The sequence below is a fragment of the Nesterenkonia sp. LB17 genome (assembly GCF_022565915.1).
Taxonomy (GTDB): Bacteria; Actinomycetota; Actinomycetes; order Actinomycetales; family Micrococcaceae; genus Nesterenkonia.
Window position 1 is genome coordinate 1 of record NZ_JAJOYX010000005.1, and the last position, 55844, is coordinate 55844.

Annotated in this window: 56 protein-coding genes (1 of these 56 running past the window's edge); 22 read left to right on the top strand and 34 right to left on the bottom strand. The window is 67.6% G+C overall.

Annotated elements, in window-relative coordinates; translation table 11 throughout:
• Positions 1–454 precede the first annotated feature (454 nt).
• The 5 genes from LTH96_RS10980 to LTH96_RS11000 all read left to right on the top strand — a co-directional run bounded on the left by LTH96_RS10980 (position 455) and on the right by LTH96_RS11000 (position 4668).
• Positions 455–1084 (top strand): hypothetical protein, encoded by a 630-nt coding sequence (locus LTH96_RS10980; RefSeq protein WP_241465797.1) that lies wholly within the window; start codon positions 455–457, stop codon positions 1082–1084.
• A 68-nt stretch (positions 1085–1152) separates the two neighbouring features.
• Positions 1153–1878, top strand: coding sequence for a copper resistance protein CopC (locus LTH96_RS10985; protein WP_241465799.1), 726 nt, complete (start codon positions 1153–1155; stop codon positions 1876–1878).
• A gap of 246 nt (positions 1879–2124) precedes the next feature.
• Positions 2125–2772 carry a copper chaperone PCu(A)C gene (locus LTH96_RS10990; protein WP_241465800.1) on the top strand — a complete coding sequence of 216 codons (648 nt, stop codon included), beginning with the start codon at positions 2125–2127 and terminating at the stop codon, positions 2770–2772.
• A complete protein-coding gene (locus LTH96_RS10995; protein WP_370644443.1) occupies positions 2762–4060 on the top strand; it encodes a Dyp-type peroxidase in 1299 nt (432 codons plus the stop codon). Before LTH96_RS10990 ends, LTH96_RS10995 begins: the two co-directional genes overlap by 11 nt.
• Before the next feature lie 200 nt (positions 4061–4260).
• Complete coding sequence (locus tag LTH96_RS11000; protein ID WP_241466045.1) at positions 4261–4668, top strand: YccF domain-containing protein; 408 nt, start codon at positions 4261–4263, stop codon at positions 4666–4668.
• A 64-nt stretch (positions 4669–4732) separates the two neighbouring features.
• Here the strand turns inward: LTH96_RS11000 and LTH96_RS11005 are convergent, their stop codons facing one another.
• Positions 4733–6163, bottom strand: a complete 1431-nt coding sequence (locus LTH96_RS11005; protein WP_241465803.1) for an aldehyde dehydrogenase family protein — start codon at positions 6161–6163, stop codon at positions 4733–4735.
• Positions 6164–6399: 236 nt separating this feature from the next.
• Between LTH96_RS11005 and LTH96_RS11010 the strand changes: the two genes are divergently transcribed.
• Both LTH96_RS11010 and LTH96_RS11015 read left to right on the top strand, forming a co-directional pair.
• The gene (locus LTH96_RS11010; protein WP_241465804.1) at positions 6400–6777 is read left to right on the top strand and encodes a hypothetical protein; all 378 of its coding nucleotides are present in this window, start codon (positions 6400–6402) and stop codon (positions 6775–6777) included.
• Positions 6778–6830: 53 nt separating this feature from the next.
• Entirely contained in the window at positions 6831–7001 is a 171-nt protein-coding gene (locus LTH96_RS11015) for a hypothetical protein (RefSeq protein ID WP_241465805.1), read from the top strand.
• Between the two features lie 2 nt (positions 7002–7003).
• Here the strand turns inward: LTH96_RS11015 and LTH96_RS11020 are convergent, their stop codons facing one another.
• From LTH96_RS11020 to LTH96_RS11050, 7 genes are all read right to left on the bottom strand, one after another.
• Positions 7004–8446 carry a bifunctional PIG-L family deacetylase/class I SAM-dependent methyltransferase gene (locus LTH96_RS11020; protein ID WP_241465806.1) on the bottom strand — a complete coding sequence of 481 codons (1443 nt, stop codon included), beginning with the start codon at positions 8444–8446 and terminating at the stop codon, positions 7004–7006.
• Positions 8433–9470, bottom strand: a complete 1038-nt coding sequence (locus LTH96_RS11025) for an acyl-CoA dehydrogenase family protein (RefSeq protein WP_241465807.1) — start codon at positions 9468–9470, stop codon at positions 8433–8435. Before LTH96_RS11025 ends, LTH96_RS11020 begins: the two co-directional genes overlap by 14 nt.
• A complete protein-coding gene (locus LTH96_RS11030; protein WP_241465808.1) occupies positions 9467–10180 on the bottom strand; it encodes a glycosyltransferase in 714 nt (237 codons plus the stop codon). Before LTH96_RS11030 ends, LTH96_RS11025 begins: the two co-directional genes overlap by 4 nt.
• Before the next feature lie 189 nt (positions 10181–10369).
• Positions 10370–13153 carry an HAD-IC family P-type ATPase gene (locus tag LTH96_RS11035; RefSeq protein WP_241465810.1) on the bottom strand — a complete coding sequence of 928 codons (2784 nt, stop codon included), beginning with the start codon at positions 13151–13153 and terminating at the stop codon, positions 10370–10372.
• Positions 13154–13353: 200 nt separating this feature from the next.
• Positions 13354–14415: an NAD(P)-dependent alcohol dehydrogenase gene (locus LTH96_RS11040; protein WP_241465811.1), complete on the bottom strand. Its 1062-nt coding sequence runs from the start codon at positions 14413–14415 to the stop codon at positions 13354–13356.
• A gap of 121 nt (positions 14416–14536) precedes the next feature.
• Positions 14537–14977: an OsmC family peroxiredoxin gene (locus tag LTH96_RS11045; RefSeq protein WP_241465812.1), complete on the bottom strand. Its 441-nt coding sequence runs from the start codon at positions 14975–14977 to the stop codon at positions 14537–14539.
• A gap of 159 nt (positions 14978–15136) precedes the next feature.
• Positions 15137–15979 carry an alpha/beta fold hydrolase gene (locus LTH96_RS11050; protein ID WP_241465813.1) on the bottom strand — a complete coding sequence of 281 codons (843 nt, stop codon included), beginning with the start codon at positions 15977–15979 and terminating at the stop codon, positions 15137–15139.
• Positions 15980–16177: 198 nt separating this feature from the next.
• On the opposite strand from LTH96_RS11050, the gene LTH96_RS11055 reads away from it, so the two are divergent.
• Together LTH96_RS11055 and LTH96_RS11060 are read left to right on the top strand one after the other, a co-directional pair.
• The gene (locus tag LTH96_RS11055) at positions 16178–16783 is read left to right on the top strand and encodes a TetR/AcrR family transcriptional regulator (RefSeq protein ID WP_241465814.1); all 606 of its coding nucleotides are present in this window, start codon (positions 16178–16180) and stop codon (positions 16781–16783) included.
• Positions 16780–17289: a DUF3995 domain-containing protein gene (locus LTH96_RS11060; protein WP_241465815.1), complete on the top strand. Its 510-nt coding sequence runs from the start codon at positions 16780–16782 to the stop codon at positions 17287–17289. The genes LTH96_RS11055 and LTH96_RS11060 overlap by 4 nt, the downstream gene beginning before the upstream one ends.
• Here the strand turns inward: LTH96_RS11060 and LTH96_RS11065 are convergent.
• The 5 genes from LTH96_RS11065 to LTH96_RS11085 form a co-directional block, all read right to left on the bottom strand.
• Entirely contained in the window at positions 17267–18313 is a 1047-nt protein-coding gene (locus LTH96_RS11065; RefSeq protein WP_241465817.1) for a CorA family divalent cation transporter, read from the bottom strand. The genes LTH96_RS11060 and LTH96_RS11065 overlap by 23 nt on opposite strands.
• 79 nt (positions 18314–18392) lie before the next feature.
• A complete protein-coding gene (locus LTH96_RS11070; RefSeq protein ID WP_241465818.1) occupies positions 18393–20126 on the bottom strand; it encodes an ABC-ATPase domain-containing protein in 1734 nt (577 codons plus the stop codon).
• Positions 20123–21178 carry a hypothetical protein gene (locus LTH96_RS11075; protein ID WP_241465819.1) on the bottom strand — a complete coding sequence of 352 codons (1056 nt, stop codon included), beginning with the start codon at positions 21176–21178 and terminating at the stop codon, positions 20123–20125. The genes LTH96_RS11070 and LTH96_RS11075 overlap by 4 nt, the downstream gene beginning before the upstream one ends.
• Positions 21179–21292: 114 nt before the next feature.
• On the bottom strand, positions 21293–21670 hold the full coding sequence (locus tag LTH96_RS11080) for a DUF2267 domain-containing protein (RefSeq protein WP_241465820.1): 378 nt from the start codon (positions 21668–21670) through the stop codon (positions 21293–21295).
• Between the two features lie 231 nt (positions 21671–21901).
• Entirely contained in the window at positions 21902–22261 is a 360-nt protein-coding gene (locus LTH96_RS11085) for a hypothetical protein (protein ID WP_241465822.1), read from the bottom strand.
• A gap of 43 nt (positions 22262–22304) precedes the next feature.
• On the opposite strand from LTH96_RS11085, the gene LTH96_RS11090 reads away from it, so the two are divergent.
• On the top strand, positions 22305–23156 hold the full coding sequence (locus LTH96_RS11090) for a UbiA family prenyltransferase (protein ID WP_241465824.1): 852 nt from the start codon (positions 22305–22307) through the stop codon (positions 23154–23156).
• 50 nt (positions 23157–23206) lie between these two features.
• On the opposite strand, the gene LTH96_RS11095 is transcribed toward LTH96_RS11090, so the two are convergent.
• From LTH96_RS11095 to LTH96_RS11105, 3 genes are read right to left on the bottom strand one after another with little or no spacing between them, the layout of a single operon-like run.
• A complete protein-coding gene (locus LTH96_RS11095) occupies positions 23207–24355 on the bottom strand; it encodes an NAD(P)/FAD-dependent oxidoreductase (protein WP_241466047.1) in 1149 nt (382 codons plus the stop codon).
• A gap of 1 nt (position 24356) precedes the next feature.
• Complete coding sequence (locus tag LTH96_RS11100; protein ID WP_241465826.1) at positions 24357–25115, bottom strand: methyltransferase domain-containing protein; 759 nt, start codon at positions 25113–25115, stop codon at positions 24357–24359.
• A gap of 4 nt (positions 25116–25119) precedes the next feature.
• Positions 25120–26202, bottom strand: a complete 1083-nt coding sequence (locus LTH96_RS11105) for a type III polyketide synthase (protein ID WP_241465827.1) — start codon at positions 26200–26202, stop codon at positions 25120–25122.
• On the opposite strand from LTH96_RS11105, the gene LTH96_RS11110 reads away from it, so the two are divergent.
• Positions 26201–27526, top strand: a complete 1326-nt coding sequence (locus LTH96_RS11110; RefSeq protein ID WP_241465828.1) for an acyltransferase — start codon at positions 26201–26203, stop codon at positions 27524–27526. The two genes, LTH96_RS11105 and LTH96_RS11110, sit on opposite strands and share 2 nt — an antisense overlap.
• Here the strand turns inward: LTH96_RS11110 and LTH96_RS11115 are convergent.
• Both LTH96_RS11115 and LTH96_RS11120 read right to left on the bottom strand, forming a co-directional pair.
• On the bottom strand, positions 27438–28007 hold the full coding sequence (locus LTH96_RS11115; RefSeq protein ID WP_241465829.1) for a DinB family protein: 570 nt from the start codon (positions 28005–28007) through the stop codon (positions 27438–27440). The genes LTH96_RS11110 and LTH96_RS11115 overlap by 89 nt on opposite strands.
• Positions 28008–28122: 115 nt before the next feature.
• On the bottom strand, positions 28123–28809 hold the full coding sequence (locus LTH96_RS11120) for an alpha/beta hydrolase (protein ID WP_241465830.1): 687 nt from the start codon (positions 28807–28809) through the stop codon (positions 28123–28125).
• 265 nt (positions 28810–29074) lie between these two features.
• Here LTH96_RS11120 and LTH96_RS11125 point away from each other — a divergent pair, with 265 nt between their 5' ends.
• On the top strand, positions 29075–29770 hold the full coding sequence (locus LTH96_RS11125) for a class I SAM-dependent methyltransferase (RefSeq protein WP_241465831.1): 696 nt from the start codon (positions 29075–29077) through the stop codon (positions 29768–29770).
• Between the two features lie 13 nt (positions 29771–29783).
• Here LTH96_RS11125 and LTH96_RS11130 read toward each other — a convergent pair whose 3' ends face one another.
• Entirely contained in the window at positions 29784–30464 is a 681-nt protein-coding gene (locus LTH96_RS11130) for a haloacid dehalogenase type II (RefSeq protein WP_241465832.1), read from the bottom strand.
• A gap of 101 nt (positions 30465–30565) precedes the next feature.
• On the opposite strand from LTH96_RS11130, the gene LTH96_RS11135 reads away from it, so the two are divergent.
• Positions 30566–31285, top strand: coding sequence for a TVP38/TMEM64 family protein (locus LTH96_RS11135; RefSeq protein WP_241465834.1), 720 nt, complete (start codon positions 30566–30568; stop codon positions 31283–31285).
• On the top strand, positions 31278–31901 hold the full coding sequence (locus LTH96_RS11140; RefSeq protein WP_241465835.1) for a CDP-alcohol phosphatidyltransferase family protein: 624 nt from the start codon (positions 31278–31280) through the stop codon (positions 31899–31901). Before LTH96_RS11135 ends, LTH96_RS11140 begins: the two co-directional genes overlap by 8 nt.
• Here the strand turns inward: LTH96_RS11140 and LTH96_RS11145 are convergent.
• Positions 31883–33355 (bottom strand): FAD-dependent oxidoreductase, encoded by a 1473-nt coding sequence (locus tag LTH96_RS11145; protein WP_241465837.1) that lies wholly within the window; start codon positions 33353–33355, stop codon positions 31883–31885. The two genes, LTH96_RS11140 and LTH96_RS11145, sit on opposite strands and share 19 nt — an antisense overlap.
• A gap of 98 nt (positions 33356–33453) precedes the next feature.
• Here LTH96_RS11145 and LTH96_RS11150 point away from each other — a divergent pair, with 98 nt between their 5' ends.
• Positions 33454–34134: a class I SAM-dependent methyltransferase gene (locus tag LTH96_RS11150; protein ID WP_241465838.1), complete on the top strand. Its 681-nt coding sequence runs from the start codon at positions 33454–33456 to the stop codon at positions 34132–34134.
• On the opposite strand, the gene LTH96_RS11155 is transcribed toward LTH96_RS11150, so the two are convergent.
• Together LTH96_RS11155 and LTH96_RS11160 are read right to left on the bottom strand one after the other, a co-directional pair.
• The gene (locus tag LTH96_RS11155) at positions 34112–35176 is read right to left on the bottom strand and encodes a 2,3-butanediol dehydrogenase (RefSeq protein WP_241465839.1); all 1065 of its coding nucleotides are present in this window, start codon (positions 35174–35176) and stop codon (positions 34112–34114) included. The two genes, LTH96_RS11150 and LTH96_RS11155, sit on opposite strands and share 23 nt — an antisense overlap.
• Before the next feature lie 176 nt (positions 35177–35352).
• Positions 35353–35934, bottom strand: coding sequence for a TetR/AcrR family transcriptional regulator (locus LTH96_RS11160; RefSeq protein WP_241465841.1), 582 nt, complete (start codon positions 35932–35934; stop codon positions 35353–35355).
• A gap of 276 nt (positions 35935–36210) precedes the next feature.
• Here LTH96_RS11160 and LTH96_RS11165 point away from each other — a divergent pair, with 276 nt between their 5' ends.
• Positions 36211–36984 (top strand): thioesterase family protein, encoded by a 774-nt coding sequence (locus LTH96_RS11165; protein WP_241465842.1) that lies wholly within the window; start codon positions 36211–36213, stop codon positions 36982–36984.
• A gap of 74 nt (positions 36985–37058) precedes the next feature.
• Here the strand turns inward: LTH96_RS11165 and LTH96_RS11170 are convergent, their stop codons facing one another.
• The 3 genes from LTH96_RS11170 to LTH96_RS11180 all read right to left on the bottom strand — a co-directional run bounded on the left by LTH96_RS11170 (position 37059) and on the right by LTH96_RS11180 (position 40876).
• Positions 37059–37805, bottom strand: a complete 747-nt coding sequence (locus LTH96_RS11170; protein WP_241465844.1) for a triacylglycerol lipase — start codon at positions 37803–37805, stop codon at positions 37059–37061.
• Positions 37802–38611 (bottom strand): alpha/beta fold hydrolase, encoded by an 810-nt coding sequence (locus tag LTH96_RS11175; RefSeq protein ID WP_241465845.1) that lies wholly within the window; start codon positions 38609–38611, stop codon positions 37802–37804. The genes LTH96_RS11170 and LTH96_RS11175 overlap by 4 nt, the downstream gene beginning before the upstream one ends.
• A gap of 126 nt (positions 38612–38737) precedes the next feature.
• Entirely contained in the window at positions 38738–40876 is a 2139-nt protein-coding gene (locus LTH96_RS11180; RefSeq protein WP_370644438.1) for a heavy metal translocating P-type ATPase, read from the bottom strand.
• Positions 40877–41082: 206 nt separating this feature from the next.
• Here LTH96_RS11180 and LTH96_RS11185 point away from each other — a divergent pair, with 206 nt between their 5' ends.
• Entirely contained in the window at positions 41083–41934 is an 852-nt protein-coding gene (locus LTH96_RS11185; RefSeq protein ID WP_241465847.1) for a F510_1955 family glycosylhydrolase, read from the top strand.
• A 21-nt stretch (positions 41935–41955) separates the two neighbouring features.
• On the opposite strand, the gene LTH96_RS11190 is transcribed toward LTH96_RS11185, so the two are convergent.
• The 5 genes from LTH96_RS11190 to LTH96_RS11210 all read right to left on the bottom strand — a co-directional run bounded on the left by LTH96_RS11190 (position 41956) and on the right by LTH96_RS11210 (position 47853).
• On the bottom strand, positions 41956–42600 hold the full coding sequence (locus tag LTH96_RS11190) for a DUF305 domain-containing protein (protein ID WP_241465848.1): 645 nt from the start codon (positions 42598–42600) through the stop codon (positions 41956–41958).
• A 154-nt stretch (positions 42601–42754) separates the two neighbouring features.
• A complete protein-coding gene (locus LTH96_RS11195) occupies positions 42755–43846 on the bottom strand; it encodes a DUF418 domain-containing protein (protein WP_241465850.1) in 1092 nt (363 codons plus the stop codon).
• Between the two features lie 102 nt (positions 43847–43948).
• The gene (locus tag LTH96_RS11200) at positions 43949–45088 is read right to left on the bottom strand and encodes a cell wall metabolism sensor histidine kinase WalK (RefSeq protein ID WP_241465852.1); all 1140 of its coding nucleotides are present in this window, start codon (positions 45086–45088) and stop codon (positions 43949–43951) included.
• Positions 45085–45792, bottom strand: coding sequence for a response regulator transcription factor (locus LTH96_RS11205; protein WP_241465853.1), 708 nt, complete (start codon positions 45790–45792; stop codon positions 45085–45087). Before LTH96_RS11205 ends, LTH96_RS11200 begins: the two co-directional genes overlap by 4 nt.
• A 15-nt stretch (positions 45793–45807) precedes the next feature.
• Positions 45808–47853, bottom strand: a complete 2046-nt coding sequence (locus tag LTH96_RS11210) for a glycoside hydrolase family 9 protein (RefSeq protein ID WP_241465854.1) — start codon at positions 47851–47853, stop codon at positions 45808–45810.
• A 267-nt stretch (positions 47854–48120) separates the two neighbouring features.
• On the opposite strand from LTH96_RS11210, the gene LTH96_RS11215 reads away from it, so the two are divergent.
• Complete coding sequence (locus LTH96_RS11215; protein ID WP_241465856.1) at positions 48121–49110, top strand: aldo/keto reductase; 990 nt, start codon at positions 48121–48123, stop codon at positions 49108–49110.
• Positions 49111–49320: 210 nt separating this feature from the next.
• On the opposite strand, the gene LTH96_RS11220 is transcribed toward LTH96_RS11215, so the two are convergent.
• Positions 49321–49533, bottom strand: coding sequence for a hypothetical protein (locus LTH96_RS11220; RefSeq protein ID WP_241465858.1), 213 nt, complete (start codon positions 49531–49533; stop codon positions 49321–49323).
• A 196-nt stretch (positions 49534–49729) separates the two neighbouring features.
• Here LTH96_RS11220 and LTH96_RS11225 point away from each other — a divergent pair, with 196 nt between their 5' ends.
• Positions 49730–49930 carry a hypothetical protein gene (locus LTH96_RS11225; RefSeq protein ID WP_241465859.1) on the top strand — a complete coding sequence of 67 codons (201 nt, stop codon included), beginning with the start codon at positions 49730–49732 and terminating at the stop codon, positions 49928–49930.
• Here LTH96_RS11225 and LTH96_RS11230 read toward each other — a convergent pair.
• The 3 genes from LTH96_RS11230 to LTH96_RS11240 all read right to left on the bottom strand — a co-directional run bounded on the left by LTH96_RS11230 (position 49923) and on the right by LTH96_RS11240 (position 51948).
• Positions 49923–50252, bottom strand: a complete 330-nt coding sequence (locus LTH96_RS11230) for a putative quinol monooxygenase (protein WP_241465860.1) — start codon at positions 50250–50252, stop codon at positions 49923–49925. The genes LTH96_RS11225 and LTH96_RS11230 overlap by 8 nt on opposite strands.
• Positions 50253–50317: 65 nt before the next feature.
• On the bottom strand, positions 50318–51103 hold the full coding sequence (locus LTH96_RS11235; RefSeq protein ID WP_241465862.1) for an acetoin reductase: 786 nt from the start codon (positions 51101–51103) through the stop codon (positions 50318–50320).
• A 71-nt stretch (positions 51104–51174) separates the two neighbouring features.
• Positions 51175–51948: an IclR family transcriptional regulator gene (locus tag LTH96_RS11240; RefSeq protein WP_241465864.1), complete on the bottom strand. Its 774-nt coding sequence runs from the start codon at positions 51946–51948 to the stop codon at positions 51175–51177.
• A gap of 216 nt (positions 51949–52164) precedes the next feature.
• On the opposite strand from LTH96_RS11240, the gene LTH96_RS11245 reads away from it, so the two are divergent.
• The 3 genes in view from LTH96_RS11245 to LTH96_RS11255 are tightly spaced (at most 47 nt apart) and all read left to right on the top strand, a layout consistent with a single transcriptional unit that may run on beyond the window.
• Positions 52165–52746 (top strand): hypothetical protein, encoded by a 582-nt coding sequence (locus tag LTH96_RS11245; protein WP_241465865.1) that lies wholly within the window; start codon positions 52165–52167, stop codon positions 52744–52746.
• On the top strand, positions 52746–54356 hold the full coding sequence (locus LTH96_RS11250) for a GMC family oxidoreductase (protein ID WP_241465867.1): 1611 nt from the start codon (positions 52746–52748) through the stop codon (positions 54354–54356). The genes LTH96_RS11245 and LTH96_RS11250 overlap by 1 nt, the downstream gene beginning before the upstream one ends.
• A 47-nt stretch (positions 54357–54403) precedes the next feature.
• Positions 54404–55844 carry the 5' portion of an FAD-binding and (Fe-S)-binding domain-containing protein gene (locus LTH96_RS11255; protein ID WP_241465868.1) on the top strand. 1436 nt of this gene lie beyond the right edge of the window, so 1441 of the gene's 2877 nt are visible here — the first part of the coding sequence; it begins with the start codon at positions 54404–54406; its stop codon lies beyond the right edge, outside the window.

Genomic DNA, 55844 nt, shown 5'->3' on the forward strand with positions numbered 1-55844 from the left:
TCATCCAGGACCTGGTCTTTGAACCAGGCCGGGTATCCCTGTCCGGTCCGGGGTCGGGGGTGATGTGGTGAAGGCACTTGCAACTCCTGAATCTCAGGCTGTTGCAACCACCACTAGAACCCGCAGGTGGGATTCGGTCCGAAAAGCCCCCAAATCGCCCACTAGATGCAGGCTGGGTGGTCAGGGCTGACGCAGCCGGGTCCACCAGCACTCCCGGCCCCCGGCCCGCCACCCGAACCAGGCTCCGGCCGAGCCGGGGATCACGAAGGCGGCCCAGGCCAGGAATTGGGAGCGTCTCCCTGGGGGGGCCTCGCTGAGGCGATCTCGTCCAGCGGAATCCACCCCCGCCACCCACGCCCCCGAGTTCTACACGCTGTAGTAGACTCGCCCGCATCAGCCGAGGGAAGGGGATCCTGTGGTCAATGCCGCGGACTTCACCCTTTCACCGCGTCCCGTGACCGGTACCGCTCGGCTGACCCGCGGGCTGCTGGCCGCGACCCTGGCCATCGGTTCCGCTGCGATCTCCCACTCGGCCGCAGGCCACCACATGCCGCACTGGATCGTGTTGGTCCTGGCGCTCGCGGTGAGCCTTCCCGTCTGTGCCTCGCTCTCCGCCGTGCGGCTCAGTCGGGCCCGGCTCGGCGCCGCGGTCGGGTTCAGCCAGGCGGTGCTGCACGGTCTCTTCGCGCTCTTGCCTGCCACGGGGGCCTCCGCCAGCGCGACTGTGAACAGCGACGCGGCAGCTCACGCCGGGCATGCGGCCCATGATCACGCCGTCACGGTGGTCGGTGCGGCGCAGACCAGCACGGTCGCTCAGGTGCTGCCTGATGCGCCGATGATCATCGCCCACGTGTGCGCCGCAATCTTCAGCTTCGGGGTGATCCGCCGCGGCGAACTCATTCTCCAGGCGCTTGCCGCCCTGCTGCTGCTGCGCCCGGTCTTGCTGCTGTTCCTGCGTCCGGTCTCGCTGACCGGGCCCCGTGCCATCCGTGCGCACGATTCCTTCTCCACGGTGATCCTGCGGGACCTCTGGCTCGGCGGCGGCGCGCAGACCCTGCGCGGACCGCCGGTCCTCGTGAGCTGACATCGCCATATGGTTTCCACGGCTCGACGCCGGGGACCAGTCACTTCACGACGGAAAGCACTGAACTCATGTCATCCCGCACCCCCGCACACCGCACATCCACCACCTGGCGCCAGCGCGCCGGCCGCATGACCGCACTCTCCGCGACCGCCGCGCTCGGCCTGGCCGTCACCACCATGGCGGCTCCCGCCTGGGCGCACGATTCACTCATCTCATCCTCTCCGGAAGCCGGTGACCTCCTCGAGGCGAGCCCCGAGGAGATCACCCTCGAGTTCTCCGGCGGCGGACTGACCACCGGTGAGTCCATCACCAACATCATCGCGGTCAGCGATGAGGATGGTGAGAACTGGGAGGGCGAGACCGAGATCGAGGGTGCGACCATGTGGACCGAGCTCCCCGCGGAGCTTCCCGGGGGCGACTACACGGTCGCCTACCGAGTGGTCTACTCCGATGGGCACGCCGAGGAGAGCTCCTTCGACTTCGAAGTGGCTGCAGCAGAGCCGGATCCCGAGCCCACGCCGGAGCCTTCAACTCCCGCTGAGACCGAGACCGACGCCGACGCTGAGACCGAGACTGAGGCTGCTGCTCCTGCAGAGGACGACGACGTCGCCGACTCCACCTCCACGGACTCCGCCGAGGCGGATGAACCGGTGACGGGGGACGCGGCTGCGGACACCCAGCAGGACCCCGGCCTGCCGGTCTGGGCCGTCGTGGTCGGTGCTCTCACGGTGCTCGGTCTGCTTGCTGCGATCGCGATGGCTGTTCTGCGCGGGCGCAAGACGCCCCGCGCCTGATCCGCCTGATCCGCCGCGCCCGACCCCGGCGCGACTCCACAAGCCCGAACGCGCACGCCTGACTCAGCGCTGCTGATGCGCAGCCTCTGATCAGGCTCCCGCCGGCCTGCCGCTTCCCCGCGGTCAGGTCCAGCTGGGGCGACCCGCTTCCCGTGGATCGCTCTCCCACCCAAGACATCTATGCCCACCGCGCACGAGTGCGCGTTCGGGTTGAAGGGCCATGCGCCCGGAAGGAACACCACTGTCATGAAGAATCCCATTTGGACTCTCTCTGCCCTGGCGACAGCCGCAACACTGACGCTCACCTCTTGCAGCGAAGGCGGATCAGAAAGCACAGCGTCCGAGAGCCCGCAGACCGAAGCAGCCCAGGCCGAAGCGAAGGAGGATGCGCGCATCCAGAGCAGCCAGGACGACATGTGGGCGCGCGCCACCGATTCCGAGATGACCAGCGTCTTCGGCACCATCGAGAACCTGACCGATCAGGACCTCACGGTGGTGGGCGCCAGCTCCGAGGTCGCGGGAATCACGGAGCTCCACGAGATCGTGGAGGAGGACGGCCGACAGATCATGCAGGAGATCGAGGATGGCTTCATCATCCCGGCCTCCGGCTCCCTGGAGCTGCAGGCCGGGGGCGATCACCTGATGCTCATGGACCTGCAGCAGGAGCTGCTGCCCGGAGAGGTGTTCGACATCTCGCTGGAGTTCGAGGACGGCACGCAGGAGAGCATCAAGGCCATGGTCCGTGACGACGGCGGTCAGGACGAGCCCTACGAGCACGGCGGCGATATGGATCCCATGGACCACGGGAACGGCTCCGAGGGCGACGGCCCCGCGAGCCACGGTGACGCCAGCGGTCATGAACGCGATCACGAGTCCGATGATCATGAACGCTGAGGGGCCGCACGAGACCGACTCTGCGCGGACGGACTCGGGGCTCAGAGGCTCCGACCGAGCAGCCTCCCGGCATGGCTTCTCTCGCCGCGGCCTCCTGCTCGGCGCCGGGGTCGGCGGAGCAGGCGTGGCCGCGGCGGCCAGCATCGGCAGCGGGCTGCGCTGGGGCGACCCTGAGCCCGAGGTGCGCACCAGCAGATACGGCTCCGAGACCGTGCCGTTCTTCGGGGAGCGGCAGGCGGGCATCGACACCCCCGCTCAGGCTCATGCGCTCCTGATCGCGCTTGATCTGAGAGAACCCCGCAATGCCGAAGGCATCCAGCGGCTGCTGCGGCTGCTCAGCGATGACGCCTCCAGGCTGACCGCCGGTCGACCGGCGCTCGCGGATACGGAGCCGGAGCTCGCTGGTAATCCTGCGAGCATGACGGTCACCTTCGGCTTCGGCCGACGGCTCATCGACAGGCTGGATCCTCGAGCCGCGCCCGCGTGGCTGAAGGATCTGCCGGACTTCGAGATCGACGAGCTCGAGCCCGCGCTGTGCGGCGGAGATCTGCTGCTCCAGCTCTGCGGCAACAACCCGATCTCGCTGGCTCATGCGCGCAGGATCATGCTCAAGAGCGCGCGAAGCGAGGCGCGGCCCCGGTGGATCCAGAACGGTTTTCGTTCAGCACATGGGGCCCAGGAGCAGGGATCGTCCATGCGAAACCTCTTCGGTCAGGTGGATGAGACCGTCCAGCCTGAGCGCGGCGGGGACGGCAACGAGTTCGCCGTCTGGGGCCACCCGCCGTCGGGCTCTGCCGGTGCGCTCACCCCGTGGGTGGAGGGCGGCACATCGCTGGTGATCCGGAGGATCCAGATGGATATGGACGGGTGGGATGAGCTCGCCCGCAGCGGCAAGGAATCCTCGGTGGGGCGGGACCTGAGCGTCGGAGCACCGCTGACCGGCACCCGCGAACACCAGGATCCGGACTTCGAGGCCACCAGCGCGCTGGGCTTCCCGGTGATCGAGGAGTTCGCCCATATCCGTCGCGCCCACCAGGTGGGGCCCGAGGAGCAGATCCTGCGCCGCGGCTACAACTATGACGATCCGGCGTCCGGTGAACAGATCAGCAACAGCGGCCTGATCTTCATCTCCTACCAGGCCGACGTCGACCGCCAGTTCCTGCCCATCCAGAGGCGCCTTGCGGAAGCGGACCGGCTCAACGAGTGGACCACCCCTGTCGGCAGCGCAGTCTTCGCCGTGCCGCCCGGGTGCCAGCCCGGCGGCTTCATCGGCGACTTCCTCATCTGACCTCACCCCGAAGAGGGCATTCAACGACTACCGACATCAGGGCAGTCGAGCCTGCCCAGAACCGCCCCCCCTGCGAGGGAGCCAGGGCGGTGTGCTCAGGGGTCGCTGGGTGTAGAGACGACAAGCGCGAAAGCAGAGCAGGACCGCTGCCCTTCTGAGCGCAGCCGCGGATGCTATTGAATAGTGAGATGAACTCCACGATCTCTACGATTCTCAATGTCATCTGGCTCCTCTTCGGCGGCCTGTGGCTGGCCCTGGGCTACTTCATCGCCGGGATCATCTGCTGCCTGCTGATCATCACGATCCCCTTCGGCCTCGCGTCCTTCCGGATCGGGGCCTACGCGCTGTGGCCGTTCGGCCGCACGATCGTTGACCGCAGCCCTCGGGGTGCAGGTCTGTTCACCACCATCGGCAACGTGATCTGGATCCTGGTGGCGGGCATCTGGATCGCCATCGGCCACGTGCTCACCGCGATCCCGATGTTCATCAGCATCATCGGGATCCCGCTGGGCATCGCGAACCTGAAGCTGATCCCGGTCTCGCTGATGCCGCTGGGCAAGGTCATCGTCACCTCCAACGCGGTGCTGCCCACCTACCGCCACGCCTGAGCAGCCGGTTCCGCCTCCGAGTCGGGCAGAAGGCGGACCGAGGGCGGGCAGCGCGAGCCCGGCGTCAACCCTTGAGCAGGATCCGGCGCATGCCCCAGGAGATCGGTGCCTTCGCGAGCCGGGTCGGATCGAAGCCGGGAAGCTTGCGCAGCACGCCCCGCTCATGGCTGAAGGTCGCCACGCTGTACTCGCCGTGATAGCGGCCCATGCCGCTGGCGCCGACCCCACCGAAAGGCAGGGTGGACACCGCCAGCTGCGTCATCACGGTGTTGAAGGTGATGCCACCGGATGAAGTCCGCTCGAGGAAGTCCTCGCGCACCATAGGGTGCTCGGTGAAGGCGTAGAGCGCCAGCGGCTTCGGCCGCGCGTTGATGAACTCGATGGCCTCGTGGTGGTCCGCCACCGTGAGGATCGGCAGGATCGGACCAAAGATCTCGTCCTGCATGACCGCCGAGTCAGGCTCCACATCCAGCAGCACCGTGGGTGCGATGTACCGGGCAGAGACCTCCGCCGAACCGCCGATGACCGCGCGGCCGGAGCCCAGCAGCCCGGCGAGGCGCTCGGCGTGACGCTCATTGATGATCCGCCCGTAGTTCTCCGCGCGTGCGGGATCGGAGCCGAAGGCGCGGCGCGTGACCCGGGCGATCTGAAGGGCCAGCGGCTCGGCGAGCTCGGGAGTGGTCAGCAGGTAGTCCGGCGCGACGCAGGTCTGGCCGCAGTTGCTGAACTTGCCCCACACCAGCGCCTCAGCCGTGGCGGTGAGATCAGCCGAGGAGTCGATCCAGACCGGGGACTTGCCGCCGAGCTCCAGCGTCACCGGGGTCAGGTGCTTCGCCGCGGCGGCCATCACGATCGAGGCCACCGTGCCGTTGCCGGTGTAGAAGATGTGATCGAAGGGGTGCTCCAGCAGTCGGGTGGTCTCTTCGACTCCGCCCTCGACCACCTGCACGGCCTCGGCGTCGAGGTACTCCGGGATCAGCTCCGCCACGGTCGCCGAGACCGCAGGAGCCAGCTCGCTCGGTTTGAGCACCACCGAGTTTCCGGCCGCCAGCGCGCCGATCAGCGGCATCAGCAACAGGTGGAACGGGTAGTTCCAGGGGCCGATGATCAGCACCGTGCCCAGCGGCTGGCGCTGCACATGCGCGCGAGCGCTGCCCACGATGAACGGGACCGAGGTGCTCCGATCCCGGGTCCAGCGCTCAAGGTTCTTCACCGCGTGCTTGACCTCGGACTTCACCGAGAGGACCTCGGTGAGATGAGCGTCGACGTCGTTCTTCCCCAGATCCGCGGCCATCGCCGCATGGATCTCCGGTGCCCGCTCCTCGAGCAGCCGCAGGATGCCCCTGAGCTGGTCCCGGCGCCAGTCCATCGACCGAGTGCGGCCGCTGTTGAAAGCGGCCCGGGTCCCAGAGACGCAGGCGTCCACGCCGGCAAGGGGGGTGGAGATCTGCTTCGCGGGAGTGCTGCGCACCTCGGCGGGGGTGTATGGCGTCATGGAGTGAACCTCTCAGGTCAGGGCGTCCTCCCCACCCTACAGATCACGAACCCGCCCCGACCTGGATCAGGAGACGGTGGAGAAACAGCCGTCTCACCTCGTCAGAGGCTGATGACACTGACTCTCATTTTGCGTTAGATCCGTTAATAGTTATACCTTCTAACAGTAAGGTTGATGAAGAGACAGATGCGTTACTGCAACAGGGGGGCAGCCGCCAAAGGGTCCGGAGAAATCAGATGAGCGCACGAGCATTCCCCAACAGCACGATCACGCCGGGAAACACGACGCCTCAGCCCGTCCCGCGGGAGACGCACGGCCATGTGACCCAGGAAGCGGCCCAGCGAATTCGCTGCATGCGCTACGACCAGATCGCCAAGGCGGCATCCGCCGGCCTCATGGCTCACCCACATGTGGAGTCCGCAATCGTGGAGATCTCCGGCGACGACGCCGGTCTGGTCTTCCAGCTCAGCTGCACCATCAATGCCGACTCTGATCCCTCCGATCTGATGGAGACGATCTCCCAAGGCGTGATCTCGAACATCGAGCGGATGCTCGGCACCGAGTTCGCCTCCCGGCGGCTGCACTTCAATCGAAGCCTCTGCAGCGCCGCCTGAGCGCGGCCACCTCCCATAACAACTCACCGCCACACCTTCTTGAGGAGCCCGCCATGGACACCACGCTGATCCAGACGTTCAATGCATTCTTTCTGGCTGCCGTGGTGCTCGCCGTGCCCGTGCTGATCCTCGCGGGGATCTGGACCGCCACCGTGGAGCTCCGCCGTCCGGTCCCCGCGACGGTGGAGATTCCGGCCGGGAGCCGAGCCGTCAACCAGCCCTGACCTCAGTGCAGAAACTCGGTCTGGGCCACGCTCGGGCCCGCCGGGCCGAGCACGTCGATCAGCATGTCGAGATCCTCATAGCTGCCTTGGACGGCCCAGCCGGGCACCGCCCGCAGGTCGGCCCGGATCTGCTGCGCTGAGCGGAACGCCTGGGCATCGGGGTGGCGCCAATGCACCGACACCAGGTGGCCGCCGGACTCCAGGGTCTGCGATGCTCGTGCCAGGACCGCAGCCCATTGGGAGTCGCTGAGGTAATAGGCCAGCTCGCTGATCATGATCAGATCGAGCCTCCCGGCGGGCCAGTCCTCGATGCTGGCGTGCCGGAACGTCACGTTCTCGGCCACGACCCGCTGCGCCGCCACGTGCAGCGCTGAGCCGGAGATATCGGTGGCGAGGACCTCATCGCATCGCTGCGCCAGCAGTTCGGTCACCCCGCCGATGGAGCAGCCCGGCTCGAACGCTCGGCTGTAGCGAGCCCGGGGGAGCACGGCCATGGTCAGCCCGTATTTGCGCTGTTCATACCAGCGGGTCGTGACTCCCCACGGGTCCGATCCCCGCGCATGGAGGCCCTCGAAGTCCAGCGGTGTCCCCGGGAAGACGATCTGCTGATCCCGCAGCACAGTGTCCAGCATGCTCGGGGTGAGCACGGGCTCACCGGGGTTCCGGTCCACCGGCGTGCCATGCTCGGCCCCCAGCTGAGAGGCGAAGGCGGCGACCGCGCGGCCCCGGACCTGCGCAAGCTCGGGGTCGATCGGGATGGAGCGCGCCGCGGTCCACGGAACCTCCGGCGGACGGCCGGGCTCTGACGTCGAGTCCGAAGGTGTGCTGTGCAGCCACAGCCATACCGGGTACTGCACCAGCGCGGCGTTGCGCTGCGCCGCGGCGGCAACAGCCACCTCGCCGCAGGTGTCATGGTCCGGGTGCCCATCCCGAGAGAGCGGAGCCGCTAAGAGGGTGCCGCCGGGCATGTCCTGCAGGGCGGCGCCGATCGCCTCGGCGAGCGGTTCGCGGTGGGCGGCGAGCTCGCCGTCGGGCAGGTGCAGCCGGATGCGCTGCAGACTGCCTGGACCGCGCGGGCCCGGGGTGAGTCCGCGCAGCTCCTCCAAGGCCGCCTCGGATTCGGCGGTGCGGATCTCGGCGAGCTGATCTGCGGGAATGCTGCTGGGAGGATGGGACCCGGTGCCGTCGGTGGCGGCCAGGACCCGCACGGGTGAGCCGCTGCGCAGTCCGGCGGCGATCAGCGCGGCCGCTCCGAGCACCTCATCATCGGGGTGCGGAGCCACAACCAGCAGCCCGGGCAGGTCTTGGGGGATCCAGCGTCCCGCGGCGTCGATCTCGCCGATGCCCCATTCCGGCACGTCCGCGTCATAGTTCATCAGCGCGGCACGGGTGTTGTGCGGCGCCTGAGCGCCGTGGAAGGTCCGCGGGGTCTCACCAGGTGTCATGACCGTCCCCGATCAGGTGGTCCCAGCTCAGCCCGTCCTCGGCCATGACCGCGGGGAGTGCTGCCTCATCGGTCTCGGCGTGGGACTGCCGGATGTAGACGCCGAGATCGACGACCCGCTGAGCGTGGATCGCATCCGAGGCGAGCGGTCCGGGTCCCAGAGCGCGGCCGGTGCGGTCGATGATCTCGGCGGCCAGGCGGTCGATGTAGGTGCGCACCGCGAAGGCCTGCGCCTTCGCCATCGGCAGGTTGTGCGGGTCGGCGTCCACGGCGCGGGCGGTGCTGCTCAGCAGCGCCCAGCCAGCGGTCAGTGCGGCGGCTGCAGCCCCGGCGTGGGCCCGCAGGATCGGTGAGGCGCTGGGCGTGGTGGCCCGGGTGAGCAGCGGGGCGGCGACGGCGCGGGCGGCGCCGTACCAGCAGGCGGCCACCCCGATGCCGCCGTGCCAGAAGCCGGCACGGTCAAGGTAGTCGGCATGTGTGCCCAGCGCGGTTGCGGGCACCTGCTCGAAAGACACCCAGCCCGAGTCGCTGGCGGCCATCCCGACCGCCTGCCAGGTGTCGGGCACCGGGGAGACGCCGGGGGAGGAGAGGTCCACCGCGAAGAGCATCTTCTGCGCAGCGCCGGCGACTGAATCCTGGACTGGACCCGCGGCGTCCGACGCCACGGCCGCGGTGAAGACAGTCGCGGTGACCAGTGCATGGCTGCACAGCGAGGCCCCGGAGCACCAGGGCTTGGTGCCGGTCAGCGTCCAGCCCTGGCCGCTGCGCGTCGCGGTGAGCACCGGGGCCGGTGGCTCTGCGGCCCATACTCCCCAGAGCTCGCCGGCGGAGACCATCTCTGGCCGGCCCAGGTCCGTGCTGATCGCCACAGCATCGGCGTGGGCCTCATAGAGCCTGCCCGCCACCGTGTTCTGCGCGGTGAGCTCTGCGAGTCGGCGCCAGCGCCGGGCGGTCTCACCACGCCCAGGCAGCGGAGGCATGGGCTGGCGGAGGTGGGCGTGCACCTCGCGGAGAAGATCGGTCATGCGTGCAGGGCTCCCAGGGTCTGTGCGAATCCGCGCGGGGCGCGGCCGGTGGTGCGCCGTGAGGTCATCACCGGCATATCGGTGGCGGTGACCACCACGGCGTCGCTGCGGCGCAGCCGGGCCACCAGGTCCACATCCTCGTCATCGGCGAGGCTTCGGAATCCCGCCACTGCCCGGTAGGCGCGGGCGGTGAACGCCAGATTGGCACCGTGGATGTGGCTGTGTCGGCGCCCCGTGATCTTCTCGGCGTATTCGGCGGCCCAGGCCAGGCCCACCGGGTCGGCCCCGGGTACGGGGGCCAGCATCACCGTGCCCACGACGACGTCGGCGCCGCGGTCTCGATGCTCGGCCTGCTTGGCGAACCAGTCCAGTGGGACATGGCTGTCGGCGTCGGTGGTGACCAGCCACTGTTCCGCCCCGAGCGGGGTGTCAGTGACGTCTGCCAGGCCGGTCAGTGCATGCTCGAATCCGGCCGCCCGGGCAGCACCGACGTTGTTGGCGCCGATCTCGAGCACCTCGACGCCAGCAGAGCGGGCGATCGCGGCCGTGTCGTCCGTGCAGGCGTCGGCGACGACGATCAGCCGCAGCTGAACATCCGCGTGATGTGCTGAAGCGCGGACCGCGGTGACTGCGGCACCGATGGCTCCAGCCTCGTCGTGGGCAGGAATCACGACGATCACGTGCGGGTGCTGAGCGGAGTGGGCTGTCACCAGATTGAGTCTAGGCTCTCCGCGAGGCCGGGTGTCACCGCGATCCGAAGCTTAGGTCCTGGCTCTGCCTCGGCGCCGGCCCTGATCCTCCGGGTCCGGGTGGTGCCGCCGAGAACCAAGATTCATCCCATGAGCCGATCCGACCTGAGCATCAGGGCAGGTGCACACGCCAGGCGGTGTGCATCGTGTCTAGCTGCCGGGCGCTTCGCGAAGTCTCGGTGCCCGCCGACCCGCGTAGAGCACCAGCTTCAGCAGCTCGGTCAGCACCAGGACCACCAGCCCTGCCCCCACGGTGATCAGCAGGTAGAACGGATCCAACACCGCGGTGTCGAAGATCGTGTGCAGCCAGGGCAGGTAGATGAACCCGGCCTGCAGCAGGGTCAGCACCGCGACCATCAACCAGGCGATCTTGTTCTTGAACAGGACCGAGGGTCGCAGGCTGAAGCTCTCCAGCGATTTCACGCTGAAGAGGTAGAAGACCTGACAGACCACCAGCACCGTGGTGGCCAGGGTGCGGGCGACCTCCAGATCGTCACCGACGTCCATGCGCCAGCGGAACACGATGATGGTCACGGCGGCGATCAGCAGTGAGACCACCGCGATCTGCACCACGTGGCGGGCCTCCACGATCCCGGCATTGGGATCCCGCGGCTTGCGCCGCATGATCCCGTCCTCGGCGGGCTCGAAGGCGAACGCGAAGGCCAGCGTGACGCCGGTGACCATGTTGACCCAGAGCACCTGCAGCGGGGTCAGCGGAAGGGTCCAGCCGAAGGCCACGGCGAAGAGCACGACTGTGGCCTGGGCGCCGTTGGTGGGCAGCAGAAAGACCAGCGCCTTGCGCAGGTTGTCGTAGATCCTGCGGCCTTCCTCGACCGCGGTCTCGATGCTGGTGAAGTTGTCATCGGCGAGGACCACCTCGGCGGCGTCCTTGGTGACCTCGGTGCCCTTGAGTCCCATGGCGATGCCGACGTCGGCCCGGCGCAGCGCGGGGGCGTCGTTGACGCCGTCGCCGGTCATCGCCACCACCTCGCCCTCGGCCTGCAGGGCGCGGACCAGGCGCAGCTTGTGCTCCGGGGAGGTGCGGGCGAACACGTGATGGCGCTGGGCAAGCTCGCGCAGCGACTCGTCGTCGGTGGCCTCCAGCTGAGTCCCGGAGATGGCCCCCTCACCATTGTCGATCCCCATCAGCCGGGCGATCGCGGTGGCGGTGCCGGCATGATCACCGGTGATCATCTTGACCTGGATACCGGCGTCGTGACAGACCTTGATCGCGTCGATCGCCTCCTGCCGCGGAGGATCCACGATCCCGACCACCCCGACGAAGATCAGCTCCTCGCCGAGGTCCTCCACGCTCAGGGACTCGCTGTCCTGCGCATGAGCGGGACGGTAGGCGGCCGCGAGGACGCGCAGGCCGTCTGCTGAGAGCGCGTCGATGTGCTCATGCCACGCGGCCGTGTCGAGCTCCTCGGTCTCGCCCTGCGCGGTGAGCTGTGTGGCGGAGCGGGCCAGCAGCCGGTCCGGGGCGCCCTTGATCAGCACGAGGGTCTCGTGCTCGGTCAGCTGTGCGGTGGTGGCCATGAGCTTGTTCTGCGAGCTGAAGGGCAGCGTGGCAAGCCGTGAGCCGGAGGAGTCGTCGAAGCCGAGCTTGCCGGCCAGGGACTTCAGTGCGCCCTCGGTGGGCTCCCCGGCGATCGCCCAGCCGCCGGCGTCGTTGCGGATCAGCTCGGTGTCATTGGTCAGGCTCATGATCTCCACGAACCGATGCAGCCCCGGGTGGTCCAGGCTGATCCGTTCGCCGTCCCGGGTGACCTCACCCACGGGCACGTAACCGGTGCCGGAGATCTCGAGGGTCTCATCGGCGAGGACCACGCGCTCGGCGGTCATCTCGTTCTTGGTCAGCGTGCCGGTCTTGTCCGAACAGATGGTGGTCACGCTGCCCAAGGTCTGCACCGCGGAGAGCTTGCGGGTGATCGCGTTGCGCTTGGCCATGGTCTGCACGCCCAGCGCCAGGGTGATGGTGATCAGCGCCGGGAGTCCCTCGGGGATCGCGGCGACGGCGAATCCGGCGGCGGCCTGGAGCAGCTCGGTGATCGGGGTGCCGTGCAGGCCCCAGCCCAGCCCGACCAGCAGCAGCGTCAGCACCAGCACGCCCAGGGAGAGCACCTTGCCGAAGCGGGCGATCTGTCGGGTCAGCGGGGTCTGAAGGGTCTCGACCTCGGACATCATCGTGTTGATGCGTCCGATCTCGGTGTCCTCCCCGGTGCCGACGACGACGCCGGTCGCGGTGCCCGAGGTGAGCAGGGTGCCGGAGAACGCCATGGAGGTGCGATCCCCCAGCGGTGCGCCCTCCTCACTGGGCTCGGTGGTCTTCTCGGACGGGACGGATTCGCCGGTGAGGGCCGATTCCTCGATCGCGAGGTCGGCGGTGTCGATCAGCCGGACATCAGCGGGGACCTTGTCCCCGGTGCGCAGCCGCACGATGTCGCCGGGGACGACCAGCTCGGCGTCCACCGTGGTCCAGGAACCCTCCCGACGGACATCGGCGCTTGGTGAGAGCATGTTGCGGATGCCCTCCAGGGCGCGTTCGGCGCGGCCCTCCTGCAGGAAGCCCACGACTGCGTTGATCACGACGACCATCAGGATCACGATGGTGTCGGCCCAGTGTTGAAGCAGTGCGGTGAGTCCGGCGGCGCCGATGAGCACGTAGATCAGCACGTCGTGGAAGTGCCTGATGAACCGGATGAACGCGTTGTCCTGGTCCGGGTCCGGGAGCCGGTTCGGGCCGTGCTTCTCCAGGCTGGCCGCGGCCGCCTCGGCGCTGAGGCCCTGTTCGGACTCGACCTCCAGACGGCGCAGCACGTCCTGGTGCCCAAGCGCGTAGGCCGAGGCGACATCCTCCGCGGCTGCGGCTGCGGCTGGGGCTGTGTCCGCGGAGGCATCAAGCGTGGACGGGGTCTGGGCGGGTGAGCTCACAACTGTTCCTTCGTTCCCGGGGTCATCGGGTGCTCCCCAGCCTACGGGTGCTGCCTGCGCGCTGCTTGGAGCGATCACCCAGGCAGCCGTTCACCGCCATGACGAACGCCCCGCCGCGCAGGGAGCGCTCTGTGACCTCCTTGCGCGGCGGGGCGTTCGGTGTGACCCGGCTGCGGTGGCACCCGGGTCGTTCAGTGTGCTCAGGCGGCGTCGGCCTGCTCCAGTGATGCGATGTCGATGACGGCGCGGTAGCGCACGTCACCGGAGACGACCTTCTCGTAGTACTCATCGACCTGGTCGGCGCTGATCAGCTCGATCGTCGAGGTGATGCCGTGCTCGGCGCAGAAGTCCAGCATCTCCTGGGTCTCGGGAAGTCCGCCGACCATGGAGCCGGCGTAGTTGCGGCGCATGGCGAGCAGCGAGAACATCTGGAAGGACTGCTCCTCGCTCGGTGCACCGACGTTGACCATGGTGCCGCCGCGGCCGAGCAGGCCGAGGAAGGAGTCAAGGCTGACCGAGGCGCCGACGGTGTTGATGATCAGGTCGAAGCTGCCGGCGAGATCTTTGAACGCCGAGCCGTCTGCGGTGGCGCGGTAGGCGGTGGCGCCGAAGGCCAGGCCGTCTTCCTTCTTGCTGTCGGTGCGGCTGAGCACGGTGACCTCGGCGCCCATGGCGGCGGCGATCTTCACTGCCACGTGGCCGAGCCCGCCCATGCCGATGACGCCCACGTTGACGCCGGGGCCGGCGCCGTAGCGCTTGAGCGGTGCGTAGGTGGTGATGCCCGCGCAGAGCAGCGGGGTGGTGGATGCGGGGTCCATGCCTTCGGGGATGGTGAGCACGAAGTGGTCGCGCACCACGATCTGCTGGCTGTAGCCGCCGTGGGTGTTCTCACCGAACTTGTCCTGGCCGTTATAGGTGCCGACCACGCCCTGGCTGCAGAACTGCTCCTCGCCGTCCTTGCAGGCCTCGCACTCCATGCAGGAGTCGACGAAGCAGCCCACGCCCACGGTGTCGCCGACGCTGAACTTCGAGACCGACGATCCGACCTCGACGACGTCGCCGACGATCTCGTGGCCCGGGGTGATCGGGAAGGTGGTGCCGCCCCATTCGTCGCGGACCTGGTGGATGTCGGAGTGGCAGATTCCGGCGTAACGGATGGCGATCCGAACGTCATCGGCGGCCAGGCTGCGGCGCTCGAGGGTGCGTGTGGTGAAGCTGGACTCGGCGCTGTCGGCCTGAAGTGCAGTGATCGTCGTGGTCATGAAGGGTGATTCCTTAAAGCTGGTGGAAAGAGAGGTGGACACGGCGCAGGGCCGCGGCGGGCAATGGATGCGCGCCGCGACCCTGCAGCAGTGTGCTGGACCCCAGGAGGTCCTGCCGGGTTCAGCTCTGGAAGGTGGCGTCCAGGGTGATCTCGACTCCGGTGAGCGCCTTGCTGACCGGGCAGCCGGTCTTGGCTTCTTCGGCGGACTTCAGGAAGGTGTCCTCGTCGATGCCGCTGACCTCGCCGTTGACGGTGAGCTTGATCCCGGTCAGCTTGAAGCCGCCCGCAGGATCGGCGCCCAGGGAGACGTCGGCACGGACGTCGAGGGCCTCCACGGTGCCACCGGCGCCGGAGAGGACGGCTGAGAGCTGCATCGCGTAGCAGGAGGTGTGGGCTGCGGCGATCAGCTCCTCCGGGCTGGTGCTGCCGTTGGCCTCGTCGGCCGAGCGCTTGGGGAAGGACACGTCGTAGGTGCCGAGCTTGGAGCTGCTGAGCTCGACCTGGCCGGAGCCCTCTTCGAGTGATCCGTTCCAGGCGGTGCGTGCTGTGCGTGTAGGCATAGTGAGTCTCCTTGAGTGTGGGTGCGCAGGGTGCGTGTCCGCTGAGTTGGTCTGCGCAGGGCTGATGGGTTCAGCGTCAGTCTCGCGGCTGTGTCCGGATGGTTCCTGGACATGTCAGCCGTGGCCGGCACTGACGGGGTTCTGCTCTGGTGGAGGTGATCAGGACCGCAGGAAGGTCAGCAGGTGCTCGTTGACCTCCTGGGCGTGGGTCCAGAGCATGGCATGGGGGGCGTCGTCGATCTCGTGATACTCCGCGCTGGGCAGCGCCTTGTGAAAGACCCGGCCGGTGGAGTCGATCGGGAGGATGTTGTCTGCGGTGCCGTGGACGATCAACGTGGAGACGCCGGAGCGGCCGACGGCGGCGACGTCCTCGCGGAAGTCGGTGAGCCAGGTCGGCTGGGCCCAGATCGAGGCGTGCGGGGAGGCGGCGTAGGCGAGGTTCTTGTGCGCCGCCAGGGCCTCCTCGCTGAGTCGGCTGCCGAGGGTGTCCTTGGTGTTGAAGAAGTCGTCGAAGAACGCTGTGAAGAAGGCGTAGCGATCGGTGCTGACGGCGTCGAGGAGGCCGTCGAAGACCTCCTGCGGCACGCCGGTGGGGTTGTCCTCGGTCTGCAGCAGGAAGGGTTGGAGCGAACCCAGGAAGACCGCCTTGCTCACTCGGTCCGAGCCGTGGTCGGACAGGTAGCGGGCGACCTCGCCGGTGCCCATGGAGAAGCCGACCAGCACGGCGTCGCGCAGGTCCAGTGACTCCATGAGGGTGTTGAGGTCGGCGGCGTAGGTGGTGTAGTCGTGTCCGGTGGTCGGGCGGGAGGACTTCCCGAACCCGCGACGGTCATAGGTGATGACGCGGCAGCCGGCGTCGAGCAGCGCGGCGGTCTGCTTCTCCCATGAGGAGCCGTCCAAGGGGTAGCCGTGGATGAGCACGACGGGCTGACCCGCGCCGTGATCCTCGTAGTAGAGCGAGATGTCTGTGCTGTTCTCGGTTCCGACGGTGACGCGTGACATGTCAGTTCCTCCTTGAGGTTCGGAGAACGTTCGTTCTCCCTTCGCCTCAGCCTAGGAGAACCACCGTTCTCTGGCAAGTACACTGGGATGAAAGCACCATGAAGAGCACGCAAACGTGCGGGTGCGCAGAACGCTGGGACACCGCAGCGCTGAGACCACGGAACTCTGCGTCACCGAAACTCTATGGGAAGGGCTGCGATGACCCGTCAGGGGGACGCACACCTGCAGAAGTCTGCTGATCCGCTCCGCCGGAGAATCGTCGAGGCGGCGGACGAGCTCTACTACGCCCAGGGTTTCCGCGCCGTGGGCATGGACGCGCTGAGCCAGCGCGCCGGTGTCTCGCTGAAGCGCCTCTACACGGTGTTCCCGTCCAAGGAGTCGATCGTGCTCGCAGTCCTGGACTACCGCCACCGGATGTGGGCCGATGAGATCGCCGCCGCGGTGGCGCAGGAGGCCACGCCGCGCGGCCGGCTGCTGGCGATCTACGACTACCTCGCCGGGTGGTTCCGCTCAGACTCCTTCCGCGGCTGCGTGTTCGTCAATGCCTTCGGCGAGCTGGCCACAGAATCCCCCGCCGTGGCCACCAAGGCGGCGGAACACAAGCGCGACTTCCGGCGCTATATGGAGCGGCTCGCGGTCGAGGCGGGGTTCTCCGAGGAGCTCGGAGATCAGCTGATGCTGCTCGCCGAGGGCGCACAGACCACTGCCGCGATCACCGGAGACTCCTCGATGGCGCTCAAGGCCCGCCGCGCCGCCGAAGCGCTGCTCAGCGTCGAAGAACCCGTCCAGACCCAGCCGGTGTGATGAAGAAGCCGACGGCGCTGATCTGGTGCGCAGGTCTGCTCGGCCTGCTCAACGCGGCGCCGAGCTACTACTGGGCCTTCGGTGGTGATGCGCTGCTGGAGACCATCGGGCAGTGGCTGATCACCCTGCGGACCGATATGCCGGTGCTGACCAGCCTCGCGCTGCTCGGGATCGGCCTCGGCAAGACGCTCGCGGTGGTGATCCCGCTCGTGGCGGCGCGCCTGCTGACGTCCAGCCCGCTGCCGTCCCAACGGCTGACCTCTCGCAGTCGCCGGCCACGCCCGGCGCTGTGGTGGAACCTCTCCCGGCTGATCGGCGCCGGGCTGATCCTCTATGGCGCCGCCGGACTGGGGATCAATGCCGGACTGCTGCTATGGCCCGGGCTGGATCTGCAGGACCCGACGGCGCGGCTGGGTCAGGCCCTGCTCTGGTATCCGATGCTGCTGGTCTGGGGGCTGGTGCTCGCCGCAGGGCTGCGTCGGCTCAGAGCCAGTGTCGCCGCTTGAAGACCGTCCACAGCGTCAGGCTGAGCCCGACCATCAGCGCCACCGCCACGGGGTAGCCCCAGGCCCAGGACAGCTCCGGCATGTGCCGGAAGTTCATCCCGTAGATCGAGGCGATCAGCGTCGGCGCGAACAGGATCGCCGCCCAGCCGGAGATCTTCTTGCTCTGCTCTCCCTGGGCGTAGGAGGCGTCAGCCAGGCGGCGGGTGGCATCGTTCTGCTCGATGGTCAGCAGCGTCGAATGCAGCGCGACGGCGTTCTCCAGATGCGAGCGGAGCAGCTCCACCCGGTCCCGCATCCGCCGGGTCCGCATGATCAGATCGGTCCAGGTAGAGGACTCCTCCCCGGGCGCACTGGACTCGGCGGCCTCTGCGCCGCGTTCGGTGGCCACCGATTCCAGCGGCCGCATCGCCCAGTCGAAGCGATGCACCTTCTGCAGCAGCTGATAGATCCGATGCGAGAGCGCCGCATCGAGCCGGGCCTCCTGGAACAGGACGCCCTCCATCGCCTCGATGGCATTCTCGAGTTCATCCAGCGCCACCGGGTACTCCCGCAGCACCGCACCGATCAGGCCTGCGATGGCATGGGAGGAGGTCACAGAGACGCTCGGATGGGCCAAGCGGGTGCTCTCCCGCAGCGCCTGCATGCCGAGCGGCGCCTGACCTGGCTCGTCGGCCTGGACTGTCACCACGAGTCCTTCTGCGGCGAGGACGCGCAGCTCCGAGAAGTGGAACCTTGTGACCTGGTTCGGCTCATCGATGGTGGTGGAGACCCGGTGCAGCACGGCGGCCACTGATTCCGCCGAGGCGGCAGGAATGGGCAGACGGCTGCGATTCCCGCAGAGGAACTCGAGCTGTGGTTCGCGCAGCCCCAGCGCGGCGGCGGTGTCCTCGAAATCGGGAATGTCCTCCCCGCTGAGGTCTACCCAGAGCAGCACCGTCGCAGGGCTGGTGTCGGGCGCCCCGGTCGGGGACTGCACCTCGGAGCTCGCCCCGTCGGCGGTGAACCGCCGCATGGTGATGGCCATTGCACCCCCTGTGATCCCGGCACGATCAGGACCTGCCCTGATGCCGGACTGGTTCTCAGGGTAGCCCAGCGGGCACTGCTCAGTGCAGGGTCAGGCCGCGGTACCGATTGATCGCGGCGTGGATCTCGTGCGGCCGTGGGCGGGCGAGATGGCCGGGGTGCCCGCGGCGCGGGGAGAGGGCATCCAGACCTTCAGCGTCGATGCGGTCCACGAGCGCAGCGACCAAGGTGGGGATGTCGCGTTCACCGTCGGCCTGCTCGGCGAGGCGGTCCAGCGCCTTGGCCAGCGCCTCGGTCTGCGCCGGGTCCACCAGCTGGGCCACAGCGGTGAGGTCGACATCTTCGCGGCCGTACTGGATCATCCGGTGCCCGCGGCTGCGGGCGGGCTTGGTCTTCTTCGCCGGATGCAGCGAGGCGCGGCGCGGAACTCGGGACGGGACGTCGGTGAAGACCGTCTCGACCGGGAGCTCCGCGGCAGGGGGGTCTGTGGCCGCCGCGGAGGTGCTCGAGGCTGCCGGGCGCGCCGTCGTCGTCTGGTGGTCTTCGGCGATGCGGTGCGCCTCGGCGGTGACCTCGCGCAGCGTGTAGTCCTGCAGGGCGATCACCTGGTCGGCGACCTGGAAGAAGGCGCCGGAGCCGCCGGCCACCAGCACGGTGGAGACTCCGCGCTCGGTGAAGAGCGGGCGGACCCGGTCCACGAACGGAGTGATCGGCTCGCGCTCGGCCGGGATCAGCTGGCGCATCCGGTCGTCGCGGATCATGAAGTTCGTCGCCGAGGTGTCCTCATCGATGAGCAGGGCCCGGGCTCCGGCTTCCACGGCCTCGACCAGGTTGGTGGCCTGGGATGTCGAACCCGAGGCGTTGGTGCTGGAGAAGCTGCGGGTGTCCGCACCGGAGGGCAGCCCGGAGATGAAGGGGGAGATGTCGACGCCGGCGGCACTGCGGCCGTCCTCGGCCCGGATCGAGACCGCGGAGGCGCCGGTGATGACCCATTCGCGGCCGTCCCCGGCGATATGCGGATAGACCCCGCGCTCGATGGCGCGCAGCAGGGTCGACTTGCCGTGATAGCCGCCGCCGACGATGACGGTGACACCCTCGGGCACGCCCATTCCGGCGACCTCTCGGCCGCTGGGCAGGGTGAAGCTGCGGCGAAGCGCCTCGGGGCTGGTGAACTCGACCGCGCCGTCGCCGAGCGGCAGGTCGGAATCCCCGGCCTGTCGGGGCAGCACGGAGCCGTCGGCGGCGAAGGAGATCAGCTTGGCCGCGGTGAGCTGCGTGCGCAGGTCCTCCTGATCACGCAGCAGCGTGACGTGGGAGCGCAGCGCGTCCTGGTCCAGGCTGGCGTGCAGCAGCGAGGACTCGGCGAGGCCGGGCAGGGTCTCGGTGAGCAGCCGGGCGGCTTTGCGGCCCAGCGCCTTGCGTCCTGCCGCGGGCAGCGCCACGAAGAGACGTGCTGTGATCAGCTCCTCTGTGATGACCACGCTGGTGCGCTCGAGCACCTGCTGCCCGGGCCGGCCGATGCTGATCCCTTCAGCGGGACTGGCGGCGACGGCGTCGGCGAAGGCGCGGGTGAGGAAGTCGCTGGCGGCGATCCGTCCGAGCCGATCATCGAGCAGCTCTGCCGGCAGTCCGGCGTCGTCGCGGCGGAGGCTGATCCGCATCAGCGAGGGCGGCGCGAACGGGTCCACCTGCACCTTGTCCACGCTCAGGGTGAAGCGGCCCAGGGCGTAGCGGCCGCTCAGCTGCCTATAGGACGCGTACCCCCGGCCGTCGATCGCGGTCAGGGTCTGCTGCAGGGTCTGCTGGTCGTTCATGCGCTCTCCGTGTATTCGCGCTGGCGTTCGCGCTGTCCGTGGGTCAGTCGGCGCAGGTCCACGCCGGAGTCGAAGCTTGATCCGATGGCGCCGGCGAAGACGCCCATCCCGGCGCTGAACCAGGCGATGTTCAGATAGTTGAGCAGGCTGGCCTCGCCGCCGATGATCGTCGCCAGGTATTCGGCGTCGATGATCACCAGCCCGGCGAGGAAGATGACCGCCACCAGGAGGAGGTAGAGCATCAGGATGCAGGCCAGCAGGGTGATTGCGGTGGACCCGTTGTAGAGGGTGACCACGGTGGCGAGGCTGCGGTTCTTCGGGCGGTCCCAGAGTCCGTCGCGGATGATCAGCCAGATGATCATGGTCACCACCGCGGCGAGCCCGACCAGCATCAGCCGGGTGGGGCTCAGCGCATCGGCCATCTGCCAGATGGAGCTGTAGAAGATGCCGAAGGCGCCGGTGGCCGCACCTGCGGCCAGCGCGCTGGAGAGCTTCGGGACGGTGCGCAGGGGATCATTGCCCAGCGCCATGCCCAGCACGGTGCGCGGACCGCCGGTGAGGGTGTGGGCGAAGAGGCCCAGGCCCTCTCCGCGTTCGGTGGGCTCCCACTGGCTCCAGCGCTGGTCATACTTCTGCGGATCCGGGCCGGAGCCGGGGGGCAGCAGGCGCAGCAGGGAGCCGGTGAAGACCTTCTGGATGCGGCTCTTGGTGGCCCAGGCGCCCAGGGTCGGGCAGGACACGATCGCGACGTTGTGCTCGGGGAAGATCTCCGAGATCAGCGGGTGCCCCTTGGTGTGGCGGGGGATCTCGGTGAGCATGATGACGGCATCAGCCTCGGCATGATCCGCCTCCATCTCGCGCACCGCGTCGATGTCCAAGGTGGCGTCGGGGCGGATGCGCAGCATCCGGGTCGCACAGGAGACCGTGACCTCCCCGTCGAGGAGCTTGCGTGCCTCCTCGGTGAAGCCTTCCTGGATGGAGTTCACGCGCCGGGTGGGCAGACCGGGATCGGCGAGGAGCCTGATGTGGAACGGTTTCGCGGGTTCAGACACAGCCTCAGGTGCTCCTTCGCTGGTGGTGAAGGGGCCTCATCGTGATGAGGTCACCCTCCCGCTGGGCCGGTGGCCCAGCGGGACATGCCCATGGAGCGGGCGGGCGAACACCTGCTAGGCGAAGAGCGGTGCGAAGCCTGTTGGCAGCTGCGAGCGCAGGTCCTTGATCTCACCCTCGGAGACGGAGTCCGAGAGCGTGGAGAACACTGCCTTGACCTGGGGAAGAGCTTCCTCGGTGCCGAGGTCCTGCTCGAGCTTGCCGGCCACCCGACGCAGGAACTCATCGACATCATCGAGCGTGTCTGTGCCGGCGTTGTCGGTCAGCGGAGCCTTGAGCTCCTCCGGCAGCTGCGCGGCAAGGTTGCTCGCTTCACCGCCCTTGAGCCGCTTGCCGAGGTCCTCCAGCACCACGTTCACCAGCTGGCTGGCCTGATCGCGATCCGAGGGACCGCCCTTCTCGGCGACGGTCTTCAGAAATTCGTCGTGGCGCATATGTTGCTCCTTCACTTGCTGGGGCCAGCGGGCCTTGCGCGGAAACGACAACGTCCGCTCTCACGTGCCTGCAGGGTTCACACTTGCGCAGGCGGGCCCGACTGACCGGTGCCTCCACGGTAAACATGGGACCCCGGGCTCTGTCGAACCACAGGTCTCAGCCGCGGTCACACCTGTGACTCATCTATGGCGCCGCCCAGATGATCCACGTCTCGACGCGGACGCAGCCGCCTACTCGCCCCGCGCGATGCGCCAGGCGGCACGGACCAGAGGCACCTGCAGCGGAAGCCGCGCCAGGGCGATGTTCCGCGCGCGCGGCCGGTGCCAGTACCTCCGCACCGAATAGATGTTCGCGGGGTAGACGGCGAGCATCAGTGCCGCGGTGCAGACGCCGCCCACCCGGCGGGTCGCCGGGACGGCCAGCAGGGCCGCGCAGCCGAGCTCGGCGACACCGCTGGCGTAGGTGATGCGGCGGCGATTTCCCAGCTGCGGCGGCACGATGGCGTCGAAGGGCGCCGGCCGCAGGAAGTGCATGACCCCGGCGACGCCGAGGAGCCCGGCCATCGATGCTGCGCGCTGCGTGCTGTTCATGGGTCCTCCGAGGGGTGGGATGTCGGGGTGAGAGACTGACCTGATGGCGATCCTGAAAGTGACTCGAGGTCTGTGGGGATCCTCTCATCCCGGACCGACCGTCGTGGTGACGGCCCTGACTGCTGCCCTCGCGGTCTCGGCCGGACTCGGTGTCGAGCGCATCCTGTTGCTCGCGCTCGCGGTCTTCCTCGGCCAGCTCTCGGTGGGCATCTCCAATGACGCCTTCGACGCCGAACGGGATCGCGCCGTCGGGCGCAGCGACAAGCCCATCGCTCGCGGAGACCTCAGCGTCCGCGCCGCCTGGGCGGGTGCGATCAGCTGCCTGACGTTGGCGCTGCTGCTCTCCGCGCCGCTGGGGCTCGGGCTGCTCGGCGCCCACCTGGTCTTCCTCGCCGCCTCCTGGGCCTATAACGCCGGGCTGAAGGCCACAGTGTTCTCACTGGCCCCGTTCCTGCTCGCCTTCGGGCTGTTCCCCTCCTTCTCGACCCTCGCGTCCCCGGCCTCGGCGTTCGCCGCACCCTGGGCCTGGTTCGCCGGCGCCGCACTGGGTGCCGCCATCCATCTGACCAATGTGCTCCCAGACCTCGACGACGACGCCCGCACCGGCATCACCGGCCTCCCGCACCGGCTCGGTGCCCGGCCCTCGGCGGGGTTGGCCGCGGCGGCGGTGCTCGCCGGCGGGGTCGCCGTGACCGCAGGCTCCGCCGGGTGGCAGCTGGACCAGGTCCCGGTGATCTCCTGGGTGTTCCTCCTCCTGGTCAGCGCGGTGGCGCTGCTGGCGCTGGGCCTGGCGGCGCGGGCCCGCTCCGGTCGGGTGCTCTTCCGGCTGGTGATGCTGGCAGCGCTGCTGCTCGCGGCCCAGCTGGTGGTGGCGGGAGGATCCCTGGCCGGCTGAGATGCCGCTGGTACTCAGCTTGCGGCGCACTGAAGGCGGCCGGCTGAGGCTCAGGCCTCGGCGTCGAATCCCATGGCATAGGCGTGGGCGAAGGCCCGGCCGGCGCCTGGGCCCAACATCAGCCGCACGCCGCCCCGGCGCGCGGAGTCCGCCGTCGGTGTGAGCGGCCGGCCGAGCCGGGTGTTCAGCGCCGCCAGCTGGGCCGCCCGGCGGGCCGAGCGCAGCCGGGCGCGTTCCCAGCGCCGCAGCTCCGACTCCGGCACGGTGCCGGTGCGGACCCAGGCGGTGAGCAGCGGGGCCAGGGTGGCGGCATCGAGCAGGCCCAGGTTCATCCCCTGGCCACCGATCGGGCTGACCTCATGGGCGGCGTCGCCGATGACCAGAAGCCGGTGATCGCGCAGCGCCGGCGCGACGAATCGACGCACCCCGAAGCCGCTGACCTGCCCGGTGAGCGGCTGACCGTGGGCGGCCAGCGTGCGTTCCATCCGGTCACGCTGCGCAGCCGGGTCACGAGATGTGGGGTCCGCAGAGCTGGGGTCCTGGGAGGTGCCGAGGGAGTCCCAGGCGACGAACCGGCGTCGTCCCTGCGGCAGTGGGAAGGACTCCAGCACTCCGGCGGGCTCGAGGTGGACGACGGCGGTGCGCGCGTCCTGCTGCTCGAACGCCTGCTCATCAGACACGTCAGCGTCGGTCATCAGGTACCGGTCCGGGTAGGTGTGCGCGAGCGTAGACCGGTAGACCAGCTCCCGGGAGCGCGGACCCCCGGCGAGAACCACCAGCGGTGCCTGACGGGGCCCGGCGCTGGTGTCGACCTCCACGTGTTCAGGCCCTGGGTGCAGCGCGCCGACGCTGACCCCGCGCTGCGGGACCGGGGCAGCCTCGGAGAACACCGCCTCGGTGCCGGACTGGGGGAGGGTGGCGACGAAGGGGAACCGGGTGGGGAGTCGATCAAAGCGCACTTCGCCGAGCACCCGACCCTGCGCGCGGGCCTCCCCGCGGGTCACCCGGACTGCCTGATCAAGCAGCCCTGCGGTCAGCCCGGAGCCCTCCAGAGCGGCGAGCACCGGGGCGTGGACTCCGATGGCGCGGCTGTCACCGCTGCCGTGACCGCGCTGTTCCAGGATCTCCACGTCGATCCCGGCTCGGCGCAGCAGGCCACCCATCAGCAGCCCCACCGGGCCGGCGCCGATCACGATCACCTCAGCCAAGGCCGGGCGCTTCCGCGATCAGCCGGAACGGCGACGGAGAGCTCACGGTCCAACCGGAGCCCAGGGCGGCGGAGAGCTCCTCGTGCCGGTAGCTGCGCCGGATCGAGCGCAGCCCATCGGTGCGCAGAAAGGTGCCAGGCGCGAGCGGGGTGATCCCGACGGCGTAGAGGCTGTAGGCGAGCCGGCCGCGGGCGATGTCGCCATGCAGCACGGTGCCGGTGGAGAGCCGCCGCGAGGCGCCGGTGAAGTCGAGCAGGCCAGGCGAGTCAAGGTGGTGGAGCACATGGTTGGACAGGACGACGTCGAAGCTCTCGCCCTGGTCCAGCAGCGCGTCGGCGTCGGCGCACAGGAATCTCACCCGGGGTGGCTGCGGCGGGGTGTCGGAACCGAGCTTCTCCGTGCGCTGGTTCTGGATCCGCTGTTCCTGGGTGTTCTGCGCCGCCTCATGGGCGCGCGGATCAGGATCCGCCCCGGTCCACTGCACCTCCAGGCCGTCTCGGGCTGCCAGCTGCGCGAGCCGGGTGACGACGTCTCCGCCGCCGGAGCCCAGGTCGAGCACCCGTGCCGGTCTGTCCAGGCTGAGCAGCGTCGGGCGCAGCCGGGTGCGGTAGACCTGGTTCCAGCCCGAGATCAGCCGGTTGATCAGGTGGAATCGTCGCAGGGTCGCGTCGAGGCGGACAGGGTCACAGTCGGGATCATCCATGAGCTCGCGCAGCTGCGCGTCGCGGACGGAGAGGTTGACCCGGCTCATCGGGTCACCGGGTCTTGCGCAGCAGGGCGGATTCCACGGTGAGCCCGGGCCCGAAGGCCAGTGCGGCGATGCGGCCGCTGACCGTGGGGTCGGCGAGGAGCTGGCGCAGGATGAACAGGATGGTCGCACTGGACATGTTGCCGTGGTCGCGCAGCACCGCGCGGGAGGCATCGAGGGCTGTGGCCTCAAGCTCCAACCCGGCCTCCACCCGGTCCAGGACGCTGCGGCCTCCCGGGTGGACGGCCCAGCGGGCGGGGGCCCCCTCCTCACCGAGGAAACGGTCGACGGCGGCGCGGATCTCACGGCCGATGATCCTCGGGACCTCGGCGGAGAGTCGCATGTTGAACCCGTGATCCCCGATCGTCCAGACCATGTCGGACTCGCCCTCGCTGGTCAGCGCGGTGGCGAACCGTTCCAGAACGATTCCGCCGGGGGTGCCGAGGCGTTCGTCGGCGGTGACCACTGCGGCAGCGGCGCCGTCGGCGAAGACCGAGGCCGCGACGATCTGCTCGGAGTCCGCGGTGTCGCGGATGTGCAGCGAGCACAGCTCCACGCAGACGACCAGCACCGCGGCCTCGGGCTGCGCGGCGGTGATCTGAGACGCCGTGCGCAGCGCCGGAAGGGCGGCGGCGCAGCCCATGAATCCCAGGTGACTGCGTTCCACGGTCACGGGCAGGCCGAGGTCGCGGATCAGCCGGAAATCCAGGCCCGGAGCGAAGAATCCGGTGCAGGAGACGGTGACGACGTGAGTGATCTGGCTGGGGGTGAGCGCCGCCTCCGACAGGGCGGAGCGCGCCGCGTCGGCGGCCAGGTCTGGGGCGGTCCGTCGGTAGAGCTCATTGCGAATCCCTGTGGTGGGGGAGAGCAGTCTGGAATCCTCGCCGACGAAGACTCCATCCGGGGTGCCGCCCAGACCGGTGAGCACCGAGTGGCGGGTCTCGATGCCGGCGGCGTCGAAGGCTGCCCCGATGAGCCGGCGGGTAAGCCTGCTGGCGTCGGGCTGATCGGCGAAGAAGGCGCGAAGGTCCCGCTGGGGCACAGAGGTCGCCGGCAGTGCCGTGCCGATGGAGATGATGCGCGCGGGCATGTCACCACTAAACCATGACGACGAGCCTCTCCGCCGCCGAGGTCGCGCCGAACGACATGAAAGCAAGAAAAAGCTTGCCGAGGAGAGATGCCTGGTATTTGATAAACCCGTGACCCGAGACTCGGCGCAACCCGCGCGGGACGCCACTATCGACATCGCTAAGGCGCTGGCGATAATCCTCATTGTCCTGGGCCATGTATGGCGAGCGCTGGAGCCGGCGGGGCTGGTGGAGGACCCCCTTCTGACACAGGTCGATTCCGTCATCTACATGTCTCACCTGTCGGTCTTCGCGTTCCTGGCGGGGCTCTTCGTCGCCTCGGGGATGCGCCGGGATGGCGCCTGGCACTACGCCCGAGCACGCTCGGTGACCTTCCTCTGGCTCTATATGCTCTGGTCCACGCTGCAGCTGCTGCTGAAGATCGGCATGGGCTCGGCCGTGAACGACCCGGTGCATCCGGTCGAGCTGCTCATGATCTGGGAGCCGAAGGAGCAGTTCTGGTTCTTCGGCTGGATCACGGTGATGATGCTGCTCGCCGCGGTCGCGAAGCCCTGGCGCAGCCAGCGGGCGGCCGTCGTGACCCTGGGCCTGGCAGCGCTCGGTTCTGCCGTGGTGTGGGGCCTGAACTGGAGGATCCTCGGCGGCGAGGGGCTGGCGCTGACGGTCTTCTTCTTCCTCGGCGTGGTGCTCACCGGGAAGCGCCTGCTCAGCTGGGTGCAGCGGGTCGGTGTCGGCTGGGCGGGCGGCGTCGTGATCGTCACCGGGGCAGTGTGGGTGGTCCTCGGCTACACGCTGCTGGCCACCCCGCCCACCGCCTATGGCGACATCCGCACGGCGCCCAGCGTGGCACTCGGTTTCATCGGTTCGAGCGCCGGCGTGCTCGCCATCCTGGCAGTGGCGCGGCTGTTGGCACGGATGGGCCACCGGGCCCGGTGGCTCGCCCGCATCGGGGAGCTGTCATTGGTGATCTTCGTGGCGCACATCTTCTTCACCGCCAGTACACGCATCGTGCTCGGCATGCTCGGCGTGGAGGCCCTCGCGGTGCACGTGGCCCTGCCGACCCTGGGCGGGGTGATCGGACCGTTGATGATCTACGCGGTGGCGCAGCGGCTGGGGCAGGACTGGCTGTTCGAAGCCCCGGAGTGGCTGCGCCAGCGCACCGGGGCCGTGCCGAGCCGCAGCGCGGGTGCCGCCCGTTCAGAGGCTGGCCGGCCCGGCGTTCCCGAGCTCGGCGGACCTACGCCTGACGCTGCCCGCCCTGATGCTCCTCACCGTGCTGCTCCGCGACCTGAGGTTCCTCAAACGCGGCAGGACCCATCCCGGTGACGTAGGCGGCCTGGGCGATATGCGCCACCGCGTCCAGCGAGAGGCTGATCAGCCGTGCCCCCCGCGTCACGGGCGGGTGCCACTGGGTGTCGATGACCTCCTCGAGATCGGCCTCGCCCAGCGAGTCCAGATAGGACAGCTGTGCCTCGACGACGGCGCGCAGATGCTCCAGCAGCAGGTCCGGGTCGCTGACCCGGATCCGCCGCGCGTGGGTGCCGGTATGGCCGAACCCCATGTCGTGGGCACCGAGATCCAGGGCGAACCGCTCAGCGAAGCCCTGCACCGTCCAGACCGGTTCCTGCCCGGAGAGGCTGGCAAGCTGCTCGTCGATCTCTCGGGCTGAATGCCAGAGCAGCCAGGCGATGGAGTTGTGATGATGCGGGTGTGCATTGAGCAGCTCTGATGTCAGCGCTGGGCGCAGCGCGTGGACCTCTTCGAGCGGGCGACGCGCGATGTCTTTGAGGATCTCGATGCTGCTCATGGCTCTCCTGAACCTCTCGGCGCCCGGGTGGTGCCTGCCTGCGGGTCAGCCGCGCCGGGACGCGATCGCTTCCCGGCGCCCTGGCCGGACGTCTCCTGTCGGTGTTCGTGCTCGCTCATGCTCCGGGCCGGTCGCCCAGTGAGTTGATGGCGGTCGCGATGACCTTTGGGTGGGTGAGCATCGGCAGATGGCCCGCACGCACCTCGAAGGTCTCGGTCGGGTGGAGCCGAGCGGCGAAGCGGCGCTGCAGAGCACTCGGGATCTCGGCGTCGTCGGTGGTCACGACGTAGCCCCGTGAAGGAATGGCGAACAGGGCGGCCGGGTCCGCGGCGCGACTGGTGAAGTATTCGCGCGGCTCGGGTGAGAGGTCCGCAACGAGGCGCCGCGTGGTGGTCTCATCGAGGCCCGCGCCGAGGCCCTTCCGGATCGAGGACTCAGGTGGCCTGGTCCCGGCCACCCGCATCACCGCCGGCAGGATGAATCGCTGCGGGAACGGCAGCGAGGAGACGAAGGACGCTCCCGCCCGCGGGATGACGGCTGCGAGGCCAAGCACCCCGGTGATGCGTCCAGGTTCGGCGGAGCGGGCGAGCTCGGCGGCGACCACGCCGCCCGAGGAATGCATGATCAGCGTGAACCTCTCCGCCGGAGCCGCCTCCAGGGCTGCCCGGGCATAATCGCTCACAGTCTCACCGGTCGTCGGGCGCGGGGCGACGCGGGACGGTGCTTCCACGCGGGATCGCACATCGTCCCAGATCCAAGGGGGGAGTCCGGCGCCGGAGAGGAAGAGCAGGGGAGTGGCCATGGGATCGATGCTAGGAACAGACGCCGTGAAGCGGAAGGTTCAGCCGGCCGCGGCTCTCACCGAGTTCGTCGAACAGCTCAGCGCGATGGTCCGGCGCAGAATGTTGGGGGCAGACCAGCTCACCCGTGTTGTGTGAACCCTTATCTCGGGTTTGATCAGCGCGTTTCGGGTGCGGTGAGTGTTGTTCCGGCAACTGGGGTTCAATGTGCTGGGATGGGCGGAGCAGGGGGTCCGAATGCCATGAGTATGAATTGGAGTTCATGCAATGCAGACAGCGCCCTATGACAGCTTCGCCGCAGCCTACGCAGCGGACAACGAAGTGAACTTCGTGAACGGGTGCTACGAACGCCCCGCGATGATCGACCTGGCTGGAGAGGTGGACGGACGCCGAGTGCTCGACGCCGGCTGTGGATCCGGTCTGCTCTCCGCCGCGCTGATCGACCGTGGCGCCGACGTCGTTGGATTCGATCTGAGCCCGGCGATGGTGGAGATCGCGAGGCAGCGACTCGGCGCGGACGTGGACCTGCGAGTGGCAGACCTTGGCCAGCCCCTGCCTTACGAGGACAACTCGTTCGATGACGTGGTCGGATCCCTGGTGCTGCATTACCTCGAGGATTGGACGGTGCCCCTGGCGGAGCTGCACCGTGTGCTCAAGCCCGGAGGACGGCTGATCCTCTCGGTGAATCACCCATACGTCTATATGCTCAACTACCCGAAGGCCGACTATTTCGCGACGACCCAGTTCTCCGATGAGTTCACCTTCGCGGGCCAGGAGGCGACGCTGACGTATTGGCACCGACCTCTGCCCGCGATCACTTCGGCATTCACGGAGGCCGGCTTCGATATCGCGTCGGTCACCGAGCCGCCCTACGATCCCGATACGCCGCTGGAGCTGATCCCGCCACCACTGTTGGGGCGGTCGTTCATCTGCTTCATGTTCTTCGTGCTCCAAGCCCGGTAACCGGCGTCGACGGTCAGCCCCGCGCTCCCGCGAGGATCTCCGCGAGCGCCACCAGGTGCTCGGCCTCGATCTCCGGCGCCCGGAAACAGCTCGGGTACGCAGCCCCGGTGCGGTTGATCCAGGCGGTGCGGAGTCCCGCGGCGGCGGCCCCGTGGATGTCCCAGGGGTGCACCGCGACGAGCATCAGTTCATCCAGGGGTCGTCCGGTCTGCTGCGCGGCATACGCGTAGGCGTCCCGCGCGGGCTTCCACAACGGTGCGTCGGTGACGCTGAGGCACTGCGAGAAGAGCTCCCGCACGCCGCCGCGTGCAAGGAGAGTCTCCGCGATCGCCGCCGAGCCGTTGCTCAGCGTGACCAGCTCCGCGGTCCGGCTCAGCGCGGTGACACCAGGAGTGACGTCGGGGTGCAGGTCGAAGTGCGTGAAGACCTCCAGAATGCGATCGACGTCCTCAGCGTGGTCTCGAGCTCCAGATGCCGCAGCCAGGTGGCGGCGCAGATTGTCCCGGGCGATCGCCACGAAGTCGGGATTTTCGCCGGTGGTGGTCAGCGCGAACCCATCGCGGAGCACCTCCGCGAACCACAGCGGGGCCCCAGCAGCAGGCATCCCTGATTCCTCGAATGCGCTCGCCAGGGGACGCATATCGGACAGCGTCTCGTTGACGTCGAAGAGCACCACAGGCGGCGGGGTAGTCATGGGACCCTTCCTACCACGGGCCGCGCTGTCCACGCCGGAAGTCAGCGCCGGATGATCCATCCCTGAACACTCGGGCTCCCGGCTCCAGTACGCTCTCAAGAATGACTGACCAGGAGCCGGCTCGCTTCAGGTCTGAGGCCCCAGAGGAACCCTCCGCGGCGGCGCAGTCTGGGCGCCGAGCAGCCGTGGCCAAAGCCGCGCTGTTGGTGCTGGCGCTGGGAGTCTTCACCGCCGCGGCTCTCCTGCTTCCGCTCCCGTCGGTGGAGGAGATCCGAAACCTGGTCGCCGGCACGGGCTGGTGGGGTCCGATCGGATTCGGAATCGCCTACGCCGCACTGACCCTGGCCCCAGTGCCGAAGAACGTGCTCTCCATCGGTGCCGGGGTGCTCTTCGGGTTCGGCCCGGGTCTGCTGATCGTCTACACCGCCGCGATGGCCGGAGCCTCCGCTGCGTTCTGGCTGGGCCGCCGGCTGGGCCGCGACGCGGTCGAGCGGTTCACCGGGACCCGGGTCGCAAGGTTTGAAGCCGTCCTGGACCGGCACGGGTTCGCCGCCGTCGTGGGGGTCCGGCTGGTCCCGGTGCTGCCCTTCACCGCGATCAACTACTCGGCCGGATTGACCTCCTTGGGCTGGTGGCCCTACCTTCTGGGCACCCTGATCGGGATCGTCCCCGGCACAGCCAGCTACCTGGCGCTGGGCGCCTTCGGCGTTGAAACGGGCTTCCAGGCCGAGCTGGCATTCGCGGTGCTCGGCGTCCTGACCCTGGCCGGGATCGCCTGCGCGGTGCGGCTCCGCGGGAGCAGCGGCAGAGCCGATGTTTGATGCGCTGCTCCGGTCCGCGCTCGCCCCGACTACAGACGCTGCTGCCCGCGTGCTGGACGTGCCCTGGGTGACCCCGAACCGGCTCACCGGCCTCAACCTTGCCGCCGGCCTCATCAGCGCGGTGCTCGCGGCGACGCAGCAATGGATCCCGGCGCTGATCCTGTGGCTGCTCTGCCGAGTCGCCGACGGGCTGGACGGCCCGCTGGCCCGGCGCAGGGCCGGCGGGTCATCCCCGGCTTCCGGGCAGGGCGGCTTCTGGGACATCTGCGCAGACTTCATCGTCTATGGCGCGACGGTGGTGGGCGTGGCCATCGGTGCGAGCGCGGCCTTCGACGCCCCGTGGCTGCCGTTCCTGCTGGTGCTCTTCGCCTACTACGTCAACGGGGGCGCCTTCCTCGCGTTCTCCTCCATCGCGGAGAAGGACGGCAGGCAGCTTGACGACGGCCGGTCGCTCTCCTTCATCGGTGGCCTGGCGGAGGGGGCCGAGACCGTGCTGGTGCACAGCCTGTGGCTGATCTTCCCCTTCGCGGCCGCCCCGATCGCGGCTGTGTGGGCGCTGCTGGTCGGCCTGAGTGCGGCGCACCGCGTGGTCGTCGGCTACCGGGCGCTGGGCTGAGACTCAGGGCCGCGGCGTCGTCGTCGGACCAGGGCAGCCAGCGCGCTGGTCGCCGTGTTGACCACGGGGGAGTCCAGTCCGTCGCGGGCATGGGCGATCGCGGCGTCCCAGAGCGCATCGTTGTAGGTCGGGTAGGCGTGGGTGATTCCCGCGAGCTGCCGGGTGCTCAGCTTCTGTGCGACCGCGAGGGTCAGCTCTCCCAGTGACTCACCTGCCCGGGGACCCACGAGGGTGCCGCCGAGGATTCGGCCGCGCCGGCCGATCACCAGTCGGGCGAATCCTTCTGATGAGTCCTCGGTCAGCGCCCGGTCGGTGTGCTCCAGTGAGACAGTCGAGGTGGTCATGCCCGGGCCGGAGACAGCGGTGAGGCCCACGGCGGCGACCTCCGGGGAGGTGTAGGTGATCCGCGGGACCGTGCGGCTGACTCGGCGCCGCAGGCCGAGGACCGCATTGGAGGCGGCGGTGCTGGCGTGGACCGCTGCCAGGTGGGTGAACTTCGGGTGCGGGGTGACATCCCCGGCGGCCCAGATGGAGCGGTTCGAGGTGCGCATCGTGTCGTCCACGAGCACGTGTCCGGCCTCGTCACATTCCACCCCGAGCTGCTCCAGACCCAGGCCTGCGCTCCGCGGGGTCCGCCCGGTGGCGACCAGGACGACGTCGGCCTGCAGCCGCCGGCCTGCCGAGGTGGTGACCATGTGTCGGCCCGCACCGTCCGCACCGTCAGCCCCTTCGGCTTCGTCAGATCGACGGTGGACGCGGGCGGGCTCCTCATTGACAAGCACGGTGGCGCCATCGCGTTCCAGGCTCGCCTGCACCAGGGCGGCGGCGTCGGGGTCCTCCTTGGGGAGCAGTCCCGAACGGGCCAGCACCGTCACGTCTGAGCCGAGCCGCGCGAAGGCCTGGCCCAGCTCACAGGCGATCGGGCCGCCGCCGATCACCACCAGACGCGGAGGCAGCTGCGTCAGCTCCCAGATCGTGTCGGAGGTGACGTGCCCGGCGTCCTTCAAACCTGGGATCTCGGGCACCGAAGGGAAGCTGCCGGTGACGATGAGGGCCTGACGGAAGCGGATCCGCTCGCCCGCGCCCCCGGACACCCCAGAGATCTGGGCAACCCCGGGGGCGGTGAACCGGGCGATTCCATGCAGCACCGTCACCCCAGCGGCTTCCAGGGTCTCCGCCGAATCGTCGGGTTCGATCGTGCTGATGGTCGCGCGGATCCGCTTCCTGACCTGGGTGAAATCGGGCTCGGTGTCGGCGGCCTCGCGGACCAGGGAGGCGTGGGCGGCCGCCGAGAGGATGGTCTTCGAAGGCACGCATCCGGTCCAGAGACAGTCGCCGCCGGTGCGGTGCTGCTCGACCAGGACGGTGCGTGCACCCAGGCGCGCTGCCGTCTTAGCCCCCACGATCCCCGCCGTGCCCCCGCCGATGACCAGCAGATCGATCAGATCATCCACGGTGAACTCCTTCAACGGCGGCGATAGGGGTCGGCGTCAGCGTCAGCGCATACCCTGGGAGGTGCTGTGCATAGCGTACGCGGGAGAGGAGCCGGGCCTTGCAGAAGGACAGCGCCGAGAGATACACCCGCGAGAAGTACACGGCCTTCGCCCCGTTCTACGATCTGCTCTCCGCCGAGCACCCCGTCTACGGCGCGGGACGACGACGGCTCATCGAGTCACTCGCACTGCGCGAGGGAGACCAGGTTCTCGACCTCGGGTGCGGCACCGGCCTGAACTTCGGGCCGCTGCAGAACCGGGTGGGCCTGCGCGGGGTCATCGTGGGCATCGATCGCAGCGCCCAGATGCTCGTCCAGGCCAGGAAGCGGGCGCAGCGCCACGGCTGGGACAACGTGATCCTGATCCAGGCCGACGCCACCACCATGGTCGCCGCCGAGGTCTCAGAGGAGATGACGCAGGCTGGTGGGAGCGGGCTCTCACGCGTCGGGCTGGCCACGTACTCGCTGTCTCTGATGGACCCGTGGGTGCGAGCCTGGGGAAACATGTGGCAGCTGACGGAGCCCGAGGCGGAGCTGGGGGTGCTGGACATGCAGCTGCCCAGCGGAGTCAGCGCGCTGCTGAGCCCGCTGGCCAGGGCTGCGTGCCGACTGGGCGGGGCGGATATCGAGGCGCACCCGTGGGCCGCGGTGGAACGTGACTGCGCAGACCTCCGGTCCGCTTCGGCGCGCGGCGGCCACCTGCAGGTCCGCGTGGGGGTCAAGCCCGCGGGTCGACGATGATCTTGACGTGCTGCTCGTTGTTGTTGATCAGCTGCTCAAACCCCTCGGAGACCAGCCCGTCGAGGCCGATCCTGCCGGTGATGAACGGACCGAGGTCGATCTTGCCGTCCTCGACGAGTTCGATCACGCGTCGATGATCGTTGGCGTAGCCGATGGTGCCCAGCAGGGCGATCTCCTTGAGCACCAGCTTCGGCATGTCGACGGCGGGCTTGTGCCCCCAGATGGAGACGTTGACGATGACTCCGGCGGGACGCACCGCATCGAGGAGCATGTCCAGGACCACCGGGACCGAGGAGCATTCGAAGCCGACGTCGGCTCCACGGCCGTCGGTGCGGCGGCGCACCTCCGCTGCCACGTCGACTTCGCGGGGATCGAAGACCTCGTCGGCGACGCCGGTCTCCCGGGCCTTGGCCTTGCGGGCCTCGGAGAGCTCGGAGATGAAGACGGTGAGGCCTTCCGCCTTCAGCACCGCGGCGGTGAGCAGACCGATCGGGCCTGCGCCGCCGACCACCGCGACGCCACCGGCCTTGCCGCCGGATCGGACGAAGGCGTGGTGGCCTACCGCGAGAGGTTCGATCAGTGCGGCGTGATCGAGGGCGACGTGATCCGCGATCGGGTGGACCCAGCGGCGTTCGACCACGATCTTCTCGCTGAGCCCGCCCCCGCGACCGCCGAGGCCGATGAAGTTCATGTCCGGGGAGAGCTGATAATCGACCCCGGGCTTGACCTCCACGTCCTCGCGGATGATGTAGGGCTCGACCACCACTTTCTGGCCGGACGTGAGGTCGCTGACGTCGTCGGCGACTGCCGTGACGGTCCCGGAGAACTCGTGTCCGAGAGTGACCGGTGCGGACTCACCGGAGATGGGGTGCGGGTGTCCGTGGGCCGGGACGAAGATCGGGCCTTCGAGGTATTCGTGGAGGTCGGTGCCGCAGATGCCGCACCAGGCGACGTCGATGGCCACGTGTCCCGGCTTCAGCTGAGGTTCGTCGATCTCTTCGATGCGGATGTCTTTGCGATCGTAGTAACGAGCTGCGCGCATGATGGCAATCTCCTGGTAGCTGGTTCGAGCAGGTAGAGACGTTCGCAGACTACTCCTGGCACCGGGACAAAGCACGGGGTCTCAGTCAGCCGGATGAAAGGTCGCCGACAGTGGTGGCCACCCGGCTTGGTCCGCGTCCCCGCCCTGTCATCACCGGTGCAGGCGCGACGGCCCGCTCAGCTCTGGGTGTAGGCCTGAACCGCTGCGAGGGCCAGACGACGACCCGCCTCGATCGGCGACCGAGGGTGGCCGCGCAGGAACGCGGTCAAGGTCCCGTCGTAGGCCAGGAGCACTCCTTCGGCAAGATCCTGGGCTCGATCAGCTGCCAGGGGGCGGGAGAGGTGAACCAGCCGTGTGCGCAACAAGGCTGTGTCCGCGTCCAGGACGTCCCTGATCTCTCCGGCTTCCGGCATCAGCTCAGTGGCGGCTGCGAGGAACGCGCACCAGCGTGATGGGTGCTGCCGGTCCTCCCTGTAGGCGGCCAAGGCGTCGAAGACGGCCAGCAGCCGCTCGGTGTCATTGTTCGCGGAGATCACCTGCTCGTCCCAGCTGCTCCGCCAGTCAGCGAAACGGATACGCAGGGCCTCCGCGGTCAACGCGTCCTTGCTGCCGAAGTGTGAGTACAAGGTGGCTGGAGACGCGCGCGCCCGACGGAGGATCTCGTCCACGGGCGTGGCGCGGATGCCGTCTTCGAAGAGTATGTGGTCAGCAGCCTGGAGCAGCCGCGTGCGCGCTGGGACCTGCTGGGCGGTGCTCATCATGTCATTCTAGTCAGAGTTAACCGACATATCGTTGTACATATAAATAACGTACGTTATATGTCACTAGCATGTGTGATGATCGTGGATCACGGAAGGGTGCTATGACGAGTAAGTCGTCCCGGTGACCCTCCAGCAGCGAAAGGGCTCCCTCGACCCGACTGAGCTGGATCTCTTCGAGATCAACGACGCCTTCGCCGCAGTCGGTCTGGCGTCGGCCAGGGCGAGGCCCTGCTGATCCAGGACGCCCAGAACTGAACACACGAGGAGACTTCTATGGCGTACTTCGAACGGATCGACGAGACACGGTTTCAGGCCACCGAACATGCGAGTGGAGCCTGGGATGAAGACATGCAGCACATCGCGCCTGCGCTGGGGCTGATGGCACATGTCATGGAGCGAGACAGAGATCAACGCCGTGAGGACTCGCTGCGCATCACGGGGCTGCACTACGACATCCTGGGACCGTTGCCGGTGGGTGAGGTCGACGTCGTCGCCCGCGTGCTGCGTCCCGGCAAGACCATTGAGCTGGTGGAGGTCGAGCTGAGGCATGACTCGCGTCCGGCGGTGCTCCTGCGCGGCTGGCTGCTGGCTCAGTTCGACACCGCTCGTCTGGAGGGAACCGCGTTGGCGGAGATTCCCGGACCGGCGACCTTTGAACCGTGGGATGCGAGCACAGTCTGGCCCGGAGGGCTCATCCGCTCGATCGAATCCAAGCGCCGCGTCCTGGGCGAAGGGCGCTCCCAGGCCTGGATCCGCACCCCCCACTCCCTCGTCGCGGACGAACGGGTGAGCGATCTGTCTCGCTTCGTCGGACTGTTCGACGTCGCGAACGGGGTCGCCGTCCGCTCAGACCCAGGTGACGTGCTCTTCCCCAACGTGGAGCTCTCCACCCAGATCTTCCGTGCTCCAGAAGGGGAGTGGGTGGGCTATGACACGACGGTCTCCTTCGGACCCGATGGGCGCGGACTGACACAGTCCATCATTCATGACCTCAAGGGACCCGTCGGCTCAGCGACCCAGGCGCTCACGGTCCGACCCAGGCAGTGACGTGTCCGAGCCCGTTGCTCTGCGATGTGCCGGTGCCGGTCAGGTCTTGAGCGGCGCTGGCACGTACCTTCTCATCAACCCGTGATCCGCCGGACCCCGTCGAGGATCGCCTTGTGCGCCCGAGCATCGCTCAGCGGCAGGAAGTGTCCCCGCGTCTCCAGCTGCACATTGTGTGCACCTTCGAGGCGGCTCCCGCCGGGGATGTGGGGGTCGAAGCGACCATAGATCGAGATGATGTCCGCATCCACGTCCCGGCTGGCGCCCAGTTCGGCCAGCTCCGGGGAGCGTGGCAGGAACAGCCGCAGCGCGGGCAGCGGCAGCAGTCGGGCCAGCTGTGACCCTTCGAACGGGGTGTTCAGCGTGACCAGCCCCAAGACCGGGTCGGCGTCACTCTGCCGGGTGAGCAGCAGCTTGCCGATCAGCCCGCCCTTGCTGTGGGCCACCAGCACACACCGTTGAACGCCCTCACGTCGGATGTAGTCATCCACCAGGTCTGCCATGTCCTCGATGGTGCCGCCGTTGTACCCCAGGTCCACGACGGCGTGCACGTCATAGCCCTGCTCCCGCAGCACGTTGGCCACCGGGAGCATGAAGGCCCAGGTCTCATAGATCCCCGGCAGCAGCAGCACGGCGGGCTTCCCTGACTCGGGCCGGCGGTAGGCCTTCGGATCAGGCCCACGCAGCAGTCCGGACGCCTGCCGGCGCAGCGCGTAGGCGTAGTCGTGGACCCAGGCGCCGAGGTTGCGGCCAAGCTCGGATGCCCCTCGCAGACGCTCCCGCGCGCCGGAGGAAGGGGTGGCCGAAGCCGGGAGGCTGGTCACGCGCGGGGCGCCGTCGTCTGCGGGCCCGGGCGCTCGCCGTCGACGGCTGCCAGAAACGGGGCACACGCGGAGGCGAGCTCCTTCGGCCGGTGGATCTGGAGCGCATGCGGAGCGTCGGGGATCTCCACCAGGCTCGCGTCGGGGGCGAGGTCCACCAGCTGCCGCGCCCACTCGGCCGAGGCGATCGGATCATTCCCGCCGCGGACCACCAGGCCCGGAATCGTGCAGCGCTGGATGGACTCCTCAGTCCGATCGGCAAGCATGTGTCGGACCGTGTGCAGGTAGCGCAGCGGGCCCATCCGCACATAGTTGCGGAACACTATGAAGTTGTTCCGTGGGGGTTCGCGCAGGGTGTCGCGCATCAGCCGTGAGCTCTGGGCGAGAAAGCTGCGCGCGGACGGGTCCACTGTCGGCCCGATCAGCACGTAGCCGGCGAACATCTCCGGGTGGGTGGCGACGGCGTCGGCGACGATCTGGCATCCCATCGAGTGACCGACGACGACGGGGGAGTCCAGCTCCAGCGTGGTGACCACCCCGGCCACCACCTCGCTCAGCTTCGAGATGCTCAGCGCCCGCTCCGGATTGGGCGTCTTGCCGTACCCCGGCAGATCCAGCGCGTAGACATCGTGGGTGGCCGCGAGCACGTCGGTCAGGGGCTGGAAGTACTCGCCGGACATGCCGAGTCCATGCACCAACAGGACCTGGGGTCGCTGCGGAGCGAAGGTCCCGCGAACATCCACGGCGTGGTCGCCGACCTGCAGGCGCCTCGTGCGGGACCCGGCTGCGGATACGGTCCTCCAGAACATGGGCCCCTTCTCGATCCGTCGTATGAACCTGGGGCGAGCGCTGCGTGGCCCGCCTCAGATCGACCATGGTATCGAGGCTGGCTGTATGTCCCGGTGGGGGTCCTCCCAGATTCTCCCCTCGCCGCCCTATGCGCCGTGGTCGGTGACCTCCGGAGTGCTCGCCCCAGGGGAGAGGTCAAGGCGGCGGAGCAGCTGGGCGTTGAGAGCAACCACCACGGTGGAGGCAGACATCAGGATCGCGCCGATGCTCATCGGGAGCACAAATCCGAGGGGCGCCAGCACGCCCGCGGCGAGCGGCACCGCAGCGATGTTGTATCCGGCGGCCCACCACAGGTTCTGCTTCATCTTTCTGTAGCTGGCCTCGGAGAGCCTGAAGACGGAGAGCACGGAGCGAGGATCGGAGCTCGCCAGGATCACCCCGGCGGATCCGATGGCCACGTCGGTGCCCGCGCCGATGGCGATGCCGACATCGGCCTGCGCCAGGGCAGGAGCGTCGTTGACGCCGTCACCCACCATGGCCACCTTCTTTCCCTCTGCCTGGAGCTCGGCGACCTTCGCCGCCTTGTCCTCGGGTCGGACCCCGGCGAAGACTCTGTCGATGCCCAGATCTCGGGCGACGGTGTCGGCAACTGCCTGGGCGTCCCCGGTGATCATCACAACCTCGACGCGTCGGGCATGGAGCGCCTCGATGGCAGCGTGGGACTCGGGTCGGACCTCATCAGCGAGCCGCAGCGCTCCGATCACCTCACCGTCCATCAGCACGTGGAGGATGATCGCGCCTTCTTCGCGCCACTGCTCGGTGACCGTGAGCGCGTCCTGTCTGCGCTGGTCCAGAAGATGCGGACCCCCGACCTCCACGACGCTGCCGTCAACGGTGGCGCTGACCCCCACAGCGGGAGATGAGGAGAAGTCTCTGGCCCGCGGCACATTCAGGTCCCGGCCCCGTGCGGCGCCGATGATCGCCCGGGCCAACGGGTGTTCGCTGTCTGACTCTGCGGCGGCGGCGAGGGCAAGGACGTCGTCGTCCTGGTGATTCCCCACGGGGTGGACCCCTGTGACGGTGGGCTCCCCCTTGGTGAGCGTGCCGGTCTTGTCGAAGAGCACCGCGTTGACCGTGCGCATGGACTCCAGGGCCAGCCGGTCCTTCACGAGAACGCCGCCCCGGGCGGCCCTCTCGGTGGCGATCGAGACCACCAGCGGGATCGCAAGACCCAGCGCGTGGGGACAGGCGATCACCAGCACGGTGATCGTGCGGACAACCGCAGCCTCGGGCATGCCCAGCGCGGCCCAGCTGAGTGCAGTCAGGACCGCAGCCCCCAGAGCGAACCAGAACAGCCAGCCTGCGGCCCGGTCCGCGATGCGCTGAGCCCGGGAGGAGGAAGCCTGAGCATCCGTCACGAGCTTCTGGATCCCGGCCAGAGCGGTGTCTTCCCCGATAGCCGCGACTTCGACGCGCAGCCCGGAGTCTGTCGCCACGGTGCCGGCGACGACGTGCTCGCCGGTCCCGCGGCGGACCGGCTTCGATTCACCGGTGACCATGGATTCATCCATCGAGGCGCTTCCGTCGATGATCCTCCCGTCGGCCGGGACCGAAGAGCCAGGCCTGACGATCACCACATCGCCGACGGTCAGAGCGGCCGGAGCGACCTTCACGACGTCGTCGCCCTGGACCTTCTCAGCCTCATCGGGCAGCAGCGCTGCCAGGGAGTCCAAGGCAGAGGTGGTCTGAGCCAGTGAGCGCATCTCGATCCAATGGCCGAGCAGCATGATGACCACCAGCAGGGCCAGCTCCCACCAGAAGTTCAGCTCATGGTCCAGGATCCCCAGCGTCGCACCCCAGGACGCGATGAAGGCCACGGTGATGGCGAGCCCGATGAGCAGCATCATCCCGGGCTGCCTGGCGCGGACCTCCGAGGCTGCTCCGGTCAGGAATGGGCGACCGCCCCAGAGGTAGACGATGGTGCCCAGCACAGGAGACACCCACCACACCCAGGGGGCGTCTGGGAGCGTATAGCCGAGAAGGTGCGCGAACATCTCGTTGAAGCCCACCACCGGCACGGCCACCACCACCATGATCAGGAACAGCCGGCGGAACTGACCGACATGATCCCCATGGTCGTGGCTGTGACCTTCGTGTCCGGTGTGACTCGACGGAGCCTCATGGCCGTCATGACTCGGAGGATGACCATGATCATGGCCATGGTGCGGGGTGTCCGCGGCGGGACCAGGTCCAGCCTGCTCGGGTGCTCGCGACGAATTGTCCATGTCTGCATTTATACCCCTGGGGGGTATATGAGTCAAGGTGTGGCTGTCGGGTAGAACGAGTCCACGGGGCGCGCGTGACCCCACCTGACGTGTGGACCACACCTGGCTCGAGCTTCATGGAATCTTCATGAGATCCAGCGCGCTGCGTCGATGCGGCGCAGATAGGGTTGAGGGCTGGTCATTCCACGAGGGAAGGAGATGTACGGATGAAGCTCGTGAACCGCAGACGCCTCATCGGCGGAGGTCTGGGAGTGCTCGGGGCGGGAGCCCTGGCGGCCTGCTCGCGGGAGGCTCCGCCGGCGGCCCCAGACCAGAACACAACCTCCCCCATCTCCCACATCCACGCGATCGTCCGCGATCCGGCCGATTCGGCAGTGGTGCTGCTAGCCGCTCACGAAGGCCTGTTTCGGCTCCGGGAGCAGGAGTCGATTGCAGTCGGCCCCGAGATCGATCTGATGGGCTTCACCGTGACCCCCGACGGCCGCTACCTGGCGTCTGGCCACCCGGGGCCGGGGGTGGATCTCCCGGAGCCGCTCGGACTCATCGAGTCCACCGACCGGGGCGAGACTTGGAAGGTGCTCTCCCGGGGAGGTGAATCTGACTTCCACGCACTGGCGGCCAGTTCTGACCGTGTGCTCGGCTTCGACGGCGAACTGCGACTCAGCGCGGATGGTCGGACATGGGAGACCCTGCCTATCGATTCCATGCCCGCATCGGTCGCGATCGCCGAGGGCTCAGGAGCGATGTTGGCGGCCACCGAAGCGGGCGTCCTGCGATCAGATGACGGCGCCGCATGGGATCTGCTGGACACACCGCAGCTCATCCGGCTTCTGACCTGGGTCGATGACACCACGATCGTGGGTGCAAGCGTCGAGGGACACCTGCTGATCAGTCAGGACGTGGGAGACAGCTGGACCGTCAGCCAGCAATCCCTCGGTGAGGTCTCTGCCCTGGGGGCGAGTTCGACTGCCGACGGCGCCGTCGAGGTGCTGCTGGTCGTGGGCGAGTCAGTGCTTCGCACCCTCGACGGCGGGGAGACCACCGAACGTCTTCTCTGAGCTGGACTCCTAGGACCCGGTTCAGAGGTCTTCCAGGAGCTCTTCCATCTGCTCGATCTCGGCCTGCTGAGAGTCGATGATGTCCTCTGAAAGCTCCAGGGCTTCGGGGTTCGCCCCGTCCTGGAGATGCTGCTCCGCCGAGGAGACGGCGCCCTCATGGTGGACGATCATCTGCTCCAAGAACATCTCAGAAGCGGCCGAGCCGGTCGATTCTTGGAGCTGGTCGAGGTCTTCCTCGCTCATCATGCCCTCGTGCTGCATAGTGCCCCCGTCCATGCCGTCGCCCATGTCGCCGTGGTCCATGTCCCCCATGTCCCCCTGGTCCGGGCCCGCTTCCTCCTGACCCCAGGCGTCCAGCCAAGATTCCATCTGCTCGATCTCGGGACCTTGGGCCTCGCGGACGTCTTCGGCGAGGGCCTCCACCTCCGGCTCCACATCGTCCTTGTCCAGCAGCATCTCCGACATGTGGACTGCCTGTCGGTGGTGCGGGATCATTCCGGAGATGTAGTCGACATCGGCCTCGTTGTACTCCGCTGCGGTCTCCTCTGCAGCCTCTCCCTGATCGGATGGGGTCTCGTCGGACTGATCCTCGGCGGTGGCGCAGCCGGTCAGCGCGACCGTGAGTGCGAACGCGCCGATGAATGCTGCGGATGTCGTGGTCTTCATGGGTTCCTCCTATGTTGAGATCACCAGTGGCTTGCTGAGGAGTCAACCGCATGGCTGGACCCGGCATTGCCCGAAAGCGTGATCTTGAAGAAACCTTCATCAAGTGCAGACCCGTTCTTGACCGGATGTTCTGCCTTCCACCTCGCCGGCATCCTCAGCGAGGACGCCGGGACAGTCTCGGCGCCCGCAGCAGAACCTCGAGGGGCCCTCGGCTGAAGCGCTTCCGCCAGAGCCAGGCGAACGCCATCAGCGCGGCCACGGTCCAGGTGCTCGCGATCATCCCCTGGACCAGCGTGTCCGGTCCCGGGCGGACGACGAATGCGAGGATCAGCAGGTGCCCGACGTAGGCAGTCAGGGCCAACTGACCCAGGAAGATCAGCGGAGACACCAGGGGGTGGGACCACGCGTGGATCTTCAGGCACAGGCCGAGGACGAAGACTGCGGACCCGGTGCCGCCGATCAGCCACAGCGGCATCTGTGAATGGGCCACCGCGCTGAAGAGTCGCTCCCATGCCATATGGGTCGTCGGCTCGCCGAATGCGGCCACCAGAAGCGCAGAGAGCAGGCGAGCCGCCACTGCAGCAGCTGCGCCCCAGATGATCAGTCGAGTGCTGATTCTTGAGTCTGTGAGCTCCAGTCGACCCAGCCAGAGGCCGAGGACGAAGGGCGCCGCCCAGACGATCAACGGGTATGGGCCCGTGAGCACGATGCCGGTGAAGATCTCCCAGGGCGGGCCTGAAGCTGAGACGGGGTCTCGATCGAAGCGTCCGTCGGTCTGAGCCTGAACCGCAATCCAGATCACCGGGCCGAGGAGGGCGCTGATCCCCGTGGTCAGGAGCAGGAGGCCACCGGAGACCCGGAGAAGTGGGAGAGAGAAGAGGATCAGCAGCGCATAGATCTGCAGAATCACCGAGACGTCGTGGGCGAGTTCCTGGAGCGCCAGGCCGCCCAGGAGCAGCAGAACACAGCGCCAGAGCAGCGACACCCAGGGGAGCGGAGCGTGTTGTTCGCGAGAGCGGCGCGTCATCAAGGAGACGCCGATTCCGCCGAGCAGGACGAAGAGCAGGGACGCCCGACCATACGGAACTCGGTAGATCATCTCCAGAAGCTCGTCGTCGCCGCGGGGACCAGTGTTGACAGCAATCATGCCGATGATCGCCAGCCCGCGTGCAGCGTCCAGCGCGAGCATCCGCTGTGCGCCCGAGCGAGGCGGCCCCTTCGTGGAGGTCTTTCGCTGAGACGACACTCCGGCTCCCTGTCTGATCTGCTGGTGAGTCCCGTGACGGTGACCACGCAACTCTTGACTATATCGAGTCGCCTGCGATGGGGCGGCAGATAATCAGATCCTTTATGGAACCTTCATCAAGTCTTGGGTGCCCTGAGGCAGCTCGACCGTGAAGACGGCTCCCTTTCCGGTCCCCTCGCTGAACGCCCAGACGGATCCTCCATGAGCGGTGACTATGGAACGCACGATCGCGAGTCCGATCCCAGATCCACCGTGGGTGCGGTCGCGTGCGCTGTCCACGCGGTAGAAGCGCTCAAAGAGGTGGGCAAGGTGTGCCGGGTCGATTCCGTGGCCGGTGTCGACGACGTCGACGGTCACATGGGATCTGGATGCCCGTGCACTGAGGGTCACCTCGTCGCCGCGCTCGGTGTGGTGCAGTGCGTTGTCCAGCAGATTGGTCAGGACCTGACCGATGCGGTCGCGATCCGCGGTGATCGTCGCGGCTCTTGCGCGGTTGCCGATCTTGATCTCGAGGTTCACCCCGGCGGCCTGATAGCGAGCGCGGATCTGGGCAGACGCGGCATCCAGGAGCTCACCGAGCTGGACCGGGGCGAGCCGCAGGTCCAGGCACCCCTCTTCTGCGGCGCTGACCAGAGAGATGTCCTCAGCAAGGCGTGTGAGGCGCTCGGTCTGTTCTCTGAGCATGACCAGGGTTTCGTCGTCGGCGTGGGCGATCCCGTCCTGCATCGCTTCGAGATATCCGTCAACCGTGGACACCGGTGTGCGCATCTCGTGGGCCAGATCTGAGAGCAGGCGCTTGCGCGTGAGCTCCGTGCGGTCCAGCTCTGCGGCCATGCTGTTGAACGCGACCATCAGCTCAGTGAACTCTGCTCCGATGCTGCTCTCCGGGACCCTCGCGGAGTAGTCGCCGTCCGTGATCTCGACGACCGCAGAGCGGATCTTGCGGATCGGCCGGACCAGCCGGCGCACGAGGATCACGGTGACGACGACGGAAGTCCCGAAGGCTGTCAGGAGGGCCAGCAGGAGGGACAGTCTCCATGCCGCATCGAATGCTTCCTCGGCGTGGGCGACGATGCCTGGATCGGGGTTGGAGGTTTCGACCATCTCCATATGGTCATCGAAGATTGCCGGTCCCACGATGAGAGCAACGACCCAGGCAGTCACCACCGCCACACCCAGCACAAGGATGAGCGCCGCCAGGATCCGGGTGCCCAGCCCGGTGAATCGCCTCTGTCCGATCAACGTGGCGGTCCCGTCTTGTACCCGATGCCACGGACCGTGTGGATGAACCGGGGGTTCGCGGAATCATCCCCCAGCTTTCGGCGGAGGTGCCCGATATGGACATCGACCAGGTGTTTGTCTCCGAACCACTCATCACCCCACACCTTGGTGATCAGTGCGCTCCGGCTCTGTGCCACTCCGGGTTCCGCGAGAAGCGTCGCCAGGAGCTCGAACTCGGTCAAGGTGAGATCCACGAGCTGACCCCGCAGTTGAACTTCACGTCCCGCCAGATCGACGCGGAGGTCCCCCAGCTGGTAGGTGACGAGGTCCGAGCCGGAGGCGTTTCGTGGCCTGCGCAGCATCGCCTTCACGCGCAGCACCAGTTCTCGTGGGCTGAAGGGCTTGGTCACATAGTCATCGGCGCCGACGGACAGTCCGATCAGACGGTCCACCTCCTCGGCGCGGGCCGTGAGCATGATGATGTAGCAGTCCGAGAACGTCCGGATCTGTCGGCAGGCTTCCACGCCGTCCAGGCCAGGCAGGCCGAGGTCAAGGATGACGACGGCGGGGCTCTGTTCGCGAACGATATCCACGGCGTGGGATCCATCTCCGGTCGCCACGACGCGGAACCCATCGCGGATGAGGTATTGCTCGATCAGGTGGACCAGTGGCGCCTCGTCGTCCACCACCAGGATCTTCATGGGACCTTCCCCGACAGCTGACATGGTCCCGATACTAGATCAGCCTGCGCGACCCATGTCGTCGAGCCAGCTGGCGTGCCAGGCCAGGGCGGCGTTCCAGTTGATCGTCGTCTCATTGGTGGACCAGGAGTCAGACGCGTCGATGTAGCAGAACTGCGGCGCGCAGCCAGAGAGATCACCCTGTGCCGTGGGATCGCCGAGGACGGAGTTGGCCCCGCCGGCAAGCTTGCCGGCGGGGAACGGCGGCAGCCGCTCGTGATCGGCCGCGTACCAGCGGCTGTGCATGTTTTCAGAGAAGTACGTGCCGTAGCCGGAGACGTAGGAGTTGTTGATCGCGTTGCGGCCCAGGACATAGTCGATGGCCTCGATCCCGGCTTCGCGGTACCGGGTCTCGCCGGTGAGGTCGAAGGCGGTGGCGATCACCGCGGCGTTGTTGAGCACCATATGGTTCGACCCCCAGTCGTATTCCTCCGGGGCATAGGGGTGGCCGAAGGGCTGATCCTGCTGGACCGCCAGATAGGCGTCGGCGGCGTCGACCACGGAATCGATCACCGCCTCACGGTCCTCCAGGTCGCTGTCCACGGTCGCTAGATCCAGGCGGGCGGCAGCGGCGGTGTTCTTCCAGTCGAAGGCCGGGGTGCCGAAGACCTGGTCCTCGGCGCCGCCCACATGATGCACGTTGGTGCGCACCGCGTCCTCATAGCTGGCTGACCCCGTGGTCAGGTACAGCTGCGCGGCCGCCCAATAGAACTCGTCGCTGAACTCGTGATCGTTATAGGGACCACCGCCGGGATTCGGGTCAACACCGTCGGGGCCCCGGAAGATGCTGGAGTGCTCGGCGGCGGCAGCCCAGGCAGATTCCGCAGCGTCGAGCAGCTCATCGGCGAACTCTTCGTCGTACTGGTCATAGAGGCGGGCGCCGTGAGCTGCGGCGGCTGCCAGGTTCAGCGTCGCGGCGGTGGAGGGCCGGTGCAGATACCGCGGCATCGGGTCCTCGTGCGGGAGGGTGTCCATTCCGGTCCAGGCGATGTCGTGCAGCTTGTGGTGCGCCATCCCGCCGGCATCGATCTCGACCCCGTCGATCGTCATCCAGGTGTCGGCGGGCACCTGCATGGAGAGCATCCATTCAAGGTTCCAGCGAGCCTCGTCAAGGATGTCCGGCACCTCGTTGCCCCGCTCGGGGATCAGCAGGGTCTCGTCACCCAAGGCCTCGTCCACGGTTACCTCGGCGTTCTGGCTGCGCTCATAGGTGGCCAGCAGCTGCCACACCGAGATGCCCGAGTTGACCACGTATTTGCCATGGTCGCCCGCGTCATACCAGCCACCTGCAGCATCCAGGGCGTAGCCCTCCGGGCAGCGCCACGCCTCGGGGTCGCCATAGACGTCCGCGCTGGCGTGCTGCTCCGCCCCGTTCCACACGAAGCGCTCCGCCGGCAGGCAGGGCACCTGCAGATCCCCCCGGTTGGGGACGTCGGCGTCGGGCAGGTCTTCCCATGGGGGCACGAATTCCGTGACGTGCCCGGCAGGGCGCTCGTACTCCTGCCTCTCGAGGCTCCCGTCGACCTCGATCGGTTCAATCGCGATGCCGGATCGATGCGTGTAGTAGACGTTCAGGGCATCATGGCGCAGTGGGGTGTATAAGTCCTCGGTGATGTCGAAGGGGTAGCTCTGCTCGCCCTCGGCGGTCAGCGTGTAACCCGCCCCGGAGTCGCCGTGATCGCTGAAGTCGATGGTGTGGACGTCGAGTCCCGCCGACGGGTCGAACCCTTGCGGGGTCGACTCTCCTTGCGCGGCGAGCCCGCCGTCGTCGTCGAGCAGCTGCCAGCTCACCGCTTCCGTCTGATCGCTGACCAGCGTTGCGCGCTTTGGGCCGTCGGGCAGGTAGCCGAGCTGGTTGACGCGCACGCGTGGCCCGGTCTCATGCCCGAAGGACGCCGCTGCCGACTCGTCATTGCTGGACGTTGAGCCCTCGTCGGCGTGGGTATTCTCGCTGGCGCAGCCCAGTAGGGCGAGGACGGCGACAGCGAGGGTCGCCGCCCCTCTGGCGGGGAGGAAACCGACTCGCTGAGTGGACCTGGGGTGCATCGAGGATCCTTGGTTCGGCGGGGGACGGCCCGCTTCGGTGAACGCTGAGCAGCAACACTGGTTCTGCGGCTCCTCAACGCAGTTTGGCACGACCAACTCAGATGTCAATGGCTTGAGTCGGGGCTGACTTGGCTGAGAACGATCCGGCCCGCGTCGCAGCGGCGGTGAATGTGGGTGCCCCTCCGAGAACGTGCCGAGAAATAAACCTCGACCTAGGTGGTGTTCTCCCGGACAAGACCACCCACAAACTTGAGGATTTCTGATCGTATGGGCGACATCCACCACCTGCTGAACAACACCATCGGCTTCGGCACGGCACCCCTGGGCAACATGTTCCGGGAGATCCCCGAGGACGAGGCGCTGAGCACAATCGAGGCTGCCTGGGACGCCGGCATCCGCTACTTCGACACCGCCCCGTTCTATGGCGCCGGTCTTGCCGAGAAGCGCCTCGGCGCCACCCTCGGAAAGAAGCCGCGCGATGAGTTCCTGCTCAGCACCAAGGTCGGGCGCTACATGTCCGATGAGACCGAGGAGAAGGAGGGACTCTTCGCCGACGGGCGCAGCAACAAGGTCATCACCGACTACACCGCCGAGGCCACGCGGAAGTCGCTGGAGCAGTCCATGGAGCGCCTGGGCACCGACCGGCTCGACTTCGTGTTCGTCCACGACATCTCCCGGGACTTCCACGGCGACGAATGGATCGCGAAGTTCGAAGAGGCCCGCACCGGCGCGTTCCGCGTCCTCACCGAGATGCGCGAGCAGGGTCTGATCAAGGGCTGGGGACTGGGCGTCAACACCACGGAACCCATCGAGCTGGCCATGCAGCTGGAGGAGACTCCTCCCGATCTGAGCCTCTCGGCCACCCAGTACACGATCCTCCAGCACGAGAAGGCGCTGCAGCGGATGATGCCCCGCGCCGAAGCTCAAGGCGTGGGGATCATCGTCGGCGGACCGTACAACTCCGGAGCGCTGCTGGGCGGGGACCACTTCGACTACACCGAGGCGCCGCAGTCGGTGAAGGATCAGGTGGCCTCGCTGTCAGCCGTGGCCGCCCGCCACGACGTCGACCTCAAGGCGGCCGCGCTGCAGTTCTCCACCGCCCACCCCGCGACCGTCGCAGTGATCCCCGGTTCAAGCCGGCCGGGCCGGATCTCAGAGGACATCGCCGCGCTGTCCGCGACGATCCCCGGCGACTTCTGGGATGAGCTGGTCCAGGAAGGCCTGATCTCAGCCAAGGCACCGCTGCCGCAGGCCTGATAGCCACGGCGGTGTCTTGAGTTCGTAGTCCCAGCGTCGCCGCCGGGGGCAGTGTCGCATCGCCTCTAGCGGTCCCTCGGGGTCAGTTCTATCGTGGGTGCAATGCGTCCCGTGCGCATGGGGGCGTGTTTCAGATGAGAGCTGTCTACCGGGAGCGGAGGCGTGCAGCTGATGGAAGGACCGATCGAGAACCTGACCAACTCTGTGCCGTCATGGGGTGCGAAGATGGCGTTCGGCGAGAGCATCACGATCGGCGGTCGCGAGCTGGTTCCTGCGGCCCTGGTCATCTTCGGCTTCGGCGGTGGCGGGGGTTCGGGCAGAGTCCCGCCGAGCGGGGAGGACCCGGAAAGAGAAGGCGAAGGCAGCGGTGGCGGGGGCGGCGGCTGCGTCTTGCCGATCGGTGCGTATGTCGATGGTCCCCACGGGCCGAAGTTTCAGCCCAACCCGGTTGCCACGGTGATCGTGAGCGCGCCGCTCGTGACTGCCCTCGGCTGGGCGGTGGCCCGGATCATCACCGCCGCAGGCGGGACCGCAGGAACGCCTGCAGCCAGAGGCCACCGGCTCGTGAACCAGCAGACGCGTTCACGGAACCGCAGGACTGGCTTGGTGAGTCTGCTGAGTGCCGGAGCTCCTCGACGTCGAACCGTGGGTCTTCTCCGTGGTCGTGCACGCGGAGCGTCAGGGCCGCACGGACCTCTTCGGGGGCATCGTTCCCGATGAGAAGCCTGAGCCGGGCGTCGTCGACGGGGAACACGATCGCTGTTCCGCTCAGACGCACCTCGACCCCGAACCTGCAGTGCGGGTTGCGGTCTTCAGCTGACCTTCATCTCCCCCATCTCATCCCAGCCTGAGCCTTCGACCTGGCGAGAGATGATCTTCGGCGTCGCGACCAGAGCCTCGTGCATCGGGCTGCCCGGGGCAGTGGCAGTCCTGAAGTGCTCAGACTCCACGTGAGGTTCCGCGCCGTCGTCCTCGAAGGCCTCTACCAGCACGTACTGGTTGGTGTCGTCGAGGCTTCTGGACCATTCGAACCACTTGTTCCTCGGCTCTGCGCGCGTGGCTTCGGTGAACGCGCGGGTGATCTCCGGCCACTGCTCAGCGAGCTCCGGCTTGACTTGGAATTTCACGACGATCAGGATCATGTCTTCTCGCTCCTTCTTGGGTTTTTGGTCGGCGTCACCCGCTGCCGTTGGTGCGGGGTCCAGTCTCAGGAGAACTGCATCCCTCCGTCGACCAGCATCGTCTGGCCGGTGATGTAATCGGAGTCCTCCGAGGACAGGAAGGACACGAGGCTGGCGACATCGCTGGGTACTGAGACGCGACCAAGCAGAATGTCGCCCGCGTACTTCTTGATCGCCTCGCCCTTCTGGAGGCCCTCTTCGGCGGCGAGCTTTTCATCGATGAGGTCCCACATGGCTGTTCCCACGATCCCTGGACCGTAGGCGTTGACCGTGATTCCGTACTGGGCCCACTCCATGGCCGCGGCCTGGGTCAACCCTCGCACCGCCCACTTGCTCGCTGAGTAGGGCGACAGGAGGGCGAAGGGACGGAATGCCACGATGGAGGCGGCGCCGATGATCTTTCCACCGGTGTTCTGCCCCATCATCTGCCGGGCGGCTGCGCGGTAGGAGTGAAAGACCCCCGTGACGTTGACGTCCATCACCTTCTGGAAGTCCTCAGTCTTGTAGTCCAACAGCGACTGGACCTGGGCGATGCCTGCATTGGCCACGAAGACATCCAGGGATCCCCCGGTCTCCACTGCCGTGCGGACCAGCGCATCGACCGAGGACTCCACGGTCACGTCCACCTCGGCGGCGCTCGCATGTCCGCCTGCGCCGGTGATCGTCTCCACGGTCTCGGCTGCTTCTTCCTGCATGCCTGGCAGATCCGCGACGACCACGTGCAAACCGTCCTGGCCGAGTCTCTCCGCAATGCCACGCCCGATTCCGCGTCCGGCTCCCGTGACGACGGCGACCCTCAGTTGTGCACTCATGCGCTGTTCTCCTCAGGTGTGATGGTCAGCACAGTCTGTGGTGCGTCAGTCGAGACGAGCCAGAAGCTCTCTCATCCGGTGAGAACGGTCTTCGATCCGGCGCGCATATACCGACTGCATCGGCCGGCATATTCGCGCAGAGCAGCTTCGATCTGTGGTTCCAGTCCAGCGGCTCGGCGTGCGGACATGCTGACAGCGATCGCGCCGACGTTGACTCCGCTGGCACCGCGAACGGGTACGGCTGCGCAGGTTGTCCTAGGCAGAAACTCCTCGTGCTCCCACGCGATCCCCCGGATCGAGACGGTGTCGAGGTGTTCATCGAGCAGGTCAGGGCGGGCGATCGTGTGAGGAGTCAGGATCGGCATTCCTCGTGCATCGAGATAGGACCTCCTCTCCTCCTGCGGCATCGAAGCGAGGAGGATCTTGCCGAAGGCCGTTGCATGCGCGGCCTCATGGAATCCGAATCGCAGAGGGCGCAGCCGTGGATGCTTCTCGCAGTCGGAGAGGTGTGTGAGCACTATGTCCGAGCCGCGGTAGACCGCGAAGTAGGCAGCCGTCTCCATGGTGCGGTGAAGCTCATCCGTAGCCTGTCGGATGGGGGAGGGTGCCACCAGGCGCTGGCGGAAGGACAGCCCGAGGTCGAAGCACTTGGGCCCCAGCTCGAAACGTCCGTCCTCTTTGAGATGCACGAGGTATTGAGTCGCCACGAGCTCGCTGAGGAGGCGATAGACGCTGGGGAGCGGGATCTCCAAGCGCTGGGCGACTTCCTTGGCTGTGGCGCTCTCAGACGCCGCGACGGCCTCCAGGACAGCGAAGGTTCGGTGGATCACGGCAATGGCTGGCATGGGACCTCGTCTCGTCAGGACTCAGGAATCGTGGGCTCGAAGGGCTTGCTCGGGGTGTTCTCGCCCGGTGAGAACCTACCTGTCGAACAGTGTCCCAGATCACATACCGTTAGAGAACAATCACGAGACGATCGCGTGCAGGTCTCCACAGAAACCCCATCGTGACGGGGCCCCGGGCGGACCTGTCGGCGAGGCTGATCTACAAAGGAGCATCCGATGGTTTTCCCCGCGAAGTACCCCTCGCTCAACGCGACCGAGATGACGGAGGAGGCCCGCCAGACCCTTATCCGCGTGCTGCGCGTCGCTTTTCCTCACCAGTGCGTGCCGGACGGACCCTATGAGCGCACTGCCGACACCATCCTGACAGAGGCACAGAACGAGACCTGGTTCCGCGTGGCGCTGACTCAAGGGCTGCTCTCGTTGAATCAGCTGTCCGATGGGGACTTCCGCAGCCTGGACGATGCCGCTGCGCTGCGGGTCCTGCGCCGCGTAGACGGCACGGAGTTCTTCGGCTTCGTCCGTCGCACCGCAGTGCTGAACCTCTATGACGATGCGGAGGTCTGGACAGCCCTCGGCTATGAGGGGGCATCGTTCGACCAGGGCGGATATATCAATCGAGGATTCAACGATCTCGGCTGGCTGCCAGATCCGCGCGTCGAGTTTCCCGAGGGGGAGACCATGCCGGAGATCGCCCCCGGTGCGACCGGGGCTCCGCGTCCGGCGGCCGGGGGACAGAAGACCGACAGCACGAATCAGCCGGGCGCGACCAGCTCGGATATGGAAGAGGTGAAGAAGTGATGTCATCCGTTCCCGAGAATCACACACCCGGAGAAAGCGTCACCGGCTACAGCGTCGCCCATGACGAGGAAGCAGTCGTCATCGTCGGGTCCGGTGCCGGCGGAGGCACCCTTGCCTATGAACTCACCTCGAAGGGGATACCTGTGGTCGTGCTCGAGGCGGGGCCCTACCTCACTCATGACGAATATATGAACAACGAGTGGGAATCCTTCAACCAGATGGCATGGTTGGATCCCAGGACCACCTCAGGGTCCTGGCGAGTTGCTCGTGACTTCCCCAATCTCCCGGCATGGATCGTCAAAGCGGTGGGCGGGACCACCACCCACTGGTCTGGCGCGACTCCACGCTTCAAGGATCACGAGTTCAAAGCCCGCAGCGTGTACGGCCGGGTCGATGGCGCCAATCTGTTGGACTGGCCGATCGGGCTCTCAGATCTGGCTCCTTTCTATGACCGCGCAGAGAAAGCGATGGGTTCCACACACGTCCATGGCCGTCCGCCGCTGCCGGCGAACAACAACTACAAGGTCTTCGCCAACGGTGCCGAGCGTGTGGGCTATAAGTTCTACGCCACAGGCCCCTACGCCACCAACGCCGAGGAGTACGACGGGCGTCCGGCGTCGATCCAGGACGGCTTCAACTTCCAGGGAGACAAGAACCGGTCCAAGTGGTCCACCCTGGTCCGTGAGATACCGCGCGCCGAAGCAACCGGGCTTCTGGACCTGCGCCCCAACTCCCAAGCCGTGCAGATCACCCATGACGCCGAAGGCCGAGCTGACGCCGTGCTGTACCTCGACGAGGAGGGAAGCCTGCATCGCCAGGCGGCGAAGATCGTGTGCGTGGCGGGCAACTCCATCGAGACCCCTCGCCTGCTGCTGCTCTCCGCGACGCCGAGTTTCCCAGACGGGCTCGGCAACTCGTCCGGGCAGCTGGGTCGCAACTACATGCGGCATCTGACAGGCACGGTCTGGGGCCATTTCGAGGAACCGGTGCGCATGTACCGCGGAGAGACGATGGCGGGCATGATCGGAGACGAGTCGCTGCACGACCCTGATCGAGGCTTCGCCGGGGGCTACTATCTCGAAACCATCTCGCTGGGCCCGGCCTTCATGGCCGCGTTCGTCGAGCCCGGCACCTGGGGTCCAGACTTCGCGAAGCTTTTGGACGCCTACACGAACTCTGCCGGCATGTGGATCGTCGGGGAGGACATGCCACAGGAGACCAACCGGATCACGTTGAACACCACTCTCAAGGACAAGAACGGCCTCCCGGTCCCCAATGTCCATTACGACGATCATGTGAACGACGTGGCGATGCGCGAGCATGCCTACGCCGCGGGCGAGAAGGTCTATGCAGCAGTAGGGGCACGCTCTACGCACCGGACACCGCCGTACCCCTCCACGCACAATCTCGGGACCGCGCGGATGAGTGAGCGTCCCGAGGATGGGGTGGTGGACCGTTGGGGACGTTCCCACGACGTGAAGAACCTGTTCGTCTCGGACGGTTCCGTCTTCACCAGTGGAGCGGCCGCGAATCCCACCCTCACGATCGTTGCCCTCGCCATTCGTCAGGCCGACTACATCGCCGAAGAGCTCAAAGCGCAGCGGATTTGAGCCCCAGCAGGAGCAAGTCCGCTGACCATCGGGGAGGCAGCTCCACGTTGACGGAGGTCCCCGCCGATCTCGTCGACGCGCTGCGAAGCGTCGTGGGCGAGGTCGGGGTGCGTGCGACAGACCGCCTGGGGGCCGCCCATGATGCCTCGCACTACCTGCTCACTCCCCAAGCCGTGGTGCGGCCGAACTCCATCGAGGAGGTCGCCGGACTGTTCCAGACAGCTCGACACCTGGGTCTCGGGGTGACCTTCCGCTCGGGGGGAACCAGCCTGTCCGGACAGGCCGTCACGGAGAACCTGCTGGTGGATGTGCGAAGGCACTTCGGCTCCATAGAGGTGCTCGACGGCGGCGCCAAGGTGCGCTGCGGCCCCGGGGCTGTGCTGAGCCAGGTCAACGCTCGACTGCGGCGATATGGGCGCAAACTGGGCCCGGACCCCGCCAGTGAGATCGCGTGCACGATCGGGGGAGTGGTGGCGAACAACTCCTCCGGCATGGCGTGCGGGATCGAATTCAACACCTACCGGACCCTCGACTCCTGTGTGCTCGTGCTGCCCAGCGGCACCGTGGTCGACACTTCGATTGCCGACGCTGATCTGCAGCTCGCCCGCGCTGAGCCTGAGCTGCATGAGGGCCTGGGTGCGCTGCGCGACCAGCTGCGAGCCGACCCGCTCGCCGTCGAGCGGATCCGGACGCTGCATGCGATCAAGAACACCATGGGCTACGGTCTGAACTCCTTCCTGGACCACACCGACCCGGTCCGGATCCTCGAGCATCTGATCGTCGGCAGCGAGGGCACGCTGGCGTTCCTTGCGCAGGCGACCTTCCGCACGGTGGAGATCAGACCGCACGTGGCCACGGGGCTGCTCATCTACCCCGACCTTGCCGCCGCGACCGCCAGCCTGCCCGATTTGGTGGCGGCGCAGCTTGCCACGGTGGAACTCCTGGATGCGACCAGTCTGCGAGTCTCCCAGCGTGATCCGAAGTCGCCGGAGGAGATCCGGGGCCTCATGGTCGAAGATCACTGTGCGCTGCTGGTGGAGTTCCAAGAGCCCGATGAGCAGGCGCTTCAAGACCGGCTCGAGGCTGCGGCGCTGCTCTGGGAACGGCTTCCCCTGAGTCGCCCCGCCCAGCTGACCACCGACGCCGGTCGACGGGCCGCCTTCTGGCACACCCGAAAAGGTCTGTTCGCTGCTGTCGCGGGCAACCGGCCCTCGGGCACCACGGCGCTTCTGGAGGACATCGCGGTTCCAGTCGCTCGGCTCGGGGAGACCTGTACGGCTTTGACCGAACTCTTCGACACATACGGCTACGCCGACGCCGTGATCTTCGGTCACGCCAAGGACGGCAACATCCACTTCATGGTGACCGAGACCTTCGACGGGGAATCACCGGAGGAACTGGACCGATACGAGGCGTTCACCGAGGACATGGTCGAGTGTGTCTTGGCGCGCGGTGGAACACTGAAGGCCGAGCACGGAACGGGCCGGA

Bases quoted from the DNA above. Each gene is read 5' to 3' on its own strand.
- LTH96_RS11140 (WP_241465835.1), top strand. From the start codon at position 31,278: ATGTTTGATGCGCTGCTCCGGTCCGCGCTCGCCCCGACTACAGACGCT.
- LTH96_RS11120 (WP_241465830.1), bottom strand. From the start codon at position 28,809: ATGGCCACTCCCCTGCTCTTCCTCTCCGGCGCCGGACTCCCCCCTTGG.
- LTH96_RS11240 (WP_241465864.1), bottom strand. From the start codon at position 51,948: ATGCCAGCCATTGCCGTGATCCACCGAACCTTCGCTGTCCTGGAGGCC.
- LTH96_RS11115 (WP_241465829.1), bottom strand. From the start codon at position 28,007: ATGAGCAGCATCGAGATCCTCAAAGACATCGCGCGTCGCCCGCTCGAA.
- LTH96_RS11135 (WP_241465834.1), top strand. From the start codon at position 30,566: ATGACTGACCAGGAGCCGGCTCGCTTCAGGTCTGAGGCCCCAGAGGAA.
- LTH96_RS11185 (WP_241465847.1), top strand. From the start codon at position 41,083: ATGAAGCTCGTGAACCGCAGACGCCTCATCGGCGGAGGTCTGGGAGTG.
- LTH96_RS11205 (WP_241465853.1), bottom strand. From the start codon at position 45,792: ATGTCAGCTGTCGGGGAAGGTCCCATGAAGATCCTGGTGGTGGACGAC.
- LTH96_RS11130 (WP_241465832.1), bottom strand. From the start codon at position 30,464: ATGACTACCCCGCCGCCTGTGGTGCTCTTCGACGTCAACGAGACGCTG.
- LTH96_RS11080 (WP_241465820.1), bottom strand. From the start codon at position 21,670: ATGCGCCACGACGAATTTCTGAAGACCGTCGCCGAGAAGGGCGGTCCC.
- LTH96_RS11015 (WP_241465805.1), top strand. From the start codon at position 6,831: ATGGACACCACGCTGATCCAGACGTTCAATGCATTCTTTCTGGCTGCC.
- LTH96_RS10990 (WP_241465800.1), top strand. From the start codon at position 2,125: ATGAAGAATCCCATTTGGACTCTCTCTGCCCTGGCGACAGCCGCAACA.
- LTH96_RS11230 (WP_241465860.1), bottom strand. From the start codon at position 50,252: ATGATCCTGATCGTCGTGAAATTCCAAGTCAAGCCGGAGCTCGCTGAG.
- LTH96_RS11065 (WP_241465817.1), bottom strand. From the start codon at position 18,313: ATGGCCATCACCATGCGGCGGTTCACCGCCGACGGGGCGAGCTCCGAG.
- LTH96_RS11100 (WP_241465826.1), bottom strand. From the start codon at position 25,115: ATGAGCCGGGTCAACCTCTCCGTCCGCGACGCGCAGCTGCGCGAGCTC.
- LTH96_RS11090 (WP_241465824.1), top strand. From the start codon at position 22,305: ATGGCGATCCTGAAAGTGACTCGAGGTCTGTGGGGATCCTCTCATCCC.
- LTH96_RS11040 (WP_241465811.1), bottom strand. From the start codon at position 14,415: ATGACCACGACGATCACTGCACTTCAGGCCGACAGCGCCGAGTCCAGC.
- LTH96_RS11210 (WP_241465854.1), bottom strand. From the start codon at position 47,853: ATGCACCCCAGGTCCACTCAGCGAGTCGGTTTCCTCCCCGCCAGAGGG.
- LTH96_RS11190 (WP_241465848.1), bottom strand. From the start codon at position 42,600: ATGAAGACCACGACATCCGCAGCATTCATCGGCGCGTTCGCACTCACG.
- LTH96_RS11215 (WP_241465856.1), top strand. From the start codon at position 48,121: ATGGGCGACATCCACCACCTGCTGAACAACACCATCGGCTTCGGCACG.
- LTH96_RS11055 (WP_241465814.1), top strand. From the start codon at position 16,178: ATGACCCGTCAGGGGGACGCACACCTGCAGAAGTCTGCTGATCCGCTC.
- LTH96_RS11105 (WP_241465827.1), bottom strand. From the start codon at position 26,202: ATGCCCGCGCGCATCATCTCCATCGGCACGGCACTGCCGGCGACCTCT.
- LTH96_RS11005 (WP_241465803.1), bottom strand. From the start codon at position 6,163: ATGACGCCATACACCCCCGCCGAGGTGCGCAGCACTCCCGCGAAGCAG.
- LTH96_RS11125 (WP_241465831.1), top strand. From the start codon at position 29,075: ATGCAGACAGCGCCCTATGACAGCTTCGCCGCAGCCTACGCAGCGGAC.
- LTH96_RS11165 (WP_241465842.1), top strand. From the start codon at position 36,211: ATGGCGTACTTCGAACGGATCGACGAGACACGGTTTCAGGCCACCGAA.
- LTH96_RS11010 (WP_241465804.1), top strand. From the start codon at position 6,400: ATGAGCGCACGAGCATTCCCCAACAGCACGATCACGCCGGGAAACACG.
- LTH96_RS11050 (WP_241465813.1), bottom strand. From the start codon at position 15,979: ATGTCACGCGTCACCGTCGGAACCGAGAACAGCACAGACATCTCGCTC.
- LTH96_RS11045 (WP_241465812.1), bottom strand. From the start codon at position 14,977: ATGCCTACACGCACAGCACGCACCGCCTGGAACGGATCACTCGAAGAG.
- LTH96_RS11085 (WP_241465822.1), bottom strand. From the start codon at position 22,261: ATGAACAGCACGCAGCGCGCAGCATCGATGGCCGGGCTCCTCGGCGTC.
- LTH96_RS10985 (WP_241465799.1), top strand. From the start codon at position 1,153: ATGTCATCCCGCACCCCCGCACACCGCACATCCACCACCTGGCGCCAG.
- LTH96_RS11025 (WP_241465807.1), bottom strand. From the start codon at position 9,470: ATGACCGATCTTCTCCGCGAGGTGCACGCCCACCTCCGCCAGCCCATG.
- LTH96_RS11180 (WP_370644438.1), bottom strand. From the start codon at position 40,876: ATGGACAATTCGTCGCGAGCACCCGAGCAGGCTGGACCTGGTCCCGCC.
- LTH96_RS11110 (WP_241465828.1), top strand. From the start codon at position 26,201: ATGTCACCACTAAACCATGACGACGAGCCTCTCCGCCGCCGAGGTCGC.
- LTH96_RS11175 (WP_241465845.1), bottom strand. From the start codon at position 38,611: ATGTTCTGGAGGACCGTATCCGCAGCCGGGTCCCGCACGAGGCGCCTG.
- LTH96_RS11155 (WP_241465839.1), bottom strand. From the start codon at position 35,176: ATGCGCGCAGCTCGTTACTACGATCGCAAAGACATCCGCATCGAAGAG.
- LTH96_RS11245 (WP_241465865.1), top strand. From the start codon at position 52,165: ATGGTTTTCCCCGCGAAGTACCCCTCGCTCAACGCGACCGAGATGACG.
- LTH96_RS10995 (WP_370644443.1), top strand. From the start codon at position 2,762: ATGAACGCTGAGGGGCCGCACGAGACCGACTCTGCGCGGACGGACTCG.
- LTH96_RS11070 (WP_241465818.1), bottom strand. From the start codon at position 20,126: ATGAACGACCAGCAGACCCTGCAGCAGACCCTGACCGCGATCGACGGC.
- LTH96_RS11160 (WP_241465841.1), bottom strand. From the start codon at position 35,934: ATGAGCACCGCCCAGCAGGTCCCAGCGCGCACGCGGCTGCTCCAGGCT.
- LTH96_RS11235 (WP_241465862.1), bottom strand. From the start codon at position 51,103: ATGAGTGCACAACTGAGGGTCGCCGTCGTCACGGGAGCCGGACGCGGA.
- LTH96_RS11250 (WP_241465867.1), top strand. From the start codon at position 52,746: ATGTCATCCGTTCCCGAGAATCACACACCCGGAGAAAGCGTCACCGGC.
- LTH96_RS11020 (WP_241465806.1), bottom strand. From the start codon at position 8,446: ATGACACCTGGTGAGACCCCGCGGACCTTCCACGGCGCTCAGGCGCCG.